This is a genomic window from Nocardia jiangxiensis NBRC 101359, from assembly GCF_000308615.1.
Taxonomy (GTDB): Bacteria; Actinomycetota; Actinomycetes; order Mycobacteriales; family Mycobacteriaceae; genus Nocardia; species Nocardia jiangxiensis.
The window spans coordinates 1-57,671 of record NZ_BAGB01000065.1; the positions used below are offsets into that span (position 1 = coordinate 1).

At 67.8% G+C, this 57,671-nt stretch carries 43 protein-coding genes (1 of these 43 running past the window's edge); 20 read left to right on the plus strand and 23 right to left on the minus strand.

The features are described 5' to 3' along the window. The 5 genes from sucB to lipA all read left to right on the plus strand — a co-directional run. Positions 1-800, plus strand: an 800-nt coding sequence (gene sucB / locus ON40_RS28770; protein WP_040828018.1) for a 2-oxoglutarate dehydrogenase, E2 component, dihydrolipoamide succinyltransferase, incomplete at its 5' end; no start/stop codon positions are given. Between the two features lie 22 nt (positions 801-822). Next, positions 823-1,716: a TIGR01777 family oxidoreductase gene (locus tag ON40_RS28775; protein ID WP_040828019.1), complete on the plus strand. Its 894-nt coding sequence runs from the start codon at positions 823-825 to the stop codon at positions 1,714-1,716. Between the two features lie 70 nt (positions 1,717-1,786). Continuing rightward, a complete protein-coding gene (locus ON40_RS28780; RefSeq protein WP_083896011.1) occupies positions 1,787-2,353 on the plus strand; it encodes a GNAT family N-acetyltransferase in 567 nt (188 codons plus the stop codon). Continuing rightward, on the plus strand, positions 2,350-3,180 hold the full coding sequence (gene lipB / locus ON40_RS28785) for a lipoyl(octanoyl) transferase LipB (RefSeq protein ID WP_083896012.1): 831 nt from the start codon (positions 2,350-2,352) through the stop codon (positions 3,178-3,180). The genes ON40_RS28780 and lipB overlap by 4 nt, the downstream gene beginning before the upstream one ends. A 24-nt stretch (positions 3,181-3,204) precedes the next feature. Further along, positions 3,205-4,305 (plus strand): lipoyl synthase, encoded by a 1,101-nt coding sequence (gene lipA, locus ON40_RS28790; RefSeq protein WP_051193690.1) that lies wholly within the window; start codon positions 3,205-3,207, stop codon positions 4,303-4,305. A 90-nt stretch (positions 4,306-4,395) separates the two neighbouring features. Here lipA and ON40_RS52145 read toward each other — a convergent pair whose 3' ends face one another. The 3 genes from ON40_RS52145 to ON40_RS56190 form a co-directional block, all read right to left on the minus strand. Continuing rightward, complete coding sequence (locus ON40_RS52145; RefSeq protein WP_157186452.1) at positions 4,396-4,623, minus strand: hypothetical protein; 228 nt, start codon at positions 4,621-4,623, stop codon at positions 4,396-4,398. A 632-nt stretch (positions 4,624-5,255) separates the two neighbouring features. Next, positions 5,256-5,738, minus strand: coding sequence for an MspA family porin (locus tag ON40_RS56185; protein WP_051193691.1), 483 nt, complete (start codon positions 5,736-5,738; stop codon positions 5,256-5,258). Next, positions 5,735-6,067, minus strand: coding sequence for an MspA family porin (locus ON40_RS56190; protein ID WP_373281990.1), 333 nt, complete (start codon positions 6,065-6,067; stop codon positions 5,735-5,737). Before ON40_RS56190 ends, ON40_RS56185 begins: the two co-directional genes overlap by 4 nt. 428 nt (positions 6,068-6,495) lie before the next feature. On the opposite strand from ON40_RS56190, the gene ON40_RS28810 reads away from it, so the two are divergent. Further along, complete coding sequence (locus ON40_RS28810) at positions 6,496-8,709, plus strand: elongation factor G-like protein EF-G2 (RefSeq protein ID WP_040828021.1); 2,214 nt, start codon at positions 6,496-6,498, stop codon at positions 8,707-8,709. Between the two features lie 24 nt (positions 8,710-8,733). Next, positions 8,734-9,483 (plus strand): DUF4191 domain-containing protein, encoded by a 750-nt coding sequence (locus tag ON40_RS28815; RefSeq protein WP_040828022.1) that lies wholly within the window; start codon positions 8,734-8,736, stop codon positions 9,481-9,483. A gap of 70 nt (positions 9,484-9,553) precedes the next feature. Here ON40_RS28815 and ON40_RS28820 read toward each other — a convergent pair whose 3' ends face one another. Both ON40_RS28820 and ON40_RS28825 read right to left on the minus strand, forming a co-directional pair. Next, a complete protein-coding gene (locus tag ON40_RS28820; protein ID WP_040828023.1) occupies positions 9,554-10,153 on the minus strand; it encodes an RDD family protein in 600 nt (199 codons plus the stop codon). Between the two features lie 52 nt (positions 10,154-10,205). Continuing rightward, the gene (locus ON40_RS28825) at positions 10,206-11,246 is read right to left on the minus strand and encodes an Lrp/AsnC family transcriptional regulator (RefSeq protein WP_040828024.1); all 1,041 of its coding nucleotides are present in this window, start codon (positions 11,244-11,246) and stop codon (positions 10,206-10,208) included. A 94-nt stretch (positions 11,247-11,340) separates the two neighbouring features. Here ON40_RS28825 and ON40_RS28830 point away from each other — a divergent pair, with 94 nt between their 5' ends. The 3 genes from ON40_RS28830 (at position 11,341) to glnA (ON40_RS28840) (ending at position 15,704) form a co-directional block, all read left to right on the plus strand. After that, positions 11,341-12,579, plus strand: coding sequence for a M20 metallopeptidase family protein (locus ON40_RS28830; RefSeq protein WP_040828025.1), 1,239 nt, complete (start codon positions 11,341-11,343; stop codon positions 12,577-12,579). A gap of 12 nt (positions 12,580-12,591) precedes the next feature. Next, a complete protein-coding gene (locus tag ON40_RS28835; RefSeq protein ID WP_083896014.1) occupies positions 12,592-13,971 on the plus strand; it encodes an MFS transporter in 1,380 nt (459 codons plus the stop codon). 296 nt (positions 13,972-14,267) lie between these two features. Beyond that, positions 14,268-15,704: a type I glutamate--ammonia ligase gene (gene glnA, locus ON40_RS28840; protein WP_040828026.1), complete on the plus strand. Its 1,437-nt coding sequence runs from the start codon at positions 14,268-14,270 to the stop codon at positions 15,702-15,704. A gap of 33 nt (positions 15,705-15,737) precedes the next feature. Here glnA (ON40_RS28840) and ON40_RS28845 read toward each other — a convergent pair whose 3' ends face one another. From ON40_RS28845 to ON40_RS28865, 5 genes are all read right to left on the minus strand, one after another. Then, on the minus strand, positions 15,738-16,934 hold the full coding sequence (locus ON40_RS28845) for a tyrosine-type recombinase/integrase (protein WP_040828027.1): 1,197 nt from the start codon (positions 16,932-16,934) through the stop codon (positions 15,738-15,740). Continuing rightward, positions 16,934-17,164: a helix-turn-helix transcriptional regulator gene (locus tag ON40_RS28850; protein WP_245568040.1), complete on the minus strand. Its 231-nt coding sequence runs from the start codon at positions 17,162-17,164 to the stop codon at positions 16,934-16,936. Before ON40_RS28850 ends, ON40_RS28845 begins: the two co-directional genes overlap by 1 nt. 12 nt (positions 17,165-17,176) lie before the next feature. Further along, entirely contained in the window at positions 17,177-18,898 is a 1,722-nt protein-coding gene (locus ON40_RS28855; protein ID WP_373281991.1) for a replication initiator, read from the minus strand. Further along, complete coding sequence (locus tag ON40_RS28860; protein ID WP_157186453.1) at positions 18,895-19,185, minus strand: hypothetical protein; 291 nt, start codon at positions 19,183-19,185, stop codon at positions 18,895-18,897. Before ON40_RS28860 ends, ON40_RS28855 begins: the two co-directional genes overlap by 4 nt. A gap of 140 nt (positions 19,186-19,325) precedes the next feature. Next, entirely contained in the window at positions 19,326-19,817 is a 492-nt protein-coding gene (locus ON40_RS28865) for a hypothetical protein (protein WP_040828029.1), read from the minus strand. 109 nt (positions 19,818-19,926) lie between these two features. On the opposite strand from ON40_RS28865, the gene ON40_RS28870 reads away from it, so the two are divergent. After that, positions 19,927-20,562, plus strand: a complete 636-nt coding sequence (locus tag ON40_RS28870) for a helix-turn-helix domain-containing protein (RefSeq protein ID WP_218008884.1) — start codon at positions 19,927-19,929, stop codon at positions 20,560-20,562. Continuing rightward, positions 20,546-20,869: a divalent-cation tolerance protein CutA gene (cutA, locus tag ON40_RS28875; RefSeq protein ID WP_245568042.1), complete on the plus strand. Its 324-nt coding sequence runs from the start codon at positions 20,546-20,548 to the stop codon at positions 20,867-20,869. Before ON40_RS28870 ends, cutA begins: the two co-directional genes overlap by 17 nt. A 1,109-nt stretch (positions 20,870-21,978) precedes the next feature. Here cutA and ON40_RS28880 read toward each other — a convergent pair. Together ON40_RS28880 and ON40_RS52150 are read right to left on the minus strand one after the other, a co-directional pair. Then, the gene (locus tag ON40_RS28880; protein ID WP_040828030.1) at positions 21,979-22,926 is read right to left on the minus strand and encodes an alpha/beta hydrolase; all 948 of its coding nucleotides are present in this window, start codon (positions 22,924-22,926) and stop codon (positions 21,979-21,981) included. A 351-nt stretch (positions 22,927-23,277) separates the two neighbouring features. After that, positions 23,278-23,448 carry a hypothetical protein gene (locus ON40_RS52150; protein WP_157186454.1) on the minus strand — a complete coding sequence of 57 codons (171 nt, stop codon included), beginning with the start codon at positions 23,446-23,448 and terminating at the stop codon, positions 23,278-23,280. A 204-nt stretch (positions 23,449-23,652) separates the two neighbouring features. Between ON40_RS52150 and ON40_RS28885 the strand changes: the two genes are divergently transcribed. Beyond that, on the plus strand, positions 23,653-24,561 hold the full coding sequence (locus ON40_RS28885; RefSeq protein ID WP_040828031.1) for an oxygenase MpaB family protein: 909 nt from the start codon (positions 23,653-23,655) through the stop codon (positions 24,559-24,561). Positions 24,562-24,643: 82 nt separating this feature from the next. On the opposite strand, the gene ON40_RS28890 is transcribed toward ON40_RS28885, so the two are convergent. Beyond that, entirely contained in the window at positions 24,644-38,806 is a 14,163-nt protein-coding gene (locus tag ON40_RS28890; protein WP_083896015.1) for a non-ribosomal peptide synthetase, read from the minus strand. Positions 38,807-39,062: 256 nt separating this feature from the next. Between ON40_RS28890 and ON40_RS28895 the strand changes: the two genes are divergently transcribed. Together ON40_RS28895 and ON40_RS28900 are read left to right on the plus strand one after the other, a co-directional pair. Beyond that, the gene (locus tag ON40_RS28895) at positions 39,063-39,902 is read left to right on the plus strand and encodes an alpha/beta hydrolase (protein ID WP_040828033.1); all 840 of its coding nucleotides are present in this window, start codon (positions 39,063-39,065) and stop codon (positions 39,900-39,902) included. Positions 39,903-39,911: 9 nt separating this feature from the next. Then, complete coding sequence (locus ON40_RS28900; protein WP_040828034.1) at positions 39,912-40,373, plus strand: 6,7-dimethyl-8-ribityllumazine synthase; 462 nt, start codon at positions 39,912-39,914, stop codon at positions 40,371-40,373. Positions 40,374-40,431: 58 nt separating this feature from the next. Here ON40_RS28900 and ON40_RS28905 read toward each other — a convergent pair whose 3' ends face one another. From ON40_RS28905 to ON40_RS28925, 5 genes are all read right to left on the minus strand, one after another. Beyond that, positions 40,432-41,700, minus strand: a complete 1,269-nt coding sequence (locus tag ON40_RS28905; RefSeq protein ID WP_051193694.1) for an RNA polymerase sigma factor — start codon at positions 41,698-41,700, stop codon at positions 40,432-40,434. Continuing rightward, positions 41,697-42,092 (minus strand): YciI family protein, encoded by a 396-nt coding sequence (locus ON40_RS28910; RefSeq protein WP_245568044.1) that lies wholly within the window; start codon positions 42,090-42,092, stop codon positions 41,697-41,699. Before ON40_RS28910 ends, ON40_RS28905 begins: the two co-directional genes overlap by 4 nt. A 134-nt stretch (positions 42,093-42,226) precedes the next feature. Then, positions 42,227-43,438 carry a serine hydrolase domain-containing protein gene (locus ON40_RS28915; protein ID WP_051193695.1) on the minus strand — a complete coding sequence of 404 codons (1,212 nt, stop codon included), beginning with the start codon at positions 43,436-43,438 and terminating at the stop codon, positions 42,227-42,229. A gap of 51 nt (positions 43,439-43,489) precedes the next feature. Beyond that, positions 43,490-44,785: an MFS transporter gene (locus ON40_RS28920; protein WP_040828036.1), complete on the minus strand. Its 1,296-nt coding sequence runs from the start codon at positions 44,783-44,785 to the stop codon at positions 43,490-43,492. A 54-nt stretch (positions 44,786-44,839) separates the two neighbouring features. Further along, positions 44,840-45,247, minus strand: a complete 408-nt coding sequence (locus ON40_RS28925) for a VOC family protein (protein ID WP_040828037.1) — start codon at positions 45,245-45,247, stop codon at positions 44,840-44,842. A 115-nt stretch (positions 45,248-45,362) separates the two neighbouring features. On the opposite strand from ON40_RS28925, the gene ON40_RS28930 reads away from it, so the two are divergent. Both ON40_RS28930 and ON40_RS28935 read left to right on the plus strand, forming a co-directional pair. Further along, positions 45,363-45,968, plus strand: coding sequence for a TetR/AcrR family transcriptional regulator (locus ON40_RS28930; protein ID WP_051193696.1), 606 nt, complete (start codon positions 45,363-45,365; stop codon positions 45,966-45,968). After that, complete coding sequence (locus tag ON40_RS28935) at positions 45,965-46,321, plus strand: DoxX family protein (RefSeq protein WP_040828038.1); 357 nt, start codon at positions 45,965-45,967, stop codon at positions 46,319-46,321. Before ON40_RS28930 ends, ON40_RS28935 begins: the two co-directional genes overlap by 4 nt. A gap of 37 nt (positions 46,322-46,358) precedes the next feature. On the opposite strand, the gene ON40_RS28940 is transcribed toward ON40_RS28935, so the two are convergent. After that, positions 46,359-47,732 (minus strand): bifunctional lysylphosphatidylglycerol flippase/synthetase MprF, encoded by a 1,374-nt coding sequence (locus ON40_RS28940; RefSeq protein ID WP_040828039.1) that lies wholly within the window; start codon positions 47,730-47,732, stop codon positions 46,359-46,361. Between the two features lie 557 nt (positions 47,733-48,289). Beyond that, positions 48,290-48,664, minus strand: coding sequence for a winged helix-turn-helix transcriptional regulator (locus tag ON40_RS28945; protein WP_040828040.1), 375 nt, complete (start codon positions 48,662-48,664; stop codon positions 48,290-48,292). Positions 48,665-48,701: 37 nt separating this feature from the next. Here ON40_RS28945 and ON40_RS28950 point away from each other — a divergent pair, with 37 nt between their 5' ends. After that, entirely contained in the window at positions 48,702-49,406 is a 705-nt protein-coding gene (locus tag ON40_RS28950) for an NADPH-dependent F420 reductase (protein ID WP_281033074.1), read from the plus strand. Positions 49,407-49,434: 28 nt separating this feature from the next. Here the strand turns inward: ON40_RS28950 and ON40_RS28955 are convergent, their stop codons facing one another. The 3 genes from ON40_RS28955 to ON40_RS28965 all read right to left on the minus strand — a co-directional run bounded on the left by ON40_RS28955 (position 49,435) and on the right by ON40_RS28965 (position 55,534). Next, entirely contained in the window at positions 49,435-52,449 is a 3,015-nt protein-coding gene (locus tag ON40_RS28955; RefSeq protein WP_040828042.1) for a bifunctional [glutamine synthetase] adenylyltransferase/[glutamine synthetase]-adenylyl-L-tyrosine phosphorylase, read from the minus strand. 127 nt (positions 52,450-52,576) lie between these two features. Continuing rightward, positions 52,577-53,917, minus strand: a complete 1,341-nt coding sequence (gene glnA, locus ON40_RS28960; RefSeq protein WP_040828043.1) for a type I glutamate--ammonia ligase — start codon at positions 53,915-53,917, stop codon at positions 52,577-52,579. 75 nt (positions 53,918-53,992) lie between these two features. After that, complete coding sequence (locus ON40_RS28965; protein WP_083896016.1) at positions 53,993-55,534, minus strand: alpha/beta hydrolase; 1,542 nt, start codon at positions 55,532-55,534, stop codon at positions 53,993-53,995. A 143-nt stretch (positions 55,535-55,677) separates the two neighbouring features. Here ON40_RS28965 and panB point away from each other — a divergent pair, with 143 nt between their 5' ends. Beyond that, the gene (panB, locus tag ON40_RS28970; protein ID WP_040828062.1) at positions 55,678-56,526 is read left to right on the plus strand and encodes a 3-methyl-2-oxobutanoate hydroxymethyltransferase; all 849 of its coding nucleotides are present in this window, start codon (positions 55,678-55,680) and stop codon (positions 56,524-56,526) included. A 264-nt stretch (positions 56,527-56,790) separates the two neighbouring features. Then, positions 56,791-57,671: the 5' portion of a DUF4185 domain-containing protein gene (locus ON40_RS28975; protein ID WP_040828044.1), read on the plus strand. The gene runs 202 nt beyond the window's last position; only the first 881 of its 1,083 coding nucleotides appear in the window; its start codon is at positions 56,791-56,793; the stop codon falls past the right edge of the window.

Below are 57,671 nucleotides of genomic sequence, written 5' to 3' on the forward strand. Positions count from 1 at the left end.
CGCCTGCGGCAGCGCCCGCAGCCGCTCCGGCCGCACCCGCGAGCGCGGCGCCCGCCGGGGTCCGCCCGCAGTTGCAGGCTTTGCGCGGCACCGTGCAGAAGGCCAGCCGCATCCGGCAGATCACCGCGACCAAGACGCGTGAATCGCTGCAGACCACCGCACAGTTGACCCAGACCCACGAGGCCGACGTCACCAAGATCGCGGCACTGCGCGCCAAGGCCAAGACCGCTTTCGCCGATCGCGAGGGCGTGAACCTGACCTTCCTGCCGTTCTTCGCGAAGGCGGCCGTGGAGGCGCTGGGCGTGCACCCCAACGTCAACGCCTCCTACAACGAGGACACCAAGGAGATCACCTACCACTCCGCGGTGCACCTGGGTATCGCGGTGGACACCGATCAGGGCCTGCTGTCCCCGATCATCCACAACGCCAGCGACCTGTCGCTGGCCGGTCTGGCCCGCGCGATCGCCGATATCGCCAACCGCGCCCGCACCGGCGGTCTCAAGCCGGACGAGCTGGCCGGTGGCACCTTCACCATCACCAACATCGGCAGCCAGGGCGCCCTGTTCGACACCCCGATCCTGGTTCCGCCGCAGTCGGCGATGCTGGGCACCGGCGCGATCGTCAAGCGCCCCATCGTGATCGCCGACAACGGCAACGAGTTCATCGGCATCCGCTCGATGTGCTACCTGCCGCTGACCTACGATCACCGGCTCATCGACGGCGCCGATGCCGGACGTTTCCTCACCACCATCCGGCACCGGCTGGAGGAGGCGGCGTTCGAGGCGGACCTCGGTCTGTAACAAGAAAATTCGGTAACACCGCATGAGGGTTGTGATCGCCGGTTCGTCCGGTTCGATCGGAACGGCACTGGTGGCGGCGCTGCGCCGGGACGGACACGATGTGGTCCGGCTGGTGCGGCGCCCCGCCGCCGCGCGTGACGAGTTCAGCTGGGATCCGATTCGCGCCCAGGTGCCCGAGCGCGCCCTGCGTGGCTCGGACGCGGCGATCAACCTGTGCGGTGCGGGGGTCGGCCGCCGACGCTGGAACGGCAGCTACAAACAGGAGCTGCGGGACAGCCGGATCACCCCCACCGATGTACTGGCCACGGCGGTCGCCGCCGCCGGGGTGCCGACGCTGATCAATGCGAGCGGCGTGCACTACTACGGCGGCACGACCGGCGACCGGGTCGTCACCGAAACCTCCCCTGCGGGAACGGGTTTCCTGGGCACGCTGTGCCGCGACTGGGAGGCCGCGACCAAGCCCGCCGAGGACGCGGGTGCGCGCGTGGTGTACATCCGCAGCGCCCTGGTGCTGTCCCGGCACGGCGGGCTGCTGAAACTGCTCGAACCGCTGTACTCGCTCGGCCTGGGCGGACGCCTGGGCAACGGCCGTCAGTACGTACCGTGGATCTCCCTGGCCGACGAGATCGGCGCGATCGCCTTCGCGCTCACCCACGACACACTGCGCGGCCCGGTCAACATGGCCGGACCCGCACCGGTCACCAACGCCGAATTCAGCCGGGCCCTGGCCCTTGCGCTGCACCGTCCCGCCCCGCTGGTGGTGCCGTCGGTCGCACTGCGACTGCTGATCGGCGAGTTCGCCGAAGAGGCGATCCTGCACGGCCCCAGGGCCATACCCACAGCCCTCGAAGAGGCGGGCTATCCCTTCCGGCATCACACCATCGGCCAAGCCTTGGCCTCGATCTTCGCCGACTGATCCTCAGGTCCCGGCGAATATCACATCTCGCCCCCTCGGTCCTGGAGTTGACGCCGGTTACCGTGAGCTGGTGACCGAGAATCCATCGTCCGAGCCGCTGATCCGCGATGCGCGTGAGACGGATCTGCCGGAGATCCTGGCGATCCACAACAACGCGATCGCGGAGACCACCGCGATCTGGGATACCGAGCCGGTCGATCTGCCGGAGCGGCTGGCCTGGTGGCGGGCGCGCACGGCGGGCGGATTCCCGGTGCTGGTCGCCGAGATCGACGGCGCGGTGGCCGGATACGCCAGTTACGGACAGTGGCGGCCCAAGTCGGGATACCGCTTCACCGTGGAGAATTCGGTGTACGTGGCCGACCGGTTCCATCGCCGCGGACTGGCCACCGCTCTGCTGACCGAGCTGCTCGCGCGGGCCGAACGCGCCGGAACCGTGCACGCGATGGTCGCCGCGATCGAATCCTCGAATACCACCTCGATCAAGCTGCACGAGAAGTTCGGATTCCACACCGTCGGGGTACTACCGGAAGTAGGACATAAATTCGGCGGATGGATGGACCTGACATTGATGCAGCTCACATTGGGCACCACGGAGTTCGCGGGTGCGGGTCACGATAGCGTAACGTCCCGACGATGACTGAGCCCGCCAGCGCAGCCTTACGGGGCGAGCACGAGAACACCCCGGATCCGCTCGGTGACGGCGTGACCGAAACCTCCGCACTGCCGGTGATCCCACCGGCCCGCCGACGCACCGAATCCGCCCGCATGGACGAGGCGCCCATCGAGATCGACTACCTCGGCGTGGTCGACTACGAGCGCGCCCGGGATGTGCAGCGCGGAATCGCGGCCGAACGCGCCGCAGGTCAGGGCCGCGATCATCTACTGCTACTGGAACATCCGCCGGTCTACACCGCGGGCCGCCGCACCGAACCGCAGGACATGCCGACCGACGGCAGCCCCGTGGTGCTGACCGATCGCGGCGGCAAGATCACCTGGCACGGTCCGGGCCAGCTGGTCGGATATCCGATCGTGCGATTGGCCGAACCGGTCGACGTGATCGACTACGTGCGCCGCCTCGAGGAGGCCCTCATCGCGGTCTGCACCGGCCTGGGACTGGTCTGCGGGCGGGTCCCCGGACGGTCCGGCGTGTGGGTTCCGGCGAACTCTCTGCAATCCGCGCGCAAGGTCGCGGCGATAGGCGTACGCGTCGAACGCGGTGTCGCCCTGCACGGCATCTCGCTCAACTGCGATTCGCCGCTGGACGCCTACGAGGTCATCGTGCCCTGCGGGATCCGCGACGCCGGGGTGACGACGCTGAGCCGCGAACTGGGCCGCGAGATCACGGTGGCCGAGGTGCTTGCGTCGGTGGCCGATTCGATCGCGCGCGCCCTGGACGGCCGACTGCCGATTTCCGATCACGATATTGCGCATATCACACCGGCCGGAGCCGCACCGGGCGCTTGATCGGGCGGGCGTAGCATCGGTCGGGTGACCTCCGTCGACACCCCGACATCGACCGCTCCGACCGGCACCACCCCGCCCGGCTCGGGTCCCGCCGCAACCCCGGCTCCCGCGCCGGGTGTGCCATTGGCCAACGGCCGCAAGCTGCTTCGTATCGAGGCGCGCAACGCCGAGACGCCGATCGAGCGCAAACCCGCGTGGATCCGCACCCGCGCCACGATGGGCCCGGAATACTCCGAGCTCAAGGGCCTGGTGAAACGTGAAGGGCTGCACACGGTCTGCGAGGAGGCGGGCTGCCCGAACATCTTCGAATGCTGGGAGGACCGCGAGGCCACCTTCCTGATCGGCGGCGAGCAGTGCACTCGCCGATGCGATTTCTGCCAGATCGATACCGGTAAGCCGGCCGAGCTGGACCGCGACGAGCCGCGCCGGGTGGCCGAGAGCGTGCAGGCGATGGGCCTGCGCTATTCCACGGTGACCGGTGTGGCCCGCGACGATCTGGACGACGGCGGCGCCTGGCTCTACGCGGAGACGGTGCGCGCGATCAAGCAGCTCAACCCGAACACCGGTGTGGAGCTGTTGATCCCGGATTTCAACGCCGATCCCGATCAGCTGGCCGAGGTGTTCGCCACCCGCCCCGAGGTGCTGGCGCACAATCTGGAGACGGTGCCGCGCATCTTCAAGCGGATCCGTCCCGCATTCCGCTACGAGCGTTCGCTGGCGGTGCTGACCGCGGCCCGCGAGGCCGGTCTGGTGACCAAGTCGAATTTGATCCTGGGCATGGGCGAGACCCCCGAGGAGGTCACCCAGGCGATGCGCGATCTACACGAGGCCGGGTGCGACATCCTGACCATCACCCAGTACCTGCGCCCCTCGCCGCGCCACCATCCGGTGGACCGCTGGGTCAAGCCCGAGGAGTTCGTGGAGCATTCCCGCGTCGCGACCGAGATCGGTTTCGCCGGCGTGATGGCCGGCCCCCTGGTCCGCTCCTCCTACCGCGCCGGCCGCCTCTACGCCCAGGCGATGGCCCACCACGGCCGCGAGATCGCCCCGGAGATGGCCCATCTGGCCACCGAAGGCTCCGCCTCCCAGGAAGCCACCTCGGTCCTGGCCCGCTTCGGCTCCTAGCCGACCCGTCCTCCGTGTCGTAACCGTGAACCATATCGTCGGCGTCCACGGTTGGGCTCACGACACGGGGGACGGATCACACCAGAGGCGTCACGACACCGGTACGAGGTCGCACATCTTCCACGGCGTGGCAGATGTGTCGAATTCTTCCCGCGCCTTTCTCGTCAGAGGCTCTTCGGAAGATTCTCGAACCTGCTCGACGGCGGTAACGCGAACCTTTCCGTATTGCCCGGCATACGCTCCCCCTGCGTAACGTTCTCCCGATTCGGTCATGGCGGCCAACTGATCGTGGAGTTTTCCGCAGGTGAGATTCATCATCTCCGCGTACGTGGTATTTGGAGCAGCTACTCAGCGAAACCATTACAAGGCAGGCCACCGAGACAGCGGCCGCGATGATCGGTAATGATCCACGCCGTTGTCGGCCACGGATTCCGACTGGATCTACGATTTTTTTCACAGTTCATTTCGAGCCTCGACCTCTGCAACCCGGCGAGGAAGCTCATCGTCGAGCTGTCCCAGCAGCCATATGATTCGGTCGGGATCGCCGGTATGCAGGGAGTACGGAACTCCGTATAATCGGACAAGGGATACCAACCGGCCGCATCCGCCGCACTACGCCACGGGGAGAGCTTGTCCGGCCTACCGGTGTCCTTCACGATCCCGAACGTCCACGGCGATTCGTCTGTCCGGTACACGAACTACATCCACGACCCGGCGGTCCATGCCGCAACCGGCTCTATCGTCACCTCGCGGAGTGGATCCGGCGCGTTCGCAAGGCGAATCAATTCCGAAATAACCTGTTTCGCAAAGTCGGAACCGCTCGATGCACCCATGGATCTCGCATTCTCAGTTGATCGGTACGTTCGTGTTCACCCAGCTCGGACAGAGCGTACCGGTTCCCCACTGATTCAGAGTGACACCGGAGCCGCCTTTTTCACAATACATCGTGATCAGCCCGAGCGGGTGACCATCGAGCTTCTCATCCTCGACATGACAACGGCGCGAATCCAGACGGATTCACCGGTATTCCGGCAGGAAGTAGGAATCCCCAGAAATGATCCGCAGCGCCATCGCTGAATCTGGCTGCGATATATGCGCCTCATCTCCCCGGACTCCGGATCGATCTGATACGTCGAAGGGGTGTGTCGAATTATATCGTCGAATACGTTCGGGTTCGTGATGCCATGTTTATGAAACATCTTGTCGAACCCGAAGCCGCTGTTCGTCGTCGGATCGTAGTATCCGCGCCGAAGCGGAATCTCATCACCCAACTGATCGTGCGAAGTCATGAGAATCTCAACGGCCAGCGAGTTGTCCGCGGTCGGGGTGGTGATCTTGATCTGCGCGTAGGACCGCAGACTGACCGGGCCCAGGCAGCCGTCGATCTTGATGTGCACCTGGTCGGCGGTGATCGAACCGTGGCGCCCGGTCAAAGCAGTCCGATGGCCGCACCGCTGGTGACGTCCGCCTGGCAACCGATCTGGTAGCCGAGGGTGATGCTGCCGGAATTCACCGGGGCGGAGCCGCTACCGCTTACATCGGCGGCCGCTTTGAGCGTGACGAATCCTTCACGGGTGAACAATGTGGCGGCGAGATTCGGGTATCTGTCGAGGTTTTCGTCGGTCTTTGTGATTCGAATGTGCCAGCCGTCGTCCGTAGTGGTCTCCCGGGACTTGTCGGCCAGCGGGTCCGCGGCAGCGGTGCCGGTGGCCACAACAGCGATCAGGACGGCGGCCAGCGCACCGGCAAGTCCTGTGATCACACCCCGAATATGCATCTGTTCCCCCGCGCTCGGTCCGCACAGCGGCAAGGCGACACCTCGGTTCGTCCGTATGCCGAAAGCTGTTGGGGCGCAGTAAACTGCATAGAACACTCAATGTGCGGGCGGGAGAAGCCGACGTCGCCGATATGAACGGCCCAGGCGGTGACCGACGGATGTGATCGGCGCACGATCGCCACCGGTTCCGCCGGAGACTCGTCCGATCGCACCAGTAGCGCGGTTCGCGAGGCGAGCTGTCGGTCCGGTGCGACGAACGCGCAAGACCGCGTGCCCGGAAACCAGCGACACCGGCCGCACTACTTCGCAGAGGAAAGGGTGCGGTAACCCGATTGATCTGTCGAATGGGTGACACATGGTGGTCGCTGGTGGGAAGCTCTGATTAACCACACGTGTCGACTTCGGGAGCACAGATGGTCGAGAGAGCGAGCACACCGGCCGGGCCCAACGGGAAGGCGGTCACCGCCGACCGGCCCGAGGACATTCGCAATGTGGTGCTGGTCGGGCATCCGGGGTCCGGAAAGACGACGTTGGTGGAGGCGCTCGCCGTCGCCACCGGTGCGCTCACCCGGGCCGGTCGGGTCGAGGACGGGACCTGCGTCTCGGACTACGACGACATCGAACAACGCCAGCACCGGTCGGTGCAGCTGTCGGTGGTGCCGGTCGCCTGGGACGGGATCAAGGTCAATCTGGTGGACACACCGGGTTATGCCGATTTCGTCGGAGAGCTCAGGGCCGGTCTGCGAGCAGCGGATGCGGCCCTTTTCATCATCTCGGCCGCCGCCGGCGCGGACGGCGTCGGCGGGCCGACGCTGGCGCTGTGGGAGGAGTGCGCGTCGGTCGGCATGCCGCGTGCGCTGGTGATCACCCATCTGGATGCCGCCCGCGCCGACTTCGACGACATGGCCCGCACCTGCCGCGAACTGCTCGGCGGCGGTGCGACCGAAAGCGTTCTGCCCCTGCATCTTCCGGTCTACGGACCGGCGGGCGCGGACGGGCACCGCCCGGTGACCGGTCTGATCGATCTGCTCACCCAGCAGGTGTTCGACTATTCCGCGGGCGAGCACACCCGCACCGAGGCCACACCGGAGCAGGCGGCGCTGATCGAGCAGGCGCGCGGGCAGCTCATCGAGGGCATCATCGCCGAGAGCGAGGACGAGACCCTGATGAATCGCTACCTGGAGGGCGAGGATATCGACCTGGACACGCTCGTCCCGGATCTGGAACGCGCGGTGGCGCGCGGCACCTTCCATCCGATCCTGCTCGCCGCGCCGCCACCCGAGGGTGCGCGCGAGGGGCTGGGCATGGTCGAGGTGCTCGATCTGATCACCCGCGGATTCCCCACGCCCGCAGAGCATCCGGTGGCGGCGGCGCGTCCGGGCAAGGGCTCGGCCCCCACTCCGCTGGCCTGCGATCCGGCCGCGCCGCTGGCCGCGGAGGTGATTCGCACGACGTCCGATCCGTACGTCGGCAAGCTCTCGCTGGTGCGGGTGTTCGCGGGCACGCTGCGCCCGGACGAGACGGTGCACGTCTGGGGCCACACTCCCGGCGGGAACGGCGAGCCCGAACCCGATCACGATGCGGACGAACGAGTGGGCGCGATCTCGGCCCCGTTCGGCAGGCAGCAGCGCCCGGTCGGGGAGGCCGTGGCCGGCGATATCGCCTGCGTCACCAAACTCGGACACGCCGAGACCGGAGATACGCTGTCCCAGAAGGATTCTCCGCTGCTGATCGAGCCGTGGCCGATGCCCGAACCGCTGCTGCCGGTCGCGGTGCAGGCGCACAGCAAGGCCGACGAGGACAAACTCTCCCAGGGCCTGGCCCGGCTCGTCGCCGAGGATCCGGCGGTCCACCTGGAACAGAACGGCCGGACCCACCAGCTGGTGCTGTGGTGTCTGGGCGAGGCGCACCGCGACGTCGCGCTGGAGCGGCTGCGGTCGCGGTTCGGGGTGCAGGTGGATCTGGTCGATCACCAGGTGGCGCTGCGGGAGACGTTCGCCTCCGGCGCGACCGGGCGCGGGCGGCACGTCAAACAGTCCGGCGGGCACGGCCAGTACGCGATCTGCGAGATCGAGGTGGATCCGCTGCCGGAGGGTTCGGGCATCGAGTTCGTGGACAAGGTGGTGGGCGGAGTCGTTCCGCGACAGTTCATCTCGTCGGTGGAGAAAGGGGTGCGCGCGCAGGCGGCCCGCGGTGTGGCGGCCGGATATCCGCTGGTGGACGTGCGGGTGACGTTGTTCGACGGTAAGGCGCATTCGGTCGACTCCTCCGACGCGGCCTTCCAGACCGCCGGTGCGCTGGCCCTGCGCGAGGCCGCGACCGCCGCCCGGCTGAATCTGCTCGAACCGATCGCCGAGGTGAACGTCACGGTCCCGGACGACCATGTCGGCACCGTCCTGAGCGATCTGTCCAGCCGCCGCGGCCGCGTACTGGGCACCGAACCGATCTCCGGTGCGCGCACGGTCATCCGCGCCGAGGTTCCCGAACTCGAACTGGACCGGTACGCCATCGATCTGCGCTCCCTCGCTCACGGCGCGGCGCAGTTCACTCGCTCCTACGCCCGGCACGAGGCGATGCCCGGCCAGCTGGCCGACTCGATCCGCAACCGGGCGCACGTCTCGACCTGAGCTCCGCACACTATTCTGAGAACCATGGCAGCAGGCAAGGGCGGCGCCAAGCCGTCGAAGGAAGCGAAGGCCGCGGAGAAGGCGGCGCGCAAGCAGGCCTCCAAGGAGCGGCGCAAGCAGCTCTGGCAGGTATTCCAGATGCAGCGCAAGGAAGACAAGCTGCTGCTGCCCCTGATGATCGGCGCCTTCGTCGGCATCACGGTGATCATGGTGGTCATCGGCCTGCTCGTGCACATGCAGTGGTACCTGCTGCCGATCGGCCTGGTGCTGGGTGGTCTGGTTGCGTTCATCATCTTCGGCCGCCGCGCCCAGAAGAACGCGTATGCCCGCATGGACGATCAGCCCGGCGCGGCCTGGTGGGTGCTGGACAATCTGCAGGGCAAGTGGCGGCCCACCCAGGCCGTTGCCGCCACCGCGCAGCTCGACGCGGTGCACCGGGTGATCGGCCTGCCCGGCGTCATCCTGGTCGCCGAGGGTTCCCCGCACCGGGTCAAATCGCTGCTGGCCCAGGAGAAGAAGAAGACCGCCCGCCTGGTCGGCGACACCCCGATCTACGACGTCGTGATCGGCAACGAGGAGGGTCAGGTCCCGCTCAAGACCCTGCAGCGCTACCTCACCAAACTCCCCCGCAACATCGACGCCAAGCGGATGGATCTCATCGAGGGCCGGCTGTCGGCCCTGGCCACCCGCGGCGGCCCGGCGCTGCCCAAGGGCCCGCTGCCCGGCGGCGCGAAGATGCGCGGCGTCCAGCGCACGGTCCGCCGCCGCAGCTGAGTCGGTCGGCCCCGAGACGACGAAGGCCCGCGTTCTTTCGAACGCGGGCCTTCTGCTGTTCCGGATGCGCTCAGCGGGTGCGGGCCAGACCCGTTCCGGTGGCGCGGTCGTGCATGCCGCGGCCGTCCGAATCGGCGAACAGGGCGGGCACCACGAAGATGAGCAGCACCTGGCGAACCAGGGCACGCACGAATCCGACCGCGGCGTCGAACCCCGGCGGCTTGGCCTGACCGCCGACAGCCGACCCGGACTTGCCCTCGGCCATGGCCTCGATCACATCGACACGCACCACGCGCATCCGCAGGAAGTACTGCCCCGGCGTGAACCCGAACAGCGTCACCGTGGCGACACCGAGCACGAACCACACCAGGAAGGTCGGCGTGGACAGGGCGCTGGTCACGGCCTCGAAGTTCGTCGGAGGCTGTTGACCGGCGGCGACATGCGTGCGGGCGATGATGCGCGCGGGATCGGGCCGGACGATCAACGCCGCGATTCCGGTCGCGATGATCCAGTCCACGAACATGGCCACGATGCGCCGCGACATCGGCGCCAGCGAGCCGACACCGGATTTCGGCAGTCCCAGCAGTTTGCCCGGATATTCGTCCGGCAGCGGATCCCCCGAGTCCGCCGCATTGGGCCCCGACAGCCAGGAACCGGTGATACGTGCCATGCGAGAATCGTATCCCCGGCCCGCGAGGGCACTGTCGAGGGTGGTGCGCGGCCTACCTCGGCGGCTCGCCCGGATCCGCCCAGACCTCCATCGGAACGACCGTCTGGCTGCGCCCGGCCGCATCCAGCACGCGGCCCATCCGCTTGATGAACCGCAGCACGATCGACGTGCCCAGAATCGTCAGCCGCGGCGCCTCGACGGACAGCCGCGACTCCACCACCGCCACCTCGTGCACGGTGCGCAACGAAAAGCCGACGACGAGATTCGGCTCACCCCCGGACACCCGCATGCACACCCGTGCACCGGTGATGGCGAGCAGCGCCTCCACGGTGCGCCGATCGTTCGGATCCGCTCTGGCCCACACCCACATGCCGACCGGCCACCCCGACAGTGACAGCGCCATATCGCATCGCACCTGAAGCTGCCCGCCCGCGACCATCCCGTCCATCCTGCGGCGGACCGTACTGATGCTCAGGCCGGTCTCCCGGGCGAGGTCCGACAGCGCGGCCCGGCCGTCCTGCCCCAGGCGCAGGACCAGGGTGCGATCGGTGGCGTCCAGGGGACGCGGGCGGGGTGGCCGCTCGGGCCAGGGGCGCACGCCCGCCGCCAGCCGCGCCCGCTGGGCGGCGTCCAGCACGTTCAACTGCCAGTGGTCGCCCAGCCGGAAGGTCCGCGTGATCAGCAGCGTCCGGGTGGCGACGACGCCGGGCACCGCTGAGAGCGACTCCAGCAGCAGGCGCGAGAGCGCACCCAATCCGGGCACCGTGATCAGCAGTGACAGATCGTGACTGCCGCTGATGTGCTCGACGCTGAGCACATGCGGCCAGCGCGCCAGGCGCTGCGCGGTATCGTTCGCCGCCCCGGTCGCGCAGTCGACCAGCACGATGGCCTGACAGGCGTCGGGCAGACCGGACGCGCGACCGCTCACCCAGGCCGCGCGGCCCCGGCTCAGCCGCTGCCAGCGTCGTGCGATGGTCGCCGGGTCGACCTCGAGGGCGGCGCCGATCCGCTGCCACGAGGCCCGCGGAGCGATCTCCAGGCAATTGATCACCGCCAGATCCAGCTCGTCCAGAGCGATGGCAGAATCCTGCATCGGGACACCAATTTTCGAAATATCCGGCAGATTTACCGACTCTTCTGCTCCCCTCGCCATCCTGTCACGATTCCGCACGACAGGAGGTCCGGCGATGCCGACATCGACAGAAAGTCAAGCGCTGCAGGAAGATCTGGTCCGCCTACGTCGCCGGATCCACGGCGAGCCGGAACTCGGACTGGATCTGCCCCGCACCCGGCGACGGGTGCTCGACGCGCTGGCGGGCCTACCGCTGGAGATCACCGTCGGGCGCGAACTCGGCTCGGTGACCGCGGTGCTGCGCGGCGGACGCGCGGGCCCGGCGGTTCTGCTGCGGGGAGATATGGACGCGCTGCCCCTGGCCGAGCTCACCGGACTGGACTACGCCTCGCGCACCGAGACCATGCACGCTTGCGGGCACGACCTGCACACCGCGATGCTGGTCGGAGCGGCGCAGCTGCTCGCGCGATGTCGCGAAAAGCTCACGGGTGACGTGATTTTCATGTTCCAACCCGGTGAGGAAGGCCAGGACGGGGCCGCGCGGATGATCGAGGAGGGAGTACTCGAAGCGGCGGGCGCGCCACCGATCGCCGCCTATGCGATCCACGTGATGTCGGCCCGCTTCCCGCACGGGACCTTCACCACCCGCCGCGGGGCCGTCCTCGCCGGGGGTGATCTGCTTCGTGTCACGGTACGCGGCACCGGCGGGCACGGATCGGCTCCACACCTGGCGCGCGACCCGATTTCGGCCGCGGCGGCGATGATCGGCGCGCTGCCCGGCCTGCTCACTCGGACTGTCGCGCCACAGGACACCGCGGTGCTCACCATCGGGGCGATCCACGCGGGCAGCGCCGGAAACGTCATCCCCGGCAGCGCCGAATTCCGCGGCACACTGCGCTGGCACACCCCGCAGATCCGGGATGCGTTGCGCGCGAGCCTGTCCGGAATGTGCCGCTCGATCGCACACGCCTTCGGGGTCGAGGCCGAAACGCAGATCACGCCCTATGTCGGGGCCACCGTCAACGATGCCGCCGAGGCGGACTTCGCCGCCGGCGTCGCGGCCGATCTGCACGGTCCGCACCGCTATCGGGAACTGCCACAGCCCTTGTGCGCGGGCGAGGACTTCTCCAACGTTCTCGATCGCGTCCCCGGCGCGATGATCCTGCTCGGCGCCTGCCCGCCGGAGGCCGATCCGGCCACCGCCCCCGACATCCATTCTCCCTACGCGGTTTTCGACGACGCGATCCTGTCCGACGGAGCGAATTACCTCGCAGAACTGGCGTCCCGACGACTGGATATCGCGGCAACGTCGAATGCCGTTGCCGCGCAAGCTCTCCCGGACGCGGTCCGATAAGGAGGAAATACCATGTCCACCAGCACATCCGCCGCACAACCCGATCACGTCGACCCCGCCGGACCGGATATCGCGAATCCGCGTGCGGCCACACCCGCAGTCGTCGATCCCACCGACACAACCGTCCTCACGACCTCAGGCACTCCCGCACCGCCCACCTGGCGCACACTGCTGTCGACCGGGACCGGCAATGCGCTCGAATGGTTCGACTGGGCGATCTTCGGCACGTTCTCGCCGTTCTTCGCGCACCAGTTCTTCCCCGACGCGACGGGCATGCTCGCCCTGCTGTCGGTGTTGGCGGTATTCGCGGTCGGATTCGTGATGCGGCCGATCGGCAGCCTGCTGTTCGGGTGGTACGCCGACCGGAAAGGGCGGCGCGCCGCCCTGATCGGCTCGATCGCCCTGGCTTCGAGCGGCAGTCTGCTCATCGGAGTGTGCCCCACGCATGCCGCGATCGGCCTCGCCGCGCCGGGGATACTGGTGCTGGCCCGGTTGGCGCAGGGGCTCGGGCACGGTGGCGAAATGCCCGCGGTACAGACCTATCTGGCCGAATCCGCGCCGCCGGGGCGGCGCGGTCGGTGGGGCGCGTTCATCTACATCTCCGGCACCACCGGAATCATCGTCTCGACCGTGCTCGGGGCGATCGGCTCCGGCGTGCTGAGCAGAGCTCAGATGACCGCGTGGGGATGGCGGGTCCCGTTTCTGCTGGGCGGTGTCGTCGGCGCGTACACGCTGGTGATGCGGCTGCGGCTGACGGAGAGCGCGAGCTTCGCCCGCAACACCGCACCGCGGGCGCCGCTGTTGCGCGGACTGTGGACGCACCGGATCGGCTGTGCGCGGGCGTTCGCCCTGACGCTCGGTGGCACCGTCACCTTCTATCTCTGGGTGATCGGCACCCCGGCGCAGGAGGTGGCCGCACATCGGATTCCCGCCGCACAGGTGTTGTGGATCAGCGTGCTGGCCTCGGTCGCGATGATCGCGATGCTGCCGCTGTACGGCGCCCTGGCCGATCGAGTCGGACGTCGGCCGGTGCTGCTGCTGGCCAATCTCGGCAGCGCCGCGGCGATCTTCCCGCTCACCGCGTTGCTCGGCCGCGGGCCCTGGCAACTGGCTTCGGCGTTGATCGTGGCGATGATCTTCCTCGCGCCGTTCGCGGCGATCATCCCGGCCGTGTACGCCGAGTTGTTCCCGACCGGAATCCGCGCCACCGGCAGCGGGCTGGGCGCCGCGGTCGCCACGGCGATGTTCGGCGGCACCGCACCGTATCTGCAGACCTGGCTCACCGGTTCACATCACGCGACGCTGTTCGCGGGCTACGTCCTGATCCTGTCGCTGGCCAGCGCCGCGGTCGTGCTGGGCATGCCGGAGACTCGCGACGCCCCGATCGACTGACCTCGATGTTCACCAAGGAGAAACCATCGACCGGGCACAGAGACGTGTGCCACATTTTTCCCCAACCGGTGCACCCGCCCCCCACCCCGCGGTGGCAGGATGTTCCTGCTGGTCGAGCACGGCCGGGCGACAGCCGTGCCACCCTCGGTACGCCGGGGAGGTGCACAGCCCGCCCAGCAGTACGTGTAACACTGGCGAAACACAGCCTTGATTGTCGGGAAACACCGCATCCATACCGTCAAGCAGCGATACCCAGCAATCGGTACGGGCTGGGAACCGATCCGTAAGGAGTACAAGTGGCGTTCAGCACGGCCGACGAGGTCATCAGTTACATCAAGGAGCAGGAGCTCGAATACGTCGATATTCGGTTCACCGACCTCCCAGGTGTGCAGCAGCACTTCTCGATCCCGGCGAAGGCGTTCACGGCCGATCTGGCCGAGGAGGGGCTGGCGTTCGACGGCTCCTCGGTGCGCGGTTTCCAGTCGATCGACGAGTCGGACATGCTATTGCTGCCCGACTTCAGCACCGCTCGGATCGATCCGTTCCGCGCTGCCAAGACGCTGAACATGAACTTCTTCGTGCACGACCCGTTCACTCGTGAGGCCTACAGCCGCGACCCGCGCAACATCGCCCGCAAGGCGGAGGAGTACCTGCGCTCGACCGGCATCGCCGACACCGCGTTCTTCGGCGCCGAGGCGGAGTTCTACATCTTCGACTCGATCCGCTACGACTCGGCCATGAACGGCGCCTTCTACGAGATCGACTCGGTCTCGGGCTCCTGGAACACCGGCGCGGAGTTCAACCCGGACGGCACCCCCAACCGCGGTTACAAGGTCCGCAACAAGGGTGGTTACTTCCCGGTCGCGCCGTACGACCACTACGTCGACCTGCGCGACAAGATCGCGACCAACCTGCAGAACGCCGGTTTCGAGCTCGAGCGCGGCCACCACGAGGTCGGCACCGCCGGTCAGGCCGAGATCAACTACAAGTTCAACACCCTGCTGTCGGCGGCCGACGACCTGCAGCTGTTCAAGTACATCGTCAAGAACACCGCGTGGCAGGAGGGCAAGACCGTCACCTTCATGCCCAAGCCGCTGTTCGGCGACAACGGCTCGGGTATGCACGTGCACCAGTCGCTGTGGAAGGACGGCAAGCCGCTGTTCCACGACGAGGCCGGCTACGCGGGTCTGTCCGACCTGGCCCGCCACTACATCGGCGGCATCCTGTTCCACGCGCCGTCGCTGCTGGCGTTCACCAACCCGACGGTGAACTCCTACCACCGCCTGGTCCCGGGCTTCGAGGCCCCGATCAACCTGGTGTACTCGCAGCGCAACCGATCCGCCGCGGTGCGCATCCCGGTCACCGGCAACAACCCGAAGGCCAAGCGCCTCGAGTTCCGCGCGCCGGACTCCTCGGGTAACCCGTACCTGGCCTTCGCCGCCATGATGATGGCCGGCCTGGACGGCATCAAGCGCAAGCTCGAGCCCGCCGCCCCGGTCGACAAGGACCTCTACGAGCTCCCGCCGGAGGAGGCCAAGAACATCGCCCAGGCCCCCACCAGCCTGGCTTCGGTCATCGACAAGCTCGAGGCCGACCACGACTACCTCACCGAAGGCAACGTCTTCACCGAGGACCTCGTCGAAACCTGGATCGACATCAAGCGCAACCAGGAGATCGCCCCGATCAACCTGCGCCCGCACCCCTACGAGTTCGAGCTGTACTACGACGTGTAAGCCTTCCCGAGGCTCTGACCTGCGGCGGAACACCTATCCGTGCTCTTCCGTCCGCAGTTCGTCCGCAGTAGTTCGCACCGAGTCCATCCGTTCCGCGATCACTTCACCGATTGCGGTCCGGGTGGACTCGTCTGCGTCCGGCCACAGATGCCCGTACGTGTCCAGCGTGGTGCGCGCCGAGGCGTGACGTAGCCGCGCCTGCACGGTCTTCACATCGGCCTTCTTGGAGATCAGCAGCGACGCGAAGTAGTGCCGCAGATCGTGAAAGCTGAATTCCTCTGGGAGAGACGGCACTTGGTTCTTCTCGCGGACGACACGCAACGCCCGTTCAATCTGCCACGGCGGCAACGGCTGAGCCTCGCCATTGGTCACCATGTTCGTGTGCGGCCACCGCTGCTTGGACGCCGAGAGCAGCAACGTCAACTCCCGCGGAATCGGGATCGGCGTCTCACTCGTCGGCGACTTGAGCGGATCGGCCGGCCACTGCTGCGCTGGGTGGATGACCCCACGCATGAAGTCGATATCCGCGACCCGCAGCGCCGACACCTCCGCCACCCGCAACCCCGCAAATGCACCGAGCAGCACCGCCACCCGCATATGGCCCGGACATGCGTCGTAGAGCTGCCAGACCTGTTCCGTCGTGGCGATGTACGGCTTCTGCTTACCCATCGGCGGAGATGTCTTGCGCGAGCACGGATTACGCGCGATCAGACCCTCATGCCAGGCATCGTTCATGATCTGCGACAACCGCCCATGCAGCGCATAGACGTAGCTCGGTTTCAGCCCTTCCCGCTTCAGCCCGGCGACCCACGCCTTCACCGAGGACGGCCGCACCGCCGAAAGCTGCATATTGCCGAACGTCGCGGTGATGCGCTTGATGTGGGTCTTGGCCTCACGGACCGTCCCCTTCCGGTGGATCTCGTACCCCTGAATCCACTGGTCGCACCACTGCTGCACGGTGATCGCGGCATCCCGAGGAGCCACGTGTGTGCCCTGCACCAAGCTCGACATCTGGTTGGACAGCCACGTCTCGGCGTCGGCCTTGCGTTCGAAGCCGCGGACATGCTCTATCGATTGGTCATCGACGTACCGAGCCCGCCACCGCTTCTTGCACCCATAGTTCGCCGATCGCACCGTTTGCCGACTCTTGCCGCCGTCCTCCTGGGTGACGTAAACGGTCTTGTGCCAGCGGTCTTCGACTCCTGACCGCCGATTGCGCTTACCGGCCATCACGCCACCATCCGACGACGCTCAGCCTCCAACTCGATACCCGCCCGCTCCTGCTCAGCGATCCAGGCCAGCACGGTCGTCTTCTTCCACACGCGCCGACGAGCACTGAGCTTGAAGCTGGGCGGTTTGGTCGGGTCCCCGATATGCGCCCACCACCGCCAAGTGGCCTCCGGAATCCCGGTCAGCGCCTCCAACTGCTTGGCCCGCAGGTAGGTCTCATCCTCGATCATGGTCATTGCCTCCTATGCCGCTTCCGGAATTGCCGAAAGGTCATGCGTGCCTGGCGGGTTCGGTAACAGGCCGACCGCGCGGTAGTACTCGTTCTGCCAGGTCGTCCGATCGGCGATTCCCTGGAAGATCAGGACTTCCCGGGGCGGACAGTCCTTGTCACCCGGACGGACCGGGACCACCCGCAGGTGGTCTATCTGCGGCTTGCTCATACCGGCCTGAGCGAGCATCTGCCGAACGAAATCAGCGCGGTCGGCCTTGTGATCGGGAAGCGTTTTCCCGGTCCACTTCCGGGAGACCAGCACCCGCCGACCCGGCAACCCGAGGGTGTCCCGACGATGCGCCTTGCCCGTGCACCGGCCCGGCACCGTCTTGTCGCTGGCGCCCTGCGGCACGATGCCGTAGCGCAGCCACACCGGGCACCGCGGAGAGCACGGGACGTACTGCAGCTCCTCGTGCAACCGGTCGTAATGCGCTCGGGTGCGCTCGATGTCGGTCTCCAGCACCTCGCTGATGGACTTCGTGAGGTACTTGGTGACGTAGTTGATCGTCTTGTTGGACTCCTCCCCCGGGATCACGCCCTTGATGTCCCGAGGGTCCACCTGGGGGCCGAACCGGACCACGTGCGCGGGGTCGAGTTCGTCCATCGTGTCCAGGTGGTCCATCACCTCGTCCCAGCCCGCCAATGGCCGGCGGGTGCGCGGATCAACGAAGGTCATCGCGGCCGGGTCCCAGACCGGCATGTTCCCGTCCCAGTAGACCGGCTCGTCGAAGTGCGGCCACCACACCTGGTGATACGTCGCATCAGTGACGCGGCGGATCAGCTCACGCGGGATATCGGTGCGGATCAGCACATGGAAATGCGGAGCGCCGCGCTTCTGCGGCTCCACCACCGCGAAGTACTGCACGTCATACCCGACCGCCCGGCGCAGGTTCTGCACCCACCGGTCGAAACACGCCGCAGCGAACGCGATATCCCGCGCCGCCCGGGTGTAGTCATAGCTGTCCGGGTGGACCGGTGATCCGTCCGAGCAGACCTTGCCGTCCTTGTCCCGGTCCCCGGTCCGGTTGATCCGCCCGTAGCTGTCCATGGTCAGCGTGACCATCATCCCGGGCCGATACCCACCCGGATAGGCCGCCTTGATCGTGTGCTTCTGCACCTTCTTACGCGGCAGCTCCGGAGTGTCCTGACGCCGCTTGGTGGACCGCTTGCGGCGAGGCTTGTCGATCGGATCGAGGGCGACCAACCGGCCGCGCACACCCGACTCACGCAGCTCCCGATCCAGGTCCGCCACCACCTCGCGGATGCCGTCCATCAGTTCGGTGTCCCCGGCCGCCTTCGCGGACCGGTAGTCCTGGGCCAGATCCGCGCGGGCGGTGTAGAGGCCGACCTGGTGCTCGGTGGGGTCCTTCTTCTCCTGGACCGGCTCACGATCGAGGTGATAGCCCTCCTTGCACTGCTGCTTACGCAAGGCTCGAGCCCGCTTCGCACACGAAGGACAAACGCTGCTGACCGTCGACTTGCACGGCGAGCCAACAACTCTCGACTCCCCCGTGGACTGGTCGAAGGTCCGCATCGGGACCGGCCGACGACACGCCCCGTACTTGTCCGCCGCCGCCTCGGCCACATCCAACCCGATAGGCAACGCCCGACGATCCGCAGCCGTGACACGGGACAAGCCCGCCACGAGTTCCGTGACAGGCGAATCCTGTTCTGTGACAACAGAATCGGTCACAGAGCCACCACCTCCCCCGAGCCATCATTCAGCCCCGCGACCGGCCGTATCGGCTTCGAGCCTTCCCGCACCGGATGCGAGAACGAGTAGTAGGTGCGCTCGTTGTAGCCCGACCAGTGACCGGTCTCGCTCACCGGGATGCCCTTCGCGCTCACGTACAGCACCCGCCGCACCACCGGAGCGACATGGACCAACCCGAACGCACACGTGCAGCCCTGCGGCCCCGAGAACGCCAAACCCGTCCCGTCACACTGACGGCACACCCGCCACTCCGAAACCTCATGCAACTGCACACATTCCGGATCAGCACACCCAGCCTCACCGCACCACACACACCGGCCCGCGAACGTCAGCCGAGGCGGACGCAGCACCTCAGCCTCACGAGGCCGGAACCGCAGCACAGTCGCTTCGCGCTCGCTCATCACGATCACCGGCCGTCCTGGTAGCGACGAGCCCCGCTGACCGACTTCGGGCAGTGCGCGGCGTAATCCCACTCCAGCTCCGCAGGCACCGGGGTCCGGGGAGGCAGACCCGCCGCCTCGCGCTCCTCCGGAGTGTCCGCGCCGAACAGCCGCGCCTTGGTCGCCGCCTCCTGCAAACGCCGAGTCCGCTCGGACGGATCAGCCGCGAAGTACACCAGCCCGCCGTCCTCGTCCGGGAGATCCGGAACCACCGACAACCGCGGAGCAAGATCCGCCTGCACCACACCGCCCATGCACTCCATGCACCGGTCGTACGTGGCGATATCGGCGTACTCGCTGCCATCGCAGTCCGGGCAGATCATCCACGACGAGCCCTCGTGGATCTCGATGCACCTCGCCCGGGAGCAATCCCGCTCCAGGCACCACATGCACCAACCCGCAGGGTTGAGCCGGGACGGACGAAGAACCATCGTGCTGAAGAGCTGAACCGCCTGCATGTTGACCCCCTTGGGTACTATGACGTTTGCGTCGTGCCATACGCCTTATTGGTCTAGTCATAGAATAGGACGTATTAGTCCTATCCGCAACAACTTCAGCGAGGGAGTCATGGAGAAGTTGGCAATGTCGGAGGTGATCAGGAGCCGCCGAAATGAGCTGGGGCTCACACAGACCCAGCTAGCGACCGCTATCGGGATGACCCTGCGACAGGTGACGCGCTACGAAGCCGGTGAGCAAGAGCCCGCCTTCTCAGTCGCCGTGAAGCTCGCGGAAGCCCTGGGCATCTCGCTTGCCGAGTTGGCCGGCGAGATCCCCACCGGCCTCAATTTGAACGGCGATTGGTGGGCCGCCTGGGAGACCTCGAAGGATGGAATTTCCCGGGTCGACGTCCACAGCATGACCGCCACCCAGCAAGGCGACCGGATTCACCTGGACGCCAGCCGTGCCGTCAATGTCGACCTCGAAGGCGGCACCTACGCATGGCGCGGCGAAGTACGAATCTGGGACAACGAAGCCCTAATCGGGTGGTATCGAGCCACCGACGGTGCCGTCCGATCCAAAGGCTCGATCTACTTCCACCTCCACCAGCACGGCCAGACTGCCTACGGGCGCTGGGTTGGCATGAGCTACGACGGGGAAGTCATCATCGGCTGGGGAGGCATGGCACGCAAACCCGAAGACGCACAGCACATGGTCGAACAATTGATCGAAACGAATGGAGCCTCACGTGGACGAATTAGTTGACGTGACAATTACCGCAGAGAGCGCTGATTGGCTCGCGGCATTCACCCGCGAACTCGTCACGGACCGTCTCGCCGCCTGCGGGAACATCGTGCCTCACATCCGATCCATCTATCGATGGGAAGACGATGTTTCTGACGACAGCGAAGCCCTGGTAACCCTGCATACCCGAAAGTCCCTCGTGCCGCGAATCATTCAGCGCACGAATGATCGACACAGCTACGACACACCGCAGGTGATCGCAGTACCAATTGTCGATGTGCATCCCGGATACCGTGCCTGGGTCCTGGACTCCACCGACGCCGAATAGCCCGAGCCCGAACATCGAACGGCCGGAACTCTCACGCTCAACTGAGCGAACGGAGCTTCCGGCCGTTCCCATCTCCACAGGCGACGAGCCTTGCGTATCACTTCCTTTGCCGAATTTAGCTATATGAGATCAAGGGCGACGGCCCTACGGGCCGCCGCCGCCACGCTGCGCCGCACACCGCGCACCTTGCTCCGCTGCGGCGCGCGGGAGCGTCGGCGCGTCGGCGGCAACCCTCCAGGCCGTTCCGCCTGATGCCTGAATGGCCCATACAGCCACGAACCCGCTCGGGACGAGAGGCATTGAGCCGAGACCCGGCAGAGAGCTCCACCGTCGAATTCCGGTCCGGATCTCCCAGCGCTCGACGAACCGGGCTCAGTCTGGGCAGAGCCGCTCCGCTCTGGCGACGTGGCAGCACGCGGACTCTTCCTATCTGGCCGCCTATTTCAACGACCGAACAGTGTGGGCACGACGCCAGCCGTACCCGACTGACCTCCCGCAGCCGAGCACGAATCGGCCGGCGCCCAGCCCGGTACAACGGCTGTGGTTGCGAACCCGCCTCAAATTCATGCATGAAACCGGACATTCACCTGGTCGGAGTGGTTACGCGGCAATCCCCCACCCTCCTCATTGCCTGATTGTCTCGCTCCAGCCGAACGCATCAAGGACCACCTGCCGGTGTCCGCTACGCGGTGCCTACGGCATCCTTGACCCGCCCGACTTCCACTGAGAGCGGCAAGCATGAGGAAGATGGGGGAAGAGCAGTCGGGGGCGAATAGACGACCTATCCGCGAGGGCAGAACCGATCTCGTCCGCAGTTCGTCCGCAGCGCCACCCAATCGGCCACCTTCTCGCCAACGCTGCCACCAATCGAACATGCAGGTAGACGCCCTGCACCATCACTACCCATTGGCAGCAAAAGCCCAGGACGCAATTCGAGCTGTACTACGACGTGTAAGTCGTCCGCAGCATCTGCTCGACACCTGGGCCCCAGCCGGATTCGGCTGGGGCCCATGCCTTTTCAATGACACGAGGGCGGGCGTGCGATGTCGGCGGATCCGCACGCCCGCGCAGCCGCCATCGATCAGGCCGATCAGGCGCCGATGTGGAGGTCAGCGCACGCCGAGGGCGGCGAGGATCATCGGCCGCGCGGCCGCGAGCGCCCGCTGCCAGTACGGCCAGGTGTGGGTGCCGTTGCCGATGTCGACTCGGGCGGGGATGCCCAGGGCGCGCACGCGGTCACGGAATATCTCGGCCCCGACCTCCGCCATCGCCTCGAGCCCCATCCCGTTCGCCGTGTCGCCTACCGCGCGCGACGCGTCGATCGGGCCGGGCACACCGTTGCCCGAAGAGACGTACATCGGCAGTCCGCGCAGCGCGGCTGCCTGGATGACGGCGTCGTTGCGCTTCCACGCCGGATCACCCGGCGGGCCCCACATATCGTCCACATTGAAATTGCCCTCGTCCCACATGGCCGCGCGCATCCCCTCGTTCCAGAGTGGAAATGTGGGATTCAGGAATCCGGAGAAGGATCCAGCGAACCTGAACTGATTGCGATGGTTCGCGGCCAGGATCATCGCGGCGTCGCCCCCCATCGAGGCGCCGGCGATGGCGTCGTTGGTGCGCGACACTCCGTACCCGGCGAGGTACGCGGGCAGCTCCCGGGTCAGGAAGCTCTCCCATTTGTAGGTGAACCTCTGATGGTTGGTGCTACTGGGCCGGTACCAGTCCGTATAGAAACTCGAATGACCGCCGACCGGGAACACCAATGTGACGTTGTCGCCCACGAATTGGCGCAGTGCGTCGGTGTCGCTCACCCACTGGCTGTGATCGGCGGGCGCTCGCAGCCCGTCGAGCAGGTACAGCGCGGCGCTGCCGCCGTGCGCGGCCCACTGCACCTGAACCGGGATCGGCCCCATGCTGGACGGCACGAGCAGCTCCTGGAAACGCCCTGCCGGAACGCGCGATTCCGCGGTTCGGGTGGGTGCGGCATCGGCCGTCACGGCACCGAACGAGGACACCAGCACAGCCGCCACCACCGCGGCTCCTATCTTCCACATGGCCACCGACCCAAGATACCGCCTGCTCACGCCCATCGACCCTGTTGGGAAGTGCGAGTTGCCATGCGAGAAACCGACGAGTTGCGGTAAGTCTCAGGCAGATTCGAAGCCGTAATCCAACCGCGACAGTGTCGTGATCGAGTGGGTCACCTTCACCGGACCTGCACTGCAAACGAATGCGTCTGGGATCCAGCACTTTTCGATGACGCCGACCCGGATGGAACAGACGGCCGCAGCCGGAGGTCAACTCGATCCGAATCGGCCGGAACGTCTGCTCACATGCCTACGCGACCGAATTCTGCTGGCGTCCAAACTATTCGACACGCAACCCGCGCGGGGGCAGTCAACGCGTCACAGGTGGGGGTGGCAGCCCAGGGAGGCGCTGTAGACCGCGGGGCGGGCGCGGGAGGTGGCCAGGTTGCGGCGTTCCTCGCGGGTGAGGTGATGACGCCTCAGGGGGTAGTGCAGATGGGCGCGCAGCGTCGGCAGCAGGGGGCGACGGGCGGGGCTCGGGTGGGTCATCGCCATCACTCTCCCTTCTCTTTTTCCTGGTGAGAACTCCATTCTTCCACCAGGTCAGCGGGATCAGGCGTCAATTTTTCGTGCGATCCGCTGCTGTTGCCGCAGCATCCTTGCCAGCGCGACGACATGATGAGAGACTTTTATAATAACCTTCTCATCACTGAGTGGGTCAGCCGTGCTGCCTGTGCGATCAAAGGAGATCCCGTGACCGCGTCCACACGTATCGAGCCCGCCGACCGCGAACTTCCGGCCCGTAGGCCGTTCACATCCCAGAGCCGGATGTGGGACGAGGTCGGGTTGGTCACCTTTCCGTTCACCTCGGGATCGGCGTTCCTGCTGCAGACGATGGAGCCGACGATCGCGGCGGTCGTCGACGAGCATTCGACCTTCCGCACCGATCCGATGGGCCGCGCCTTCCGCAGTATCGCCTCGGTGATGATGTGGATCTACGCCGGGGACGAGGCGCTGGCCGAGGCGGACCGACTGCGCAAGATGCACACCACGCTCAATACCGTTGACGCACAGGGTGTTCGGCATACCGCACTGTCGTCCGGACCGTGGGCCTGGGTACTGCACACCGCGGTCTACGCCTACACGGAGGGCGCGAAACCCTTCAGCCGCACGCCGCTGAGCGAAGCGGACAAGGAGGAGTACTACCAGGAGGTCGTGCAGTTGATGCGCAACTTCTCGGTGGCGCCCAAGGAGATTCCGCCGACCTACAGCGAGTGGCTGGACTACTTCCACGACAAGCTGGAGAACCACCTGACCGCGACCCCCGTCGCCTACGACTTCCTGAAGGTGAGCCGCCGGATCGCCCCGCCCTCCTTCCTGCCGCGCCCGCTCGCGCCGGTGTGGCGGGCCGCGACGACGCCGGTGAGCCGCCTGCAGTACTTCTTCACCGTCGGCACCACACCGGAGGTCGCGCGCGAGAAACTCGGCCTGAGCTGGTCCGCGACCGACGAGACGACCCTGCGGGTACTGGGCTGGCTGGTCGGCCGCACTGTCCCGCTGCTGCCCGAACGGCTGCGCTACTTCCCCATCGCCTACGAGGCCCGCCGCCTCGACCGCGACCGCACCCGCCTGCGCAAGATGATCGACCTGCGGCCTATCTGATTCCTACAGCGAAACCGCCGATCCGTCCGGGTGTCACCGCGACAGGTGATCACCTGTGCGCCGATGACACCCGGACGATCGATCAATCGTTCTGCACGCGCTCCCCGGCCGGTGCGGGAAAGAATCCCGACTCGACGAAGGCCGTGACATACGCGTCCAGCACCGCGGAATCGACCGGCGGACAAGCGATCCCGTACCGTGCGAGCGCCGCGCGAGCGCGGGTGTCGTCGACAAGGATCGGGGAACCGCCGTAGTTGCCGCTGACCAGGGCCGCACGCACCAGCGAATCGTCACCCGCGGCATCACGCGCGGCCGCCTCCTCGGCCAACCGGACGGCGATCTGCTCGACCGGTGCGATCTCGATCGGAATTCCGTTGCGGCTCAGGGCCCGGAAGATCTCGCCGATCTGCACCGCATCCCGGTTCACCAGGTGGAAGGCAGTACCGTCGGCCGGTTCGGCCGCCAGCGCCACGATCGCCGCGACGACGTAGTTCACCGGAACCAGCGGCATCGCCGCATCACCGGTGTCCGGAGCCATACCGAGGATGGCCGCGGCCCGGATCATATTCCAGAACGAGTCGTCGGCACTGTTCACACCGCTGCGCGGATCACCGGAGACCAGGCCGGGCCGGTAGATGCGCACCGGCACACCACGCTCACCGGCCTGCCGGACCAGTTGCTCGGCAACCCACTTACTGGCCACATACCCGTTGTCGGACACCTCCGCGACGCTCAGTTCGGTGTCCTCCGGACCCGTGAAATCCGGTGCGAGAGCAACCGGAATCACCGTATTGGCCGTGGAGATGTAGTGCACCGGCTTGATCCGGCCGTTCGTGGCCAGCCGCAGCACCTCCCGGGTGCCGGACACGTTGGCCGCACGCAACCGCGCATAGGGCTCGATGTGGTTGACCCGCGCGCCGTTGTGGAAGATCACGTCGATCCGCTCGGCCAGCCGGGTGTAGCCCGCCTGGTCCAGCCCGAAGCGCGGTGCGGCCAGATCGCCTGCGACAGTGACGATCCGGGATTGGAACGACTCGTCCCAGAGCCGGTAGTGCTCCAGCGAACCACGGATTCGCTCGCCCGCCCGGTCGTCGTCCTCACCGCGCGCCAGGCACCACACCCGCGCGGACGTGCTGTCCAGCAGTTCGCGCAGCAGATGCGCACCCACGAAACCGGTTGCGCCGGTGAGCAGTACGTCCTGCGGCTCGCCCGCACGGGCGGGAAGTACACCGGCGCCGTCGATCTCCGATTCCAGTACCGCGTCGGCGGCCATCGAGGGCCGGGGATCGGTCACCGCGACCGCCGACTCGCCCGGATCGTCGATCCGGGCGGCGAGGGCACGCACGGTGGGCGCGGTGAACAACGCGGCCATCGGCACGTCGATGCCGAGCCGGCTGTTCAGCGCCCGCTGCAGGGTGAAGGCCAGCAGTGAACTGCCGCCGAGGGCGAAGAAATCGTCCTCGGCGCCCACTCGATCGACCTGCAGCACCTCGCCGAAGACCTCGGCGACCGATCGCTCGGTATCGGTTGCCGGTGCGACGAATTCGCGGGTCCGCAGCACCGGTCGCGGCAGGGCCTTGCGATCGGCTTTCCCGCTGGCGTTCATCGGCATGGCATCGAGCACCATCACCGACGAGGGCACCATGTACGAGGGCAGTACCTGGGTCAGCGACGCGCGCAGGGCGTCGACCGACAGATCCTCGACCGCCGGAACCACATAGGCGACGAGTTGATCACCGATCTCCGAGGGCGCCACCACCACGACCGTCTGCGCGACCGAGGATTCGGCCAGCAGCGCGGTCTCGATCTCGCCCAGTTCGATCCGATGACCGCGGATCTTCGCCTGGAAGTCGCTGCGGCCCAGGTATTCCAGCACACCGTCGGGCCGACGGCGGACCAGATCACCGGTCCGGTACATCCGCGATCCGGGCGGGCCGTACGGGTCGGCGACGAACCGGTCGGCGGTCAGATCCGGTCGGCGCATATAACCGCGCGCCAATTGGGTTCCCGCCAAATACAATTCGCCGACCACACCGGCCGGCGTCAGCCGCAGCCGCGAATCGAGCACGTAGGTGCGCGTATTCCATTGCGCCACACCGATGGGCACCGTCGTGCGGTCGCTCGTGGACGCGGGGCGATAGGTCACCGAGACCGCGGCCTCGGTCGGCCCGTACAGATTGTGCAGCCCGGCCGGGGACAGCGCGGCGAATTCGGCGACGGTGCCGGGTGGCAGCGCCTCGCCGATGGCGAACACCGCCCGCAACGAGGCCACCTGCGCGGGCTGCGCCGCGGCCAGGAACACCTGCAGCACCGAGGGCACGAAGTCGGTGACCGTCACCCGATGCGTGGCGATCAACTCCGCCAGATAGCGCGGGTCGCGTTGTCCGGACGGTGCGGCCAGCACCACCCGCGCGCCCGCCCACAGCGGCACGAAGTAACCCCACAGCGAGACGTCGAACGTCGTCGCCGTCTTCTGCAGGTAGACGTCCTGCGGCGCGATCGAGTAGTGCTCGGCCATCCAGGCGGTCTGATTGGTGATCGCGCCGTGCGGAACCAGCACGCCCTTCGGACGGCCCGTCGACCCGGAGGTGAACAGCACGTACGCCGGATGGTCCGCGCGCAGCGGAGCGCGCAGTTCGCCCGCGACGACCGGTTCGGCGGAGTATTCCGACACCTCGAGCGTGTCGAGATCGACCCCGTCGGCGCCCGGCACATCCGCGCCTCCGGTGCTCAGCACCAGCGCGGGCTCGGCGGTCTCCAGCACGTACGCGATCCGCCCGGCCGGATGTTCGAGGTCCAGCGGCAGGTAGGCCCCACCGGCGGTCAGTACCGCGTACATCGCGACCATCAGTTCGGGAGAACGCGGAATTGCCAGCGCAACAACGGATTCCGGACCGATTCCCTGCCCGATCAGATATCGGGCCAGCCGGTTGACGCGCTCGTCGAACTCCCGGTAGGTCCACACCGTCTCGTCGTGCACGACGGCCACCGCATCCGGATCCGCCGCGACCGCGCGACGATATCCGCTCAGCAGCAGCTCGTCGGACACCGGATGCGCGGTATCGGCCGCATCGCTCAGCAGCGCCGCGCGCTCGGCCGCATCGATCACGTCGACATCGCCCAGCACCGCTTCGGGATCGCGGGCCAGGGTGCCGAGCAGACCGACGAAACGATCCACGAATCCCTGCACGGTGTCGTGCTCGAACATGTCCGAGGCGTAGGTCACGATGCCGCCGATACCCTGCGGCGCGCCCTGCGCATCGTAGGAATCACCGATCATCCAGTGCAGATCGAACTGTGAGACCTCCACGCCGATGTCCAGGCCCGCCACGGCCAGCCCCCGCATCTCCAGGGCCACCGGCGCGAGGTTCTGGAACGACAGCGCGACCTGGTAGAGCGGATGGCGGGCCGGTGACCGCACCGGATCCAGCACGCCGACCAGCCGTTCGAACGGCACGTCCGCGTTGGCGAAGGCCCGGATGTCCTCGTCCCGCTGACGCGCCAGCAGTTCGGTGAACGTCGCACCGGCGTCGTAGCGGGTGCGGAAGACCAGCGTGTTGATGAACATGCCGATCAGGTCGTCCAGTGCCGCGTCACCGCGACCGGCGACCGGCGAGCCGATCGCGATGTCGTCGGTGCCGGACAAGCGCGCCAGCAACACCGCGAGCGCGGTGTGCACGGTCATGAACAGCGTCGCGCCGTGCGCCCGCGACAATTCCGCGAGAGCGCGGTGGGTTTCGGCGTCGATCCGAACCTCGACGCGGCCGCCGGTGTAGGAGCGCAGCAGCGGGCGCGGGCGATCCGAGGGCAGGTCGAGCTGGTCCGGCAGTCCGTCCAGCGCCGTACGCCAGTAGGAGATCTGCTGAGCGACAAGCGATTCCGGATCATCCTCGGTACCCAGCACGGTGCGCTGCCAGATGCTGTAGTCCGCGTACTGCACCGGCAGCGGCTCCCACTGCGGGGCCTGCCCGGCGCTGCGCGCGGCGTACGCCAGCATCAGATCCCGGGCCAGCGGGCCGATCGAGGAGCCGTCGGCGGCAATGTGATTCACCACCACGGCCAGGACGTACTCGTGCTCGTCCGATTCGGCCGCACCCAGGTCGAACAGCGCGACCACGAGCGGCACCCGCACGGTGAGGTCGAATTCCGTCCGTGCGAGTTCGGCAACCGCTTCGACGATCCCGGACGGGTCCACCGGCTGCACCTGCAACGGCGGAACCGCCTGCGCCGCAGGAAGAATTACCTGCACCGGACCGTCGTCCGGCGTCGCGGGATCCGCACCGGAGGTATCGGTCCGCGCCGCGAGCGGATACACCGTGCGCAGAATCTCGTGGCGAGTCACCAGATCCCCGATGGCCGCGCGCAGCGCGTCCACGTCGAGGCTGCCGCGCAGGCGCACCGCCATCGGCACGTTGTAGGCCACCGACGCGGTATCGAACCGGTTCAGCAGCCACATCCCGCGCTGGGCCGGAGACAGCGGAATCCGTTCCGGCCGCGGCCCGGCCACCAGTGCCGGGCGATCGTCGGCGACAGCGTGATCACCCAGGCGCGCCGCGAGCGCGGCCACCGTCGACGCCTCGAACAGCAGCCGCACCGGAACCCGGGTGTCCAGCGCCGCGCCGATGCGCGCCATCAGCCGGGTCGCGATCAGCGAGTTGCCGCCGAGTTCGAAGAAATCGTCGTCCGCACCGACCGGCGTTGCGGGAGCGAGCAATTCGGTGAACGCCTCCGCGACCACCTCTTCGAGCCGTCCGGACGGGGCGCGGAACTCCCGGGTGTGCAGTTGCGGCGCGGGCAGCGCGGCACGGTCGAGCTTGCCGACCGGGGTGAGCGGAATCTCGTCGAGCACCATGACGGTGGTGGGCACCATATGAGCGGGCAGATGCCGCTCGGCGACCGCGATCAGTTCGTCCGCGTCGGCCACCGCACCGGCGGCCGCATGCACGTACGAGACGAGAATGGTTGCGCCGGTGGCCAGTTCATGTCCCATTGTGACCGCGAAGTCGATCCCGTCCTGTCCGGCCAGAACCGCGTCGATCTCACCCAGCTCGATCCGGAATCCACGGATCTTCACCTGGAAGTCGTTGCGGCCCAGGTATTCCAGCTCACCATCGAAGGTGCGCCGGACCAGGTCACCGGTCCGGTACAGCCGGGAACCGCTGGGATCGAACGGATTCGCCACGAAACGGGCCGCGGTGAGCGCGGGACGTTCGTGATAGCCGCGGGCCTGCTGCGCACCGGTGATGTAGAGCTCGCCGACGGCCCGATCCGGCACCGGCGACAACCGCTCGTCCAGCACGTATTCGGTGATGGCGCGAATCGGCCCGCCGAGGGTGACCGTCTCGCCGGGCACCAGCGGGGAGCTGATATTGGTCATGATGGTGGTCTCGGTGGGCCCGTACCCGTTGTAGAACTCGCGGGTGCGGCGACCACCGATCGGAATCGCCCAGCGCTGCACCAGATCCGGCGGGCACGCCTCACCACCGGCGATCACCACGCGCAGCTTGTCCAGCCCCTTGGGATCGACCGAGGCCAGCGCGGACGGGGTGATGAAGGCGTGGGTGACCCGTTCCCGAGCCAGCAGTGCGGCCAGTTCCGCGCCGCCGTAGACGGTCGGCGAGGCGACCACCAGGGTGGCACCGCCGCCGAGAGCCAGTAGCAGTTCCAGAATCGACGCGTCGAACGACGGCGAGGCGAAATGCAGTGCGCGCGAACTGCTCGTCACCCGGTAACGCTCGCGCTGCTCCTCGCAGAAGCTCGCCAACCCCGCGTGCGTGACGACCACGCCCTTGGGCAGACCGGTCGACCCCGAGGTGTAGATGACGTACGCCGGATGCGCCGCGCGCAGCGGCCGACGCCGGTCCGCATCGGTCACCGGATCGGGCGAACCCTCATCGATCAGTCGCTCGGTCTCGAGGTCGTCGAGGACCAGCCATTCCACCTGCGCGGGCAGGTCGGCGCGCACCGACTCCACGGTCAGGCCCAGCACCGCACGCGAATCGGCCAGCATGTGCGCGATGCGATCGGCGGGGTAGTTGGGATCGACCGGCACGAATCCGGCGCCGGACTTGGCGATCGCCCACACCGCGAGCACCGATTCCGGTGAGCGCGGGATGCCGATCGCGACCAGATCCTCCGGTCCGATACCGCGATCGATCAGGACCCGGGCCAGCTGCGTCGAGCGCTCGTCCAGGTCGAGGTACTCGAGTTCGGACAGCTGCTCGGTGGCGTCGGCGAAGACCACCGCGACACCGTCCGGGTTGCTGTCCACGGCCGCGGCCATCAGGTCCGGCAGTGTGCGGCCCGGCTCCGAGTCGTCCGGCGGCGGGGTGATCGGCGCGGGCGGTACGACCGGGCCCCGGTCGCGTTCGGTCGCGTCCAGCAGGTCGACGTCGCCGACGAGCAGTTCCGGGGCCGCGGCGACCGCGGTGGCGAACCGTTCGAACCGCTGTGCGATAGCGGTGACCGTGGCCTCGTCGAAAATATCTGTCGCATAGGTGAATCCGGCCAGGAGCACATCGGGCGTGCCGTCCGGTGCGTAGCGCGGCTCCACGGTGACCAGCAGGTCGAATTTGGCGTTGACCTGACCGGTGTCCAGCGCGGCCACGGTCAGACCGGGCAGCTCGAGTTCCGCCTGCTCCATGTTCTGGAAGGACAGCACGACCTGGAACAGCGCATCACCGGCCGTGCTGGGCTGGGTGGCCTCGACCACGCGCTCGAACGGGATGTCCGCATGTCCGAACGCCGACAGATCGGTCTCGCGCGCCCGGTCCACGAGTGCCGCGAACGGCGCCCCGCGATCGACCGGAAGGCGCAGGGTCAGCGTGTTGACGAACATGCCGACCAGATCGTCCAGTTCCGCCGCGCCCCGGCCCGCGATCGGCGTGCCGATCGCGATGTCCGAACCGCCCGCCTGCCGGGCCAGCAGCGCCGCCAGCGCCGCGTGCACCACCATGAACAACGACGAATTGTGTTCGCGCGCAATATCGGTCAACCCGACGTGCGCATCCGCCGGTATCACAGCGTGCACCAGAGCGCCCCGCCCGGACGGACGCGGGGGCCGCGGCCGATCCAGCGGCAGCCGCGCGATCCCGGAAGCTCCGGCCAGGTGCTCGCGCCAGAACGCCAATTGTTTTGCGGCGATGGAGTTCTCGTCGTCGTCGGTGCCGATGACCGACCGCTGCCAGAGCGCGAAATCCGCGTACTGCACCGGCAGCTGCGCCCAGCCCGGAACCGTCTGCGCCTGCCGCGCGACATAGGCGGTGACCAGATCGCGCGCCAGCGGCGCGAGCGAGGTTCCGTCCGCCGAAATGTGGTGCACCACAACGACGAACAGGTGTTCGCGAGCCTCGGCGTCGGAGAACAGCCGGATGCGCACGGGAGGATGCTCGGTGACGTCGAAGCCGGCCGACATCAGCCCGGCGATCCGGTCGTAGTCCTCGAGCGCGGCCGTCTCCACCACGAGCCCGTCCGGCAGCGTCCGGGCCACCGACAGGATCTCCTGATACGGCTCTCCCTCGGGGCCGTGCGCCGGGAATCGGGTGCGCAGCGCCTCGTGCCGGTCCAGCACGTCCAGCACGGCCAGTCCCAACGCGGGCACATCCAGCGTGCCGGTCAGGCGAATCGCGAACGGCAGGTTGTAGGACGGGGATTCGGGGTCGATCTGGTTGATCACCCACATCCGCTGCTGTGCCAGCGACAGCGGGATCCGTTCCGGCCGCTGCGCCCGCACCAGCGGCGGGCGGCTCGCGGAGTCGCCGGAGCCCGGCACGATTCCGGCCGCCAGATCGGCCACGACGGGAGTGTCGAACAGCGCCGACACCGACACGCGCGCGTCCAGCGCCACAGTCAGCCGGGCCACCACCTGCGCGGCGACCAGCGAATTACCGCCGAGGGCGAAGAAGTCGTCGTCGGCGCCCACCCGGTCGACGCCCAGCACGTCGGCGAAGATGCCCGCCACGATCTCCTCGACCGGCGTGGACGGCGCCCGGAAGTCCCGGACGGCCACGATCGGCCGCGGCAGCGCCTTGCGGTCCAGCTTGCCCGCACTGCCCAGCGGGAACTCCGCCAGCTCCACGATCGCGGCCGGAACCATGTACGCGGGCAGCCTGCGCGCGACGGCGGTGCGCAGCGACTCCGCGTCGAGATGCCCACCGGGCGCCGGGACGACGTAGCCGACCAGCTGATCGCCGAGGTCCGTGGACACCACCAGCACGGCCGCCTGGTTGACCGCGGGCTGTGCCAGCAGCGCCGCCTCGATATCGCCGAGTTCGATGCGCTGGCCGCGCAACTTCACCTGGAAGTCGGTGCGGCCCAGGTACTTCAGGATGCCCGGCTCCTGCCAGGCCACCAGGTCGCCGGTGCGGTACATCCGCTCACCCGGGCCGAACGGGTTGGCCACGAACCGATCCGCGGTCAGATCCGGGCGGCCCAGATAGCTGCGCGCCAGTTGCTCACCGGCGAGGTAGAGCTCGCCGGTGACCCCGGCGGGCACCGGTCGCAGACGCGAATCCAATACGTACACACGGGTGTTCCAGACCGGAGTACCGATCGGCACGCCGCCCTGCTCGTCACCGGTGGCCGGCCACGTGGTGACCGCCACCGCGGCCTCGGTCGGCCCGTAGACGTTCAGCACCGGCTCATCGCAGATCCGGCGCACCGCGGCCACGGTCTCCACCGGCAGCGCCTCGCCGCCGACCATGACGCGCCGCAGCGTCGGCACCGACCCCGGAGGTGTGTGCGCGGCGAAGACCGCGAGCATCGAGGGCACGAAGTCGGTGACGGTGACGTTCTGCGCCGCAATGGTTTCCGCGATGTAGGTGGTGTCGCGATGCCCGTCGGGGGTGGCCATCACCAGGGTCGCGCCCAGGCGCAGCGGGATGAAATAGCCCCACATCGAGACATCGAAGGTGAAGGTGGTCTTCTGCAGGTAGACGTCGTCGATGGTCAGCGGGTACTGCGACTGCATCCAGGCCAGGTGGTTGCCGACCGACCGGTGCGAGACCGCGACGCCCTTGGGCCGACCGGTGGAGCCGGAGGTGAACAGCACGTACGCCAGGCTGTCCGGGCGCACGGGGCGCAACAGTTCCGCGGCTGCGACCGGGGTCGCGGCGAATCCGCTCAGATCCACGGTGTCGATGTGCAGCAACGGAATTCCGTCCGGCACCGCGACCTCGTCGCGGGTCGTGGTGAGCACGCACACCGGCTGCGCGGCCGTCACCACCTGCTCGACCCGATCGGCCGGATGGTCCGGGTCCACCGGCACCCACGCACCGCCCGCGGCCAGCACCGCATACATGCCGACGACCTGGTCCAGTGAGCGCCGCACCGCGAGGCCGACCAGTGACTCCGCGCCGACACCCTGCGAGATCAGCAGGCGTGCAAGGCGATTCACGCGCGCATCGAATTCCGCGTAGGTCAGCTGGTCGCCCTCGTAGACCACCGCGACCCGATCGGGATGCGCCGCGGCCGCGCGCCGGTAGCCGTCGAGCATCGATTCCGGCGCCACTTCGTGCGCGGAGTCGTTCCAGTCCAACAGGATTCGATCCCGCTCGGCCTCGCCCAACATGATGTCGATATCGCCGACGAGCGCGCTCGGATCACCGGCCAGCGCGTCGATCGCCCGGACCAGCCGCGCCGCAAGGGTTTCCACCTCGTCGGCGGTGAATCGGCTGCACAGGTACTTCCAGGTCAGCTCGAGGGTCGATTCCGCGGTCACCAGCAGGGTCAACGGGTAGTGCGAATCGTCGCTCGCACCGATGCCGGTCACCGCGACACCGTCGATATCGGCGGCCGCGCCGATCGACTCCTTGTCGATCGGATAGGACTCGAACAGCAGCAGCGTGTCGAAATGCGCACCGGCACCGGCGATCCGCTGGATATCGGCGAGGCCGACGTAATGGTGATCGAGCAGTTCGACCTGCTCGCCCTGCAGACGCCGCAGGAACTCACCGATCGTCGTCCGCTCGTCGATACCGACCCGCACCGGCAGCGTATTGATGAACAGGCCGACCATCGACTCGATGCCCGGCAGATCCGCGGGACGACCCGAGACCGTGGCGCCGAACACCACGTCGGAGCGTCCGGTGAGCTTGCCGAGTACCAGACCCCAGCCCGCCTGCACCAGCGTGTTCACGGTGATGCCCAGCTCACCGGCTCGTGCCGCGATCCGGCGGGTGTGCTCGGCGTCGATCTCGACGAGCAGCCTGCCGCGGTCCTGGGTTTCGGCCGCACGAGGCTGCGCGGCGAGCAACGTCGGCTCGCTCACGCCTTCGAGCGCGCGCCCCCACACCCGCAGCGACGCCTCGAGATCCCGGCTCGCCAGGCGACTCAGGAAGGTCCGGTACGACTCCACGCGCGGCAGCATCGATGCATCGCCCGAGGTGGCGTACAGCACCAGCAGATCCCGCATCAGCAGCGGCATCGACCAGCCGTCGAGCAGGATGTGGTGACTGGTGATCACCAGCTGCCAGCGCTCGGCCGCGTCGTCCGCAGTGCCGCGACGGTACAGGGTGAACCGCAGCAGCGGCGGCACGCTCATGTCGAAGTGTGCGGCGCGGTCCGCCAGGACCAGCCGCTCGAGTTCCGAATCCCGCTGTGGCTCCGGCAGATCAGTCAGGTCCACCTCCTGCCAGGGCACCTGCACCCGGTCCACGACCAGCTGCACGGCCAGGCCGGCGGTATCGGTGACGAACGCCGCCCGCAGATTCGGGTAGCGATCGATGATCGCCTGCGCCGCGGTCCGCAGCCGTCCCGCGTCCACCGCTCCGGACAGGTCCACGCGCGCCTGACTCGTATAGACGTCGACCGTCGTGCTGCTCAACAGAGCGTGGAACAGCATGCCGGACTGCAGCGGCGAGAGCGGCCACACGTCGGCCAGCGCCGGGTAGTTCCGCTCCCAGGTCTCGATATCGCTCTGGATGGCGCGGACCAGCGGCAGATCCGACGGGGTGCGCCCGCCCGCGTCCGCACGTCGTGCGTGCCGGGCCAGCGCGGTCAGCGCGGTGACCCACAGATCGGCGAGCTGCTGGACGCGCTCGGGCGAGAGCAGTCCGGCCGGGAAGGCGAACGATGCGCCCAGCTGCGGCCCGTCCGGGCCGTCGGTGACGATCGCGTTGATGTCGATCGCCCCGTTGGCGGGCATGTCGCGATCCAGTTCGGCGTCGAAATCACCCAGATCGGCGGTCGGGGTCCAGTCCGATTCGGCGACCTGGGCCGCCGCGCCACCGGCCGCGATCCGGCCCAGATAGTTGAACGTGATCTGGCCGAGATCCGGTAGCTGCGTGGCGGTTTCGGGATTCGCGTAGCTCAGCAGCCCGAAGCCCAGACCGCGACCCGGCACCGCCAGGTACTGCTCCTTGACCGCCTTGAGCACATCACCGGCGACCGCGCCGCCGTCGAACGCCGCAGCGACATCGATGCCCGCGAGATCGAGCCGGACGGGAAACGCACTGGTGAACCAGCCGATGGTGTGCGACAGGTCCGCACCCGGAACGAAGTCCTCCTCGCGGCCGTGCCCTTCCAGGCGCACCAGTACCGCGCCGCCCGACTCGTCTCCGCGCCACCGGCTCACCGCCAGCGCCAACGCGGCGAGCAGGGCATCGTTGGCCCCGCCGCGGAACTTCGCGGGAATCGTGGTCAGCGCCGCCTCGGTCACCTCCGGCGGAACTGTCACCCGCACCCGTTCCACGGTGGCCAGAGTGTCGACGGCGGGATCGAAGGCACGATCGCCCAGCTGCGGATCGGACGCCTGCGAAATCTCCTGCCACAGCGGCAGTTCCGCGAGCACCTCCGGGCTGCGCGCCGCCTCGGACAGGGCGTGCGCCCACCGCCGCATCGAGGTGCCGGCCGCGGGCAGCGCGACCGCCTGACCCGTGGCGATCTGCATCCACGCCACCATCAGATCCGGAATGACGATGCGCCAGGACACCCCGTCGATCACGAAGTGGTGAGCCACCACGAGCAGGACGTCGGGTCGGCGCGCGGGCGTCCGGTCGTCCTGGAAGGCGAACCGGACGAACTGCACCATGGCCGCGCCCGCCGGATCCAACCGACCCAGCGCCGCATCGAATTCCACGCTCGCCCGGCGGGTGAGTTCGGCCTCGTCGATATCGGCCGGGAGATCCACCCGGTGCACCAGTGCGGCAACATCGACCGCGCCCGGGGCCAGCGCCTCGAATGTCCAGCCCTGCTCGGCATCTCCGCGCAGGCGGGAGCGCAGCACGTCGTGGTGCTCCAGGACGGCGGTCAGGGTGGCGAGCAACGTCTCGTCGTCGAGGCCGACCGGCAGCCGCAGCGTCATCGACTGCGAGTAGCGCCGATACGCCGGGCCCTTGGCCAGCGTCGCCGCCATCAGCGGCGTCAGCGGCATCTCCCCCACGCCGCCGCCGGGCAGCTCGGCGAGCTGCTCGCGCGCGGATTCGCCTACGGCGGAAGCGACTTCGGCCAGTCCGGCGACGGTGCGCTGATTGAACACGTCCTGCGCGGTGAAGGCCAGGCCGCGCGCCTTGGCCCGCGAGACCAGCTGAATCGACAGAATGGAATCGCCGCCGAGTCCGAAGAAGGAGTCGTCCAGACCCACTCGCTCGACGCCGAGCACGCCGGCGAACAGTTCGGCGATCAGGATTTCGTTCTCGGTGACCGGTGCGCGGAATTCCGCGGCCTCGAAGACCGGCTCGGGCAGCGCCGCACGGTCCAGCTTGCCGACCGGGGTGAGCGGAATCTCGTCCAGCACCATGATGAGGGTCGGAATCATGTACGCGGGCAACGATTCCCCGAGGAATTCGGCCAGCCGGTCGGTGTCGACGGCGGTTCCCGTGCGCGGCAGGACGTACGACACCAGCGCCTTGGATCCCGAGGGCAACGTGCGGTCCAACGTGGCCGCGTAGTCGATGTCCGGATGTGCGGTCAGGGCGTTGTCGATCTCACCGAGTTCGATGCGCACACCCCGGATCTTCACCTGGAAGTCGGTCCGGCCCAGATATTCGATCGTGCCGGATTCGGTGCGCCGCACCAGATCTCCGGTCCGGTACAGCCGCGCTGCCGACTTTCCGTTCTCACCGACGAACGGACTGGCCACGAACCGCTCCGAGGTCAGGCCGGGGCGGCCCAGATATCCCCGCGCCAGCGCCGGACCGGACAGATACAGCTCACCGGTCGTGCCTGCCGGAACCGGCCGCAGCCGCGCGTCGAGCACGAACGCGCCCATCGAGGGAACCGAGGTGCCGATGGTGACCAGCTCGTCCGGATTCAACGCGCCGGTCGCGGTCGCCAGGATCGTGGCCTCGGTCGGCCCGTAGCCGTTGAGGAACCTGCGCCCGTCGCGGGCCCAGCGGCCGACGAGTTCCGGGCCGAACCGGTCACCGGCGACCATCACCGTCTCGAGGTCGTCGAGGCCGGTCGGATCCACCGACTCGAGCGCACCCGGGGTGATCAGCATGTGCGTCACGCCCTCGCGCCGGAGCAACTCGGCCAGTTCGTGTCCGCCGAACACCTGCGGCGGCGAGACCACCAGCGTCGCGCCCGAGGAGAAGGTCAGCATCAGTTCCAGGACCGAGACGTCGAAATTCGGCGAGCAGACGTGCGCCACCCGCGACTCGCGCCCCACCCCGAACGACTCCCGCATGGCCGTGACCAGGCTGCCCAGGCCGCCGTGACCGACGACCACGCCCTTGGGGCGACCCGTCGAGCCGGACGTATAGATGTAATAGGCCGGATGCAGCTCGGTCACCGTGCGCACCCGATCGGCATAGGAGACCGGGTGGGCGGGATGGGCGGCGATCCGCTCGGCGTGGGCCGGATCGTCCAGCTCGATCCACTCGGGGCCGTCGTCCCCGAAGGCCGCGCGGTGCGCGGCGGTGGTCAGCCCGAGTACCGCTCCGGAATCGGACAGGATGTGCTCGATGCGCTCGGCCGGATAGGCCGGATCCACCGGAACGTATGCCGCGCCGGTCTTGGCGATCGCCCAGACGGCCAGAACCGATTCGATACCGCGCGCGATGCCGATCGCCACCGCGTCGTCGGCGCCGATCCCTCGGGCGATGAGCTCACGGGCCAGACGTGAGGACGATTCGTCCAGTTCGCGATAGGTCAGCTGCCGCACATCCGCGGGATCGCCGGAGGCACTGAACCGGATCGCGACGGTGTCGGCCGCGTACTCCACGGCAGCGGTGAGCAGGCTCGAGAAAAGCACACTCCCCCGCCGACGATTTCCGCGCGACTGCTGACGCCCTGTATTCGTTCTCACCGTGCCGTATCGTACCGGTCAGGTCGGGTCGCGTGCCGTCGTGGTTGCCCCGGCTCTTCGGCGTGCGGCAAGCCCGGGTTCGGGGCGGTTCGGTCCATATAGACACTCATCATCAGGAGTTGTCGCCGCGTTACACCGGCGAGTTCACCGAGTGGTGCCGCTCACGGGTTCACCACGCGGTATCGCCCCTGCGCAGCCGTGCTCCCGGATAAATTGAACATGTGCGGCCGGAGGCCGACCCAGCGGAAGGAGCGCGATGGTGCAGACCGAGACCGGTGAGTTCGAGGGGCGCGGCGGCATGATCTTCTGGCAGGCCTGGGTCCCCGCGGACCGGGTGCGCGGGGTGATCGCACTCGTGCACGGGGTCGCCGAACATTCCGGACGATACGAGCACGTCGGAAAGCGGTTGGCGGACAGCGGTTTCGCGGTCTATGCGCCCGATCACATCGGACACGGGCGTTCGGATGGGCACCAGGCGAACATCGGCTCGATGGATGGCGCGGCCGACAACGTCGTGACAGTGCTGGATCTGGCCTCGGGACGTCATCCCGGCGTGCCGCGTTTCGTCCTCGGTCACAGCATGGGCAGTCTGATCACCCTCTACCTGGCCACGCGCGCCCCACTGGACGTGGCCGGAGTCGCGATCTCCGCACCCCCGCTGGACATCTCCGCGGGCAGCGCCCTACAGCGCGCCCTGGCCCCCGCGCTGAGCCGATGGACACCGAATCTCGGTGTACTACAGCTGGATTCGTCGATGATCAGCCGCGATCCCGAAGTCGTTCGCGCCTACGACGCCGACCCGCTGGTGTTCAGCGGCAAACTCCCCGCGCGCACCGGCGCGGAGATCCTGCGGGCCACCGAGACCGTCACCGCCCGGCTGGACCGGCTGACCGCACCCACCCTGGTCCTGCACGGCAGCGCGGACGCCCTGGCCGCGCCGTCCAGCGCGGACACCGTCGAACAGCGCGCGGGTGCGAAGGATCTCACCGTCATCCGCTATCCGGGCCTCTACCACGAGATCTTCAACGAACCCGAGCAGGACGCGGTACTCGGCGACCTGGTCGGCTGGTTGGAGAAGCATTTGACCGCCCGGTAGCATCCGGCCATGAGCACTCCCACCGAGGGCCGCGTCGCCTTCATCCGCGCCAGCTGGCATCGGCCCATCGTGACGCAGGCGTACGAAGGTTTCCTGGCCGAGTACCGCGACCTCGGCTTCGATCCGGCGACCGTCGAGGTCTTCGACGTGCCCGGGGCGTTCGAGATCCCGTTGCACGCCCAGCGACTGGCCCGTACCGGCCGTTACAGCGCGATCGTCGGCGCGGCCCTGGTCGTCGACGGCGGCATCTACCGCCACGACTTCGTCGCCTCGGCCGTCATCGACGGACTCATGCGGGTGCAGCTCGACAACGACGTGCCGGTGTTCTCGGTGGTGCTGACCCCGCACCACTTCCACGAACACAGTGAGCACGTGAACTATTTCACCGAGCATTTCCTCACCAAGGGCGCCGAAGCCGCCCGCGCCCTGGCCACCACGCTCAGCTCGCTGCGCACCCTGCCGGTGAACTGATCCGGCGGATTTCGAGCCTGTCCACGGCAACGGCCCGGTGACGCAACGGGTTCGCGGGTCAGCCGGATCGCCGGTCGGTCCCCTCGGCGGTCACCGATCCGGCGAGACGGTCGGCGCGGATGTTCAGATACCGTTGCTGTGGAAGGGTTTTGGCTCGATTCGCGGCACTGCGGTAGACCTCGCGCGCGGCGTCGCGATCACCGAGCAGCTCCAGCAGATGCGCTCGCACGGCATCGATCCGGTGATCGTCCGGCAGCCGGGAAGCGAGGCCGTCGACCAGGGCCAGCCCGGCCCGGGGGCCACGTGACATCGCCACGGCGACAGCATGATTCAAGGCCACGACCGGATTGTCGCCGAGTGCGAGCAGTCGTTCGTAGAGCGCGGTGATCTGCGGCCAATCGGTGTCGGCGTACTCGGCGGCCTCATCGTGCACGGCGGCGATCGCGGCCTGCAGCTGATACGGCCCGACCTCCCCGCGCGGCAGCGTCGCGGTGATCAGCGCGATGCCCTCGGCGATATCGTCCGCGCGCCACAGGGTTCGATCCTGATCGGCCATCGGAATCAGCTCGCCGCCCGCACCGACCCGCGCCGGCCGACGCGCGTCGGTGAGCAGCAGCAACGCCAGCAATCCCGCGACCTCGCCGTCATCGGGCAGCAGACGATACGTCAGACGGGCCAATCGAATTGCCTCGCTGGATAATTCGTCTCGATACAGCAGCGGTCCCGCGGTCGCCGAATAGCCCTCGGTGAAGACCAGGTACAACGCATGCAGCACGGCGGCCAGACGCTCGTCGCGCTCGGCGGCCGACGGCGGTGCGAACCGGACTCCGCTGTCCCGGATGGTCGTTTTGGCCCGGCTGATGCGCCGGGTCATGGTCGCCTCCGACACCAGGAACGCGCGGGCGATCTCCCCGGTGGACAGGCCGCCGACCGCCCGCAACGTCAACGCGATCTGCGAAGGCGGTGACAACGCCGGATGGCAGCACATGAACAGCAGGATGAGCGTGTCATCGGCGTCGGCGGGCGCGCGATCCGCGGGCGGGGCCACCCGATCCCGCGCCGACCACTCCGCGACCACGTCCTCGCGCCGCCGTCGCGCCTGATCCCGGCGCAGCAGGTCGGTCAGCCGCCGCGCCGCGACGGTGATCAGCCAGCTCAGCGGTTCCTCGGGAATTCCCTCGCGCGGCCACTGGGTGGCGGCGGCCAGCAGCGCCTCCTGCACCGCGTCCTCGGCGGTGTCGAAATGTCCGTAACGCCGGACGATCGCACCCAGGACCTGCGGCGTGAGCTTACGCAACAGGTCCTCGATCTCGTTGCGGGAGTTCACAACTCGTCGGCAGACTCCGCGATGGGGCGGATATCGGCGTAGGCGTGGGCGACGGCCCGCGGCGGTCCCGGGCAGTCCCGCAGCCGCTCGGCGATCTCGGTGGCCCGGTCGAAGCTGACGCAGTCGACCACCCAGTATCCGGCCAGCACCTCCTCGGTCTCCGCGAACGGCCCGTCGGTGACGAACGGCGTCCCGTTGCGATTGCCGACCCGGCGGGTGTGCGCGGGCGCGGTCAGCCCGCGCGTCTCCACCAGTTCCCCGGACGCCTCCAGATCCTGATTGAACTTCGTCATGAACGCGTGCAACTCGGCGAAATCCTGCGGCGACCAGGTGGATTCACCGGACCCGCCCATCCCGTCGTAGTCCCGCTGCGATCCGTAGCTCAGAATCATGTACTTCACGGCGATCTCCTTCCGATCAGCACCCGTGTGGCGCTGTCACCAGGTACGTCGAAGCCGCTGTCCATTCTCGGACATCCTTTCGCCGATTCCTCGAATTGCCGCGAAATCGCCGCCGAGGGCGACGGTCAGTCCCGCAACGCCCGGTAGGTCAGACTCAGGAAGTCCTCGCCCAGGGGGATCTGCCAGTCACCGCCCATGATGATGTTGCTGCTCTGCACGAACAACAGCGCGACCAGATCGTGCCGCGGATCGGCGATCCACCAGGTGCCGAAGCCGCCCGGCCAGGACACCGCACCGACTCCCGGACCGATGCCGTCCTGCCGGGTGCGGACCTGCACGCCGTATCCGAAACCTTGTTCCTCCCACATGGTTTGCCCCATCGGCGGGTTGAACGGCGGGTCGGCGTGCTGCGCGGGCGTGAGCCGATCGCGCGCCATCGCGTCCACCGTGTCGCCGGTCAGGATCCTGGTTCCGTCGAGTTCGCCACGTCCGAGGATCATCCGGGCGAAACGCGCGTAGTCGTCGACGGTGGAGATCAGGCCCGCGCCGCCGGACACGAACCGCGGCCGCTGTGCCCACGCCGTGGCGTCCGGGTGATCGAGCACCTCACCCGCACGCGAGTACAGGACCGTGAGACGTTCGCGGTCGGATTCGGGCACCACGAATCCGGTGTCCACCATGCCCAGCGGCTCGAAGATCCGTTCGGCCAGCACCTTCTCGAACGGCTGACCGGTGATCCGGCCGATCAGCACGCCCAGCACATCCGAGGCGGTGTGGTAGCGCCACAGCTCGCCGGGCTGGGCGATCAGCGGCAGTTCGCCGAGCCGGCGCATCCACGCGTCCGGATCCGACGACTCGGCGGGTATGCCCAGGGCGCTGGCGACCGGGTCGGCGGTGAGTGAGAACAGTTGCGGCGCAAGGGCGGACCGCCCCCAGCCCAGCCCGAACCGGTAGGTGAGCAGATCCTCCAGGGTGATCGGCCGGGACGCGGGCACGACGTCCTCCGGCGCGCCCAGCGGATCGCGCATGACCTTGCGATCGGCGAGTTCGGGCAGCCAGCGATCCACCGGATCGGACAGCCCGATCCGGCCCTGTTCGACGAGTTGCAGGGCCGCGACCGCGGTGACGGGTTTGGTCATCGACGCCATCCGGAACAGCGCGTCGCGCCGCATCGGCTGCCGGGCTTCGCGATCCCGCCAACCCGCGGTGTCCACCTGAGCGAGTTCCCCATCTCGGTGGATCATCGCGACCAGACCCGCGACCTCACCGCGGTCGGCGTATCCCGTCAGCGTCCGGCTCAGCAGTGCCAGACCATCGGCCGAAAACCCGTTCGCCACAACAGTTCCTTTCCGTTCACCGTCGAGAGCGACAACCGGGTTCGCGAGCGGTTATTCCCGCCGACGCAGCGCCAGCGCTCCCAGGCCCGCGAGCACCATGTACACCCCGACCACCCACAATCCGGCGCGCCCGGTGCCGGTGAGATCCTTCAGCCAGCCGGTGATGTACGGGGCCGCGAATCCGCTGATATTGCCCAGCGAGTTGATCAGGGCGATACCGCCCGCCGCGGCCGCGCCGGACAGGAAGGTGCTCGGCAACGCCCAGAAAGTGGGCAGCGCCGCGAGGACGCCCACCGCGCAGACGGTCACCGCGGTCATCGCCGCGAACGGGTTGCCCAGATAGAGCGCGACGGGAATGGCCAGACCGCCGATGATCGACGGCAGCGCGACATGCCACCGCCGCTCCCCGGTCCGGTCGCCGTGTCTGCCCCACCACACCATCGCGACCGCGCCGATCACGTATGGCACCGCCGTGATCAGCCCGCGCTGCACCACCGAATAGTGCGTGCCGTACTGCTGCTGGAATCCGGCGATGATGGTCGGCAGGAAGAAGCCCAGCGCATACAGCCCGTAGGCGATTCCGCCGTAGATCGCGGCCAGGCCGAGGATTCGCGGATGGGTCAGCGCCCGGCGCAACGTCCAGTGCTCGGCGTCGGCCAGTTCGGCCTCCTCGCGGATGATTTCGCTGGCCAGCCACTCCCGTTCGGGTGCGTTCAGCCAGCCGGCCTGCTCGGGTCGATCGGTGAGATAGAACCAGGTGAGCACGGCCAGAATCAGTGCCGGGACACCCTCGACCAGGAACATGAACCGCCAGCCGCTCAGCCCGAAGATGCCGTCGCCGTACTGGATCACCAGGCTCGACAGCGTGGAGCCGACCGCCGTGGAGATCGGCACCGCCACCATGAACATCGCGACGATCCTGGCGCGATACCGCTGCGGGAACCAGTACGTCAGATACAGCAGGATGCCCGGGAAGAATCCGGCTTCGGCCACACCGAGCGCGAATCGCAGCACGATCAGCACAGTCGCGTTCGGCACGAACACCATCGCGGTCGCGATCACGCCCCAGCTGAGCATGATCCGCGCCATCCAGCGCCGCGCGCCGAACCGGTGCAGCGCCAGGTTGCTGGGCACCTCGAGCACCAGATAGCCGAGGAAGAAGATGCCCGAGGCGAAGCCGAACACCGTCTCGGACAGCGCGAGATCGTGTTTCATACCGCTGGGACCAGCGAACCCGATGTTCACCCGGTCCAGATAGTTCACGAAATACAGCAGGCCCAGGAACGGCACCAGGCGCAGACCGACCTTGCGCAGCGTGGTCCGGGAGACATCGGTGGCTTCGAACACCTGCGTACTGTCGTGTCCGGATTGCCGGATGTCAAGGGGTATTGCCGTGCGCGGTCATCCGGCCGGGTAGACCGCGATCTCGACGAGGTTGCCGTCCAGGTCGCGGCAGTAGTGCGAAACCATCTCGCCCAGCGCACCGGTCCTGACCACGGGCCCCTCGGTGATCGCCACCCCACACGCGGTCAGATGCCCGTGCACCTCTTCGGGCGTCGCGGTGGTGATGAAGCACAGATCTCCCGCCCCGGCCGCGGCTACCACACCGGTCAGCCATGCCGGATCGTCCACGGCCAGGTCCACCGGCCGCAGATTGATCTTCTGCCCACCGAACATCAGCGCGGTGCGCCCGGCCGAGCCGAACGTCTCCACCCGCATTCCCAGAACCCGCTCGTACCAGGCGGCGGTGGCCGCGACGTCCCGGCAGTTCAGGACGATGTGGTCGAAGCGTTCGACGGCAAATCCCATGTGCCGCACGCTACTCCACCTCGAGCGGGTCCAACGGGATCCGTCACCGTGATCCTCGACTCCACGCGTCGGATATACGGAACCATAAGTTCCGTTATTTGATACATTCGGAACCGTGAGTTCCGGAACAGACGAACCCCGGCTCGGCAGACCCCTGTCCGCCGAGACCGATCGCGCCGTCCGGGCTGCCACGCTCGCCCTCCTCGACGAGGTCGGATACGCGGGTCTGCGCGTGCAGGACGTCGCCACCCGCGCGGGAGTCGGCAAGGCCGCGCTCTACCGGCGTTGGCCGTCCAAGGCGGCGTTGGCGATGCATCACCTGATCGGCGATCTGGCGCCCCGGACGTATCGCGACACCGGCAGCCTGCGCGGCGACCTGCGGGAGGTGGCGGCCGATTTCGTCGCCCGGATGGCGAATCCCCGGGTGCAGGCCGTGCTGCCGGAGATCTTCGCGGACCTGCTGCGCGAACAGGCGCTGCAGAGCGTCTTCGAGGAGGTCTGCATCCACCCCGAGCAGGCCCTCATCCAGCGAACCGCCGAACGCGCGGTCGAACGCGGCGAACTCGCCGCCGTCCCGGATGTGCGCTGGGCACACGCGCAGTTCTCCGGACCGGTATTCGGGTGGTTGTACCTGCTCGGCGGCCACGGCGACGCCGCCTTGATCGACCGGGTCGCCTCCTCCGTGCACGCGACCTGGATCACCGAAGGGAAAAAGAGATGAACGGCTGGTTGTGGGCGGGACAGATCATTCTGGCCGCCGCATTCATCCTCGGCGGCGGCGTGAAGATCGTCCTGCCGAAGGACAAACTGCACCCGATGATGCCATGGGTGGAGGACCTGTCCGCCAACGCCGTTCGCGGCATCGGCGCGATCGAGGTGATCGGCGGCGCCGGGGCCGTACTACCCTGGGCGACCGGCATCGCCACGGTCCTGACCCCGATCGCGGCGGTCGGGCTGGCACTGGTCATGGTGGGCGGATTCATCACCCATGCCCGGCGCAGCGAATTCTCGCGCACGCCATCCAATCTCGTGCTTTTCGTCATCGCCGTACTGGTGGCGATCGGCCGATTCTGACCTCGGGCGGCGGGCCGCGCCCGCGGCCCGCCCCCGCTCAGATCTGCTTGCGGTGCGGCACGAACTCGAGGGTCAGCAGCGCCACCGCGGTGAACACGATCTCACGCCAGCGGATCAGCACGTAGCGCTGGTTGCCGAAGGAGTTGAACTTGCGCAGGAACCGGTACAGCGATTCGAGCCGGATCATCGGGTCCAGCACTCGGGCGAGCAGATACAACGCCTGGCGCGAACGGGTGCGCTCCTTGTCGCTGTAGAGCTCCGGGAACGCGGCGAAGGCGAGCGAGATGCGATGCACGCCGCGTTCGCGACCGTAAGCGACCAGGTCCACGATCATGCGCTCGTCCAGGCCGTTCGGGGCGTCCTTACGCCGCCACGGCACGTCCAGGCTCAATTCGCTGCCGCGGTTGGCCTCGCCGTACCGCTGGAAGCCGACGACCCGGTCGTCGCTGTCCCGAGCGATCACCACCAGCATGCCCGGATGACGACCGTCCAGCAGATGGTCCAGGATCATCGAGAATCCGCGGGTCTGGCGGCCGTGATGCCATTCGTCGACGATCGCGAACAGGGTCTGCCGCAGCGCCTCGCTAAGCTCCCGCTCGGGAATGATCTCGGTGCTCACCCCGAAGTTGCGGGTGCGGCTCACCGCCTGACGCAGGTTGCGGAATTTGCGGCCCACCATATCGAAGCCGTCGACCTCGACGACCACATCGCGTCCGATCGGAATCGAGTGCAGCCCACGGTGTTCCGCGGCCCGGGTGCGCCACAGCTCGGACACCTCCGGGCTCGCGCCCAGCACGGCGACCCGCCAGCCGTGCGCCATGGCGTATGCGGAGAATTCCGCGATCAGCGTCCCGAAGACCGCGCGGTCGCCGACCGGATCACCCGCCACGACCGCGATGCCGAATCGGGTGCGGTAACCGATGGCCGCGGCGGAACTCGCGTCGAAGAAGTAGGACTTGGACGAGTGCAGTGCGAACGGCGCGAGCGGATCGCCCGCGGTCGCGTCGACCAGCGCCGCCACCCGCAGTTGATGTTCGGGCTGCGGCCGAGAGCCCTGCGGCAGCATCATGATGAATCCGGTCGAGGCCAGGAAGACGAAACCGACCGCCGGATGCTCCGCGCGATACGAGATGTTCGACATGCCGAGCACGATCACCGCGACGGTGACGTGCGGCAGCGTGATCGGCCGGCGCAGATGCAGCCCGCGCGCCACGAACAGCCCCGACAGCGAGGCCGCCACGAACCAGCCGCGATCCACACCCTCGCGCGAGGCCCGGTCCGCCGCGTACACCAGCACCACGCCGACCAGCAGCAGCACCACGATCAGCGGTAACCGCACCGCTCGGGTGGGAGTGAGGACGACTTGCCGGTAGGTGCGATAGCCGGCGACTGCCGAGTTGAGGTCCGCCACGTCACAACCCCCGCTGGGGCAGGAATTCGAGCTGGTGGGCGTGTTGCACGTCCACGAACATCCTCGACATGGTGATCCTCCCGATGGTCGCGTCCTGACGAACACACTATGCGGAACGCAGGTTCCGGGTCGCTGGACCCCATGAGTTCGGCGATGCGGCGGTCCGCACCGCCCGTCGATCCCGGTCATTCCCTCGGCTCGGCGCCCGCCCGCCGATCCGGACATGCCTCGGCGGCGCTCGTATGCGCGTCTATTAACCGATACCGCGAGAAACTTGTTCCCCGCAACAGGTTTATGTGTTGTCCCGCACTGCAATACGAACACGATTATAAAACAGCAAATAACGGGCAATCCACCCTTCTTCGCGCGGCCTACCTCCGCGCCTGGAGCCCGGCCATAAACCGGCCCCACCTGGGCTTTCAGCTAATTCTCAGGTAGCCCGCCCGATACCGAACAGAGACCCGATCGCCACCCGCACGCCACCTGCCGAGTCCGCCGCCGCGCGCTGCCCCGACCAACCGGGCAACGCGAGGAAATTCAGGCCTGTGAACTTCCTCTCACAGCTCTTGCGCGATATCGCCCTGCGCGGCCAGCAGGTCCTCGCCGTGGTCGTCGATCCAGGCACCGAGGGCTGCCATCGGCCCGGCGACCAGGCTGGATCCCAGATCGGTCAAGCCGTACTCGACCCGCGGCGGCGCCTGCGCGTACCGGCGGCGTTCGATCAGGCCGTGCCCGAGCAGGCGGTGCAACGCCTGGGTGAGCGCGTTGTCACTGACGCCACCGATCCTCGCGCGCAGTTCCCGCCGACGCAGTGGCGTCTCACGCAGCGCGACCAGCACCACCGGATCCCAGGTGTGGGCGAACAGGTCGGTCGCCGCCCGCAACCGGCAATCCGCGACCAACTCGTGGCAGTGCGGTTCGTAACTGCTCATCGTGCGATGATCCCCCGCCCGTTTCGCACCGATCGGTGTGTATCGATTTCTCTACCGTAGCCGCGGATCGGTAGAGAACGACACGAAGGAGTCACCGATGCGAATCGGAATTCTCGGCACGGGCACGCTGGCCGCCGCACTGGGCGGCCGCTGGGCGCGAGCCGGGCACGAGATCGCCATCGCCGGGCGATCACTGACCAAGGCCCGCACACTGGCCGATGGTCTGGGCGGCGACGTACGAGCGACCGCGGTACCCGAGGCGGTGATCGACGCCGACGCGGTCCTGCTCGCGGTGGCATGGACCGGCGTGCCGGACATCCTCCGCAACGCGCAAGCATCCGCGGGCGCACTGGCCGACACGACGCTGATCGATCCGACCAATGCCGTGCACCACGGCGTCGGTGTACTGCAGACCCCGGCCGACGGATCCGGTGCCCAACACATCGCCGAACTCGCGCCCGGCGCACACGTGGTCAAGGGCTTCCACCTGTTTCCGGCCGAACAGTGGAGCGATCCGGCGAGCCCGTCGGTAACCGTCGCGATCTGCGGAGATCACCCGCATGCCCTGCGCACCACCGAAACTCTGATCCGGGACGCAGGCGCCGAAGCCGTCGTACTGGGCGGACTCGACCGCGCCCGCCAGCTCGAGGAGGCCGCGGGATTCGTCATCGGCCTCGCCTTCCAGGGCATCGATCCACGCACAGCGATACCGCACATCCCGACCCGGGTCGCGGCAGCCTGAACCGACGCCGCCGAGCAGGCCCGAATCCTCACTCCCCGCCGAACACCCGCTCCACGACCGTCTTGGCGCGCCTGGTCACGCGCATGTAGTGGTCCAGGAATTCGCTGCCGTCGTCGTTTGGCCATCCCGCGACCCGGGCGACCGCCGAGAGCAGGCGGCCGGGGCCCGGGAGTTGGTCGGCGGATTTGCCGCGGACCAGGACCAGCGCATTGCGGGCCTTGGTCGCGGTGAGCCAGGCGTCGCGCAGCAGGGCGACGTCGGTGGAGTCCAGCAGATCGGCCTGCTCGATGGCGTCCAGCGATTGCAGGGTGGAGGTGTTGTGCAGGGAGTGCACCTCGTGGGCGTGACGCAACTGCATCAACTGCACGGTCCACTCGATATCGGCCAGGCCGCCGCGGCCGAGTTTGGTGTGCGTGGCCGGATTCGCGCCGCGCGGCAGGCGTTCGGAGTCGACCCGGGCCTTGATGCGGCGAATCTCGCGAACCGCATCGGCCGAGACGCCCCCGGCCGGATACCGCACTGCATCGATGACGTGCAGGAATCGCAGTCCGAGCGGCTGATCCCCGGCGACCTGATGGGCGCGCAGCAGCGCCTGCACCTCCCACGGCTGGGCCCACTGCCGGTAGTAGGCGTCGTAGGCGGCCAGTGTGCGCACCAGCGCGCCGTTGCGGCCCTCGGGTCGCAGACCGGCGTCGACCTGCAGCGGCGGATCGGTACTGGGTGCGCCGAGCAGTCGCTGCACCTGGTCGGCGATCCCGATCGACCATTTCACCGCGACCGTCTCGTCGGCGCCGGGACGCGGATCGCAGACGAACAGCACATCCGCGTCCGAGCCGTAGCCCAGTTCCAGACCGCCGAGACGGCCCATGCCGATCACCGCGAAATCCGCCGGAGCCTCGTGCCCCATCTCGGCCTCGCTCGCGCGGATCACCGCGCGCAGCGACGCCTCCAGCACCGCCACCCACACCGAGGACAGCGCCGAACACACCTGCGGCACCTCGAGCATGCCGAGCACATCGGCCGAGGCGACCCGGGCCAGTTCGTGCCGACGCAGCGAACGAGCCGTTGCCACAGCACGTTTGGGTTCCTCGTAACGCGCCGCACCAGACATGATCCCCCCACGTACATCCGCAGCCTTCGGGCTCAACAACAATGGTCCGCTCGGGCCGTCGGCGAACATCCGGATCGTCTCGGGCGCATTGATCAGCAGATCGGGCAGATAGGCCGAGGAACCCAGTACGATCATCAGCCGCTGCGCGATCGCGCCCTCGTCGCGCAGCTCACGCAGGAACCAGGTCTGATCGTCCAGTCCCTCGGACACCCGGCGATAGGCCAGCAGGCCCTGATCGGGATTGGATGTCTCACCCAGCCACTCCAGCAGCGTCGGCAGCAGCAGCGCCTGGATCCGGCCCTTGCGGCCGATCTCACCGGTCAACGCCTTGAGATGGCTCAGCGCGTTCTCCGGATCCGCATAACCCAGCGCCGCGAGCTGGCGGACCGCGGCGGCGGGACTGAGCCGCAACGCATCGGCGTCCAGCCGCGCCACCGAGTCCAGCAGCGGCCGGTAGAACAACTTGGCGTGCAGCCGACGCACCCGCACCGCATTGCGTTTGATCTCGCTGGCCAGCACGCCGACCGCGTCCTGCCGCCCGTCCGGGCGCATATGCGCCGCGCGAGCCAGCCAGCGCATACCTTCTTCGTCGTCGAACGCGGGCAGAGTGTGCGTGCGCTTGAGCCGCTGGAGTTGCAGACGATGCTCGAGCAGCCGCAGGAATTCGTACGAGGCGGTGAGATTCGCGGCGTCGTCGCGGCCCACGTACCCACGATCGGCCAGCGCGGTCAGCGCCTCCACCGTGCCCTGCGCGTGCAGCGATTCATCGGCCTTACCGTGTACCAGCTGCAACAACTGCACCGCGAACTCGACATCGCGCAGACTGCCGTGCCCCAGTTTGAGCTCACGCTCGCGCAGGTCCTCGGGAACCAGATCCTCCACCCGGCGCCGCATCGCCTGCACATCGGCGACGAAATCGGGCCGTTCCGAAGCGGACCAGACCATCGGCATCAGCGCGTTGCGGTACTGCTCGCCCAACTCGAGATCACCCGTGGCGGGACGATTCTTCAACAGCGCCTGGAACTCCCAGGTCCGCGCCCAGCGCTTGTAGTAGGCGACGTGCGCGTCCAGCGTGCGCACCAGCGCACCGGCCTTACCTTCGGGCCGCAGCGCGGCATCCACCTCGAAGAACGCGCTCGAGGCCACCGACATCATCTCCGCGGCCAATCGGCTCGCGGTGGCGTCGGCGGGCTCGGCGACGAAGATGACGTCCACATCGGAGACGTAATTCAGTTCGCGCGCACCGCATTTGCCCATCGCGACCACCGCCAGCCGCACCGGCACCGGCTGCTCCGGGCACACCCGCGCCACCGCGACCGACAGCGCCGCGGTCAACGCCGCATCGGCCAGATCGGTCAGCTGCCGCCCCACCTGCTGATACGGCAGCACCGGCTCGTTCTCCACGGTGGCGGCCAGATCGATCGCCGCCAGCAGCATCAGCTGATCGCGATATCGCTTGCGCAGCAACGCGACCGCCTCCGGACCCGAGACCTCGGCGCGATACAGCATCGGCCCGGCGTACTCCCCGGTCTCCGGAACCGCGCGCACCGCATCGAGCAGATCGGCGATCAGCTCCTCGCGCGCGGGCAGCTCCGCACGCTGCAACAGCTGCCAGCATTCGGGATCGGCCACCAGATGATCGGCGAACGCACTGGACGAACCGATCAGCGAGAACAACCTGCCGCGCACGGCGGTATCGGTACGCAGAACCGAATCCAGTGCCGCCCAACGCGTTCCGAGCTGCTCACGCAACCGGATCAGGGTCAGCAGCGCCAGGTCGGCGTCGGGTGACCGGGACAGCGCCCACAACACGGGAATGCTTTCGACGTTGTCCCACGCCAACTCTCGCAGTGACTGCGCCGCGGTCGGCTCGAGAAGTCCGAGCCGACCGACGCCGGGCACTACCGGACGGGCGGTCGGTGGCCGTACCATGCTGCCAAAATTACACGGTCACACCGCACCACCGCCGCCGCATACCCAGGTTGGCGAGAAAATGTTCTCGCTTCGTGGCGCAGCCGGTACGACCGGCGAACTTCCCGCATCCGGGCCGGGCGCGCGGCTACAGCCCGAGGTACTCCTTGAGTTCGAAGGGCGTCACCTGCGCGCGATAGCCGGCCCATTCCCGGCGCTTGTTGCGCAGGAAGAAATCGAACACGTGCTCACCGAGCGTCTCGGCGACCAGCTCGGAACGCTCCATCACCCGCAGCGCGTCCTCGAGGCTGGTCGGCAGCTCCTTGAAGCCCATCGCGCGACGCTCGGCCGCGGTCAGCGCCCACACGTCGTCCTCCGCCTCCGGCGGCAGGTTGTAGCCCTTCTCCACCCCGCGCAGACCCGCGGCCAGCAACACCGCGAATGTCAGGTACGGGTTGCAGGCCGAATCGGGGCTGCGGATCTCGACCCGTCGCGAGGAGGACTTGTTCGGGGTGTACATCGGAACCCGAACCAGCGCAGAACGATTCGACCGGCCCCAGGACGCCGCGGTGGGCGCCTCGCCGCCGTGCACGAGCCGCTTGTAGGAGTTCACCCACTGGTTGGTGACCGCGCTGATCTCCGGCGCGTGCTCGAGGATGCCCGCGATGAACGCCCGCGCGGTCTCGGACAGGTTGTTCGGATCGTCCGGGTCGGCGAAGGCGTTGGCCTCCCCCTCGAACAGGCTCATATGCGTGTGCATGGCCGAGCCGGGATGCTCCGGGAACGGCTTGGGCATGAACGTCGCGCGCACGCCCTCGTCGATCGCCACTTCCTTGATCAGGTAGCGGAAGGTCATCACGTTGTCCGCCATCGACAGCGCGTCGGCGTAGCGCAGATCGATCTCCTGCTGGCCGGGCGCGCCCTCGTGATGGCTGAACTCCACCGAGATACCCATCGACTCCAGCGCGTCGATGGCGTGCCGGCGGAAGTTCGGCGCGGAATCGTGCACCGCCTGATCGAAGAAGCCGCCGGTGTCCGCGGGAATCGGCGGAGTGCCGTCCTGCGGGGTGTCCTGCAACAGGAAGAACTCGATCTCCGGATGGACATAGCAGCTGAAGCCGAGATCACCGGCCTTGTTCAGCTGACGCCGCAGCACGTGGCGCGGATCGGCCCACGACGGCGAGCCGTCCGGCATCGCGATATCGCAGAACATCCGCGCGGAGTGCTGATGGCCCTTGCTCGTCGACCAGGGCAGCACCTGGAACGTGGACGGATCCGGTTTGGCGACCATATCGGCCTCCGAGACCCGGGCGAACCCCTCGATGGCCGAACCGTCGAACCCGATGCCCTCCTCGAAGGCGCCCTCGAGCTCGGCGGGAGCGATCGCCACCGACTTCAGATACCCCAGCACATCGGTGAACCAGAGTCGCACGAACCGGATGTCCCGTTCCTCCAGCGTGCGTAGCACGAATTCCTTCTGGCGATCCATAAGCGCGAGCGTAAGCACCCGGCGTTAAATCCGTGTTACATGACGAACAGTGTTGAATTGCGTCGCCGAACCGTGTCATCCACAGGTGAGGCCCTGAGCGGGCTCCTTCAGGTCGATCAGGTAGCTGGAGACCGCGTCGTCCACGCACGGCACGCCGCCGGACAGAAACACCGTGTGCCTGGTGCCGCGGTTGGTGATCAGGTCCGCGCCGAGCTGCTGGGCCAGATCCACACCCGCCTGGTACGGGGTCGCCGGATCGTTGGTGGTGGAGATGACCACGGTCTTGGGCAGGCCCGGAATCGAGAGTTCGTGCGGATTCTCGGTGTTGGGAACCGGCCAGAACGCGCACATCTCCAGCGGCGCCTGGCTGGTGCCGTGCCCGTCGTCCAGGAACGGCGCGACCTTGCGGTACTCGGCGTCCTCCTGCGCGGCCACCGCGCGATCCTTGATCGCCGGATCATCCACGCAGTGGATGGCCAGGAACGCGTCCTGGGAATTGTCGTAGGCGCCGTCCTTGCTGCGGCCGTCGTACAGATCGGCCAGGCGCAGCAGCACATCACCCTGACCGTTGCGCAGCTGGATGAGTCCGGCGGTGAGCAGGTCCCAGTTGTCGCTGGCGTAGAGAGTGTTCTGCACGCCGGTGATCGCGTCGCCGTAGGTCAGCTGGCGGCTCTCCTTGGTGGGCGCGGGGTGGGCCCACAGCGGTGCGAGGAGTTTCTGGAACTGCGCGGTCGCCTGCGCCGGGTCGGTGCCCAGCGGGCAGTCGGTCTTCTTCACGCAGCTCTGCACGTACATGTCGAAGGCCTTCTGGAAGCCCGCGGCCTGATCGATCGACTCCTGTTGCGGCTGCTGCTCCGGATCGACCGCGCCGTCCAGCACCATCGCGCGCACCTTGTCCGGGAACTTCTCCGCGTAGCTGTAGCCCAGGCGGGTGCCGTAGGAGTAGCCGACGTAGGTCAGCTTCGGATCGCCCAGCACGGCCCGGATGATGTCCATGTCCTGCACCACCTCGCGGGTGCCGACATGGGCCAGGAAGTCGTTGCCCGTGCGCTGGGTGCAGTGCGTGGCGAACTGCTTGTCCTCATTCTCCTGCGCGGCGATCCCGGCGGCGTTGTTCTCCTTGGGCGCTTCGGCGCGCTGCTCGTCCCACTCCTTACCCGTCAGACATTTGATCAGCGGTGTCGAGTTGCCGGTGCCGCGCGGATCGAAGCCGATCCGGTCGAAACGCTGTGCCAGCGGGGTGTCCTGCCCCTGCTGCACCATCCAGAGGCCGGACTCGCCCGGACCGCCCGGGTTGAACATCAGCGAACCGATCTTCTGGCCCGTCGCCTCGATCCGCGACACCGCGATCTGCGCGGTCGCCCCGCCGGGATTGCCGTAGTCGACCGGGACGCTGACGTGCGTGCACTCGGCGGCCTTGGGCATTCGCTCGTCCGCACTGCCGAACCCGGCGCAGCTGCCCCACTTCGGGGTCTGCTCGTAGAACTTGTTCAGCGCCGCCGCCGACGGCGTCGACGAGGTTTGCAGGGACTGCTCCTTGGACGACGTGGAGCAGGCGGCAGCCACACAAACCAGGGCCAGCACCGCCGCGACACGACCGGATCGCAACAACGACATGACCACGATCCTTGCATCTCTACCTGTGTGATGAAGTCCATGGTGCAGCGCCCTTCGCCGGGTGTCGGCCCGGTGGCATGCTGAGGAGGTCACATCAACCCGGGGACCCACTGGGCCTCGAGGAACCGACGAAAGGGACGATGATGTCCACAACTGATGCGGAAACCCCTGCTTACGGCGCTGCGCCGCAGACTTCCCGGCGGAAGACGCGAGTGCAGCATCTGCAGCAGATGAAAGCCGCCGGGGACAAGTGGGCGATGCTCACCGCCTACGACTACTCCACGGCGAAACTGTTCGAAGAGGCCGGAATTCCCGTGCTGCTGGTCGGGGATTCGGCGGCGAACGTCGTCTACGGCTACGACACCACCGTGCCGATCACCGTGGACGAGCTGATTCCGTTGGTGCGCGGCGTGGTTCGCGGTGCGCCGCATGCGCTGGTGGTCGCGGATCTGCCGTTCGGCAGTTACGAGGGCTCGCCGCAGCAGGCCCTGGCCACCGCCATCCGGTTCATGAAGGAGGGCGGCGCGCACGCGGTGAAACTCGAAGGCGGCGAACGTGTTTCGGACACGATCGCCACTCTCGTGGCCGCCGGTATCCCGGTGATGGCGCATATCGGGTTCACCCCGCAGAGCGTCAACACCCTCGGCGGATTCCGGGTGCAGGGTCGCGGTGACGCCGCGGACCAGCTCGTCGCCGACGCGATCGCGGTACAGGAGGCCGGGGCGTTCTCGGTGGTCATGGAGATGGTGCCCGCCGAACTGGCCGGGCAGGTCACCCGCAAGCTGACCATCCCCACCGTCGGCATCGGCGCCGGCGCGGACTGCGACGCCCAGGTGCTGGTCTGGCAGGACATGGCCGCGTACACCAGCGGTAAGACGGCACGCTTCGTCAAGCACTTCGCCCAGGTCGGCGACCAGCTGCGCAGCGCCGCGGCCGACTACGCCGACGAGGTACGCCGCGGGGTGTTCCCGGGCCCCGAGCACACCTTCTGATCCTTCACCGACGGACCGGACGGTTCACGCACGGCCGAGAACTGTCCGGTCCGGGCGGATCGACAGCGCACGCGGCGGGGTCCGCCAGGTTTCGCGATGCGCCTCGGGGGGAAATGTCGGGCTACCGCATCGTCATCGGCACGGCATCCGCGCTCGGGCCGAAAGGTGCGGGGCGAGTGGATCATCCCAGCGATCGATGACGACGGCCGGTCACGGGCGAGGGATCCGCCCGACTGTCGGACCCGATGAAGGAGGGGGCGATCCATGGCCCGGAACGGCACGTATCTGTGTGACAACCAAGGTGATTCGGCCGCCGGTTTCGGACTGGGTTCGGGGGATCTGGGCATTCCGTTCCGATTGCCCGATGGGACATGGGGTTACGTGTTCGGTGACTGTTTCACCGGACAGGAGGCCACCGATCCGTACATCGGCAGCCCGGTGATGGTGTACCAGAACACATTCGACGATTCGGGACAGACGCCGATCACGTTCACCGGGGCACAGCCGAGTCCGACCGCCGCCCAGCTGTTCACCTATCAGCACCGGGCGGACAACGGATTCGGTTACGAGGTCAGCCGGATCCCCAATGACGCAATAGGTTTGAGCCAGGACGGCCGCAACCGGCTGTTCATCCAGTACACCTCGGTCGCCCAGTGGGTCGCACCGGGCAGCGCCGACGAGGGCTCACTGCAGGGCGGCGTCGCGTATTCCGACGACGGCGGCGCGAGCTGGCGCGATTTCGACCAGCACTGGCCGGGCAGCGCCAAGGGCAGCAACGGCAGTCCGGAGCTGATGTGGAGCTTCGCCGGTGTCGACCCCGACGGGTACCTCTACATCTTCAGCAAGCCGTGGAACGGCAGCCACAACTACAGCGGCGACGGCGGCCGGATCCAGCTGTTCCGCTATCGGCCCGCGGATTTCTTCGACGGCAATCTCGCCGCGCGCGAGAATTGGGTCTATCAGCGTGAGACCTGGCAGTGGCTACCGGCCGCCACCGCTGCGGCGACCTCGATCTTCGCCCCCGGCAACAACATTGGCGAATTCTCGGTGAAACGGATCGGCGAGCTCTACGTGATGAGCTATTTCGACACCACCGACTACAGCATCCGCACCCGCACCGCCTCCCGCCCGGACCAGCCCTGGTC

Coding starts and splice junctions, on each gene's coding strand:
- ON40_RS28775 (WP_040828019.1), top strand. CDS start 823: ATGAGGGTTGTGATCGCCGGTTCGTCCGGTTCGATCGGAACGGCACTG.
- lipB (WP_083896012.1), top strand. CDS start 2,350: ATGACTGAGCCCGCCAGCGCAGCCTTACGGGGCGAGCACGAGAACACC.
- ON40_RS52145 (WP_157186452.1), bottom strand. CDS start 4,623: ATGATGAATCTCACCTGCGGAAAACTCCACGATCAGTTGGCCGCCATG.
- ON40_RS28810 (WP_040828021.1), top strand. CDS start 6,496: ATGGTCGAGAGAGCGAGCACACCGGCCGGGCCCAACGGGAAGGCGGTC.
- ON40_RS28815 (WP_040828022.1), top strand. CDS start 8,734: ATGGCAGCAGGCAAGGGCGGCGCCAAGCCGTCGAAGGAAGCGAAGGCC.
- ON40_RS28820 (WP_040828023.1), bottom strand. CDS start 10,153: ATGGCACGTATCACCGGTTCCTGGCTGTCGGGGCCCAATGCGGCGGAC.
- ON40_RS28825 (WP_040828024.1), bottom strand. CDS start 11,246: ATGCAGGATTCTGCCATCGCTCTGGACGAGCTGGATCTGGCGGTGATC.
- ON40_RS28830 (WP_040828025.1), top strand. CDS start 11,341: ATGCCGACATCGACAGAAAGTCAAGCGCTGCAGGAAGATCTGGTCCGC.
- ON40_RS28835 (WP_083896014.1), top strand. CDS start 12,592: ATGTCCACCAGCACATCCGCCGCACAACCCGATCACGTCGACCCCGCC.
- ON40_RS28845 (WP_040828027.1), bottom strand. CDS start 16,934: ATGGCCGGTAAGCGCAATCGGCGGTCAGGAGTCGAAGACCGCTGGCAC.
- ON40_RS28850 (WP_245568040.1), bottom strand. CDS start 17,164: ATGATCGAGGATGAGACCTACCTGCGGGCCAAGCAGTTGGAGGCGCTG.
- ON40_RS28865 (WP_040828029.1), bottom strand. CDS start 19,817: ATGCAGGCGGTTCAGCTCTTCAGCACGATGGTTCTTCGTCCGTCCCGG.
- ON40_RS28870 (WP_218008884.1), top strand. CDS start 19,927: ATGGAGAAGTTGGCAATGTCGGAGGTGATCAGGAGCCGCCGAAATGAG.
- ON40_RS28880 (WP_040828030.1), bottom strand. CDS start 22,926: ATGTGGAAGATAGGAGCCGCGGTGGTGGCGGCTGTGCTGGTGTCCTCG.
- ON40_RS52150 (WP_157186454.1), bottom strand. CDS start 23,448: ATGACCCACCCGAGCCCCGCCCGTCGCCCCCTGCTGCCGACGCTGCGC.
- ON40_RS28895 (WP_040828033.1), top strand. CDS start 39,063: ATGGTGCAGACCGAGACCGGTGAGTTCGAGGGGCGCGGCGGCATGATC.
- ON40_RS28900 (WP_040828034.1), top strand. CDS start 39,912: ATGAGCACTCCCACCGAGGGCCGCGTCGCCTTCATCCGCGCCAGCTGG.
- ON40_RS28910 (WP_245568044.1), bottom strand. CDS start 42,092: ATGATTCTGAGCTACGGATCGCAGCGGGACTACGACGGGATGGGCGGG.
- ON40_RS28925 (WP_040828037.1), bottom strand. CDS start 45,247: ATGGGATTTGCCGTCGAACGCTTCGACCACATCGTCCTGAACTGCCGG.
- ON40_RS28935 (WP_040828038.1), top strand. CDS start 45,965: ATGAACGGCTGGTTGTGGGCGGGACAGATCATTCTGGCCGCCGCATTC.
- ON40_RS28945 (WP_040828040.1), bottom strand. CDS start 48,664: ATGAGCAGTTACGAACCGCACTGCCACGAGTTGGTCGCGGATTGCCGG.
- ON40_RS28955 (WP_040828042.1), bottom strand. CDS start 52,449: ATGGTACGGCCACCGACCGCCCGTCCGGTAGTGCCCGGCGTCGGTCGG.
- glnA (WP_040828043.1), bottom strand. CDS start 53,917: ATGGATCGCCAGAAGGAATTCGTGCTACGCACGCTGGAGGAACGGGAC.
- ON40_RS28965 (WP_083896016.1), bottom strand. CDS start 55,534: ATGTCGTTGTTGCGATCCGGTCGTGTCGCGGCGGTGCTGGCCCTGGTT.
- panB (WP_040828062.1), top strand. CDS start 55,678: ATGTCCACAACTGATGCGGAAACCCCTGCTTACGGCGCTGCGCCGCAG.